This is a genomic window from Legionella worsleiensis, assembly GCF_001467535.1.
Classification (GTDB): Bacteria; Pseudomonadota; Gammaproteobacteria; order Legionellales; family Legionellaceae; genus Legionella; species Legionella worsleiensis.
On sequence record NZ_LNZC01000027.1, the window covers coordinates 1 to 57671 of the forward strand.

Genomic DNA, 57671 nt, shown 5'->3' on the forward strand with positions numbered 1-57671 from the left:
TAGTACTATTGAAGAAACCATCACCTACATTGAAGGATGGCTTCATTAGTTCACTCGAACAGGTGTGTTTCATTTATTTATCCAAAAGAGAGGTAAGACTAAAAAATCTTCGCCCATTAATTAATGCGTTTCTTTCCACACAACCAGAGCACTTACTGTTAATCCTGGCTAAAGAAGAATAGGCTCACTTTTGCGTAAACTACTAATTTTCAACTTACTCGACTCAACAAATATTAATTCTATTAACTAAATAATCCTTATGGTTTTCCAGTAGAAAGCTATAAAATGAAAAAGCATCTTTAGCATTTACTTTATTGTCCACACAATAATGCGTCATAGTTGCGGGTAATAACAAAAGTTCTGTGCCAGTATTACCCATTATATTCGTGTTAAAACAGTAACCGAGAAGAGAAATAAACTCGTTATAACCTGACATTTTAATTTGCATTTCATCCGTGAGTTTTTCGTCAATAGGAGATATTTTCAGGTTTGTTATGTTTTTGGCGATCAGTTCTTCACTGTATATTTTTGACATAAGCCATTTGTATAAAAATATAATCTGTTGAGATGATTGATTGAGCTGAGTTTTCTCACATACCACATAAATCACCCCAAAATAGTATGAAAATAAAAACTCCATGAATAATCCATGTTCGTATATTTCATTAGTAATAGATCTTACAACTGACCAGATATTGTCTCCATCTAATTGTTCTTTAAGAGTAGAGGCACAGTAAACACAAGCGCTAAAAATTTGTAATTGAATGAACCGCCTACAATAATTATTAATATCTTCGAAGACTTCTGATTTTTGAGGTAAACCATCTTTTGTCTCAAATAAAGGTTGCTTTTTTAATGAATCACTTACTATGGGGTATATATAAAATCTCACAAAAAGCAAAATAATTACTATTAATACTACATCATCCAGCACAACAGAACCTCTCTCTATTTAGGTAGTAATGGGCTTCCTGTTGTTGTTATTATTTCCCATCGTTCTTCATTTAGATAAATTTATCAACCAATCTCATACCTTTATGGTCATTTTGTTTGCATTATACGCAACAAAATACAAATGTATAGGATTCATACTATTTTTTTAGACTTTACATCAGGGCACAAGTTCCGGATCGCTAGGCCTTAGTATGTGATTAAATATTGACAGGTCAAATATTAACCAGTATAGTTCGCCCCTGTTGGCTAACACCAACAATAAACTCTAACAGTTGTACTTCAATAAAATCATAAAAATCTGTTGTAACTTTTAGAGCTATTAATAATTAACATTTTTGATAAATAAACAGAAATTGTTAATGGCAATTATTAATAAGCTTAGAAAACATGTTGTGAATCAATACTATTCGATTACCCCAATTTCCAGTATAGGTGCCTAATGCCGTGCTTTTTTCTGGTTATTAATAATGTAATTTGAAATAGACGGGAAACTTATGACGTTTTTAAAGTTTATTTTTGTGATGATTACATTATTTTTTAGTGCGTTAGCTGATGAGGTTTAATTGATTTAGTGATGTGCTCAAGCAGGCGCAGAACAGACTAAGGCCATAAATCACAACCTATGTTTAACGAGTAACACTAAGGATCATATTACATTTAAATCGAAAAAAGTTGGATTCGGGTGTTGTTCTTGGCATGTTGGTGTAAGTTATTGTGCGAGCAATCCCCACATTGTTTGTAATGATGCAACCCATTCCCCAAGCTGTTGATACTGAGCCTTAATTTAATATATGAATCTTTGGAGTTTTTATATGAAAGTAGTAAAAAATTTAGTAGTAGCTGGATTGATGTTAGGAGCCGTTGGGGCGAATGCAACAATTACAGATAAAGATGTGCGTGATTTTCAAAATAAATTTGGCGGCAGATTAACAACTATGCAATTAGACCAAATATCCAAATTTGCTAATGAGCGCAGAATAGATATGAAAACAGCAATAGATAGCATGAAAACAAAAAGCATAGGTAATGGCTTAAGCTTGAAAACCGCAGGTAGTTTTTGTTGCTGGAATGTATCAGGCCAATATGGCAATCATTACTGGTATCAAGGTGCTGATTATTGCATGCCTTCGTGCCAATAATTAACTGGCGCTTAGGCGCCTTTTTGGAATTTTAAAATGGGAGATGGCCTGGTGTATAGGTAGCTCCATTTTCTGGGATTATTTTCCTCATGGACTCTAATTGGTAAGCAACAGGCTCATTGAAAGATTCAAGAGAATTTACAAAATGATTTTTCGAAAAAACAGGGACATGATATTGAAAATGGTACTTTTCGGGCTGACCAAATTAAAGAGCAGAAAGATAAACCCTATGAACGACTTCAAACAGCTATAAACAATCGTCCATTGCCTGCTGCGTTTAGGGAAGGAAGGGCTATAATAAGATAGTTAAAAATTAGTATGGATTTAAATTAAAGGAAATCATTTAACTTCAAGGAGGAGCAAAAAATACAGGATATATAAAATGCTAGATAAACTAGATAGAAATGTACTTAAAATGGAATTAATAAACGTCCATTCTCCTGAAAAAATCCCTGTAATTAATAAAATTTTTGATATTGCTGAATTTTTTGTTTTAGAACTTGAAGTTGACAGCAATACCATCATGGATGATCTGATTACACTCTTTCCTCCATTAACAAAACTGACCGATGTGTTTTTGGCACCTTTGGGTGAAAAATATATATATTTACTAATGGATTTTATTAACACACCAGGCTCTATTGATATAATGAAGAACTTGATTAATCATTTTCAATCTAAAGAAAAAAATACTCTATTATTTAAAAGCATTAATACTCTGCTAGAGTTAAAAGTAGCTGGTATTTCAATTGAAGATGATTATCTATATGATTTTTTAACAATATCTAATAAACTTTCAGATAATGAATTTTTTACCAAAGGAATGGATCATCTTGAAACTGAACTGCAAAAATATGCACTGAATAATCCTTTGTTTAACTTGGAAACTCATCGGGAAAGGTTTTTCCTTCCCAAACCAAAAACAGAAAAACCGTATGATCGACAAAAAATTTTATCGAGCTTTTTGTACCAATGGGCACAAGCTAATGGTTTTAATAAAAAAGGAACAATAAAGATAGACGATTTTTTATCCGCAGATACATTTCTTGATTTATTAAAGAATAAAATCATTTTTAAAGACTCAGGAGCAGAGTCTAGTCACGGTCCATGGCCGCATGCCTTGCAATGGTTTGTCCTCATAGAAGAAAATAAAAAAACACCTTTGTTCAAACATAGCCCTATGGAAATTTATGAACATATTGGGACGAATAAATATCTAAGTTGCAATGAAACTCGTTTTTTTGACATTACACAAGAATATGGCCCTTCTCCTTTGAATGAAAAACCAACAGCTGCATGGGATATTTTTTTTGATAGACTGATCTGGAATAGAAGATCTGATGATTATCGAAAACCCGAAACAGTTACGAGATTATTGCTCAGGGATGCTGATAAAGATACTGAGAATAAAAGATGGCCTCTTCTTTCTGAATGCGTATTCAGGTCTTTTAAAAAGTCGCACTCAAAAGGAAAATCTCTTTCTCTTTGATTTTTGGCTTATTACATTAGAACATAACAAAATGATATGGCCTATACAACGAGCTGAGCAGTTCGTTCAAACAAACGATGCTCAGCCAACTCAGGCCTTACAGGGTTGAGCTCATCAAAAAAATCATCATGATGACTGGTTAAAATTATACCGCAATTGGCTGCTTTTTCTTGCAAAATCGTTAACATCATGCGCTGAGATTTTTTATCCAAACCATTCAAAGGCTCATCTAAAATAATAAAATCGGGTTGACCGATTAAAGCCGAACTTAAAAGGAATTTCTTTTTAGTGCCAAAAGACATCTCAGAAATTCGGGTGTTCAAATGAGCTTGCAACTCCAAGCGTTCAAAAATTTGATTTACCTCATCATCATTCTGTGTTCTTGCCTTGGCAAGCCAAGATATAAGCTCTTTTCCAGTTAAGAAAGGATAAACCGCCAAATCATCAGGAACATAAAATAAATTATTTGGTTTAATCGTATTTTTGGCAGTATAACTGCGATTATTGATTAGGATAAAACCTGAATCCGGGGCATCCAGGCCAACAATCAAGCGTAGCAGAGTTGATTTTCCTGAACCATTTTTCCCTATAATATGATAAGCACGTTTTTGAAAAGTATAGGATAGATTTTCAAAAACCACTCTATCTGCAAAAGCTTTATTGACATTCTGTAACTGTATTACGCTAGCCATAGTATGTTCCCAAAAAGAAGAACTGAACAACACAGCAGCCTACCGTACTCAGCAAAGAAGTAATCAAGCAGAACTGCATAGATAAGCAATAAAAAATTCGATTAATAGCACACACCATGCAATTCATGAGAAACATAATAAAAATCTGTGCCAAATGCTCTTTAAAGTTCATCATGAAACATATAAATACCGGAATTAATGCAAAGGCTAAGCCTGCGCAAATAAGCATGATCTCTTTTAAGAAATGAGCATTATTTTGATAGGGAAATATACGATGAAATAGTTTGTATTCTGATTTTGCCTTTTCAAAAAGAAGATACAAACCAGACAAAATATAAGATTGAATGGTCATCACAACAAGAACAAACCCTTGCTGGTTATCCTCAATTTCCTGAGAAATTAATATCCTACAAAAAGCCAGAGACAGGACAAAACAAAAAGCACTGCGCATGAGCATCAACGTTCTATGTTTTCTTATTATAGCCAGTTGAATAATAAAAATATTTTTTAAAGAATGAATACTGTTGAGGCCGTAGAAAAAATTGATACGTGGTAATTTAAATGAATAATTAAAATAAGATCCGACAGGTTTTATTGTCATAAGGGTAAGGCAACACATTAAAAAAATAACTATGCCCACACCACAATTGAGTAATGAATTGCCTTGCTTTGAAATAACGACGATCAAAAGAAGGACCGTAAAGTTCAAAAAACCCATAGCGATCTGTTTATAAAGGTAATTAAGGAGCAAAGTACATAAAGAAAATATTAAAGCAGCATAAAGACAATATTGCGAGACTATAAACACAGCATCTTGAGAACCATTGAAAATAAAAGTTCCCCCAAAAAATACAGCAAGCCACACCACATTCAAAGACAATAAAAGTATAATAAAATCAATAATTTTATGGGAGGTCATAGAAATAAATACCGTATGCAGATATTCTCTGAATTCCCCGCCTTTTATAAAGGATGCCTGCGCCCGGGTTAAGCTCAACAAAAAAACAACTAATCCACTTAAGTAAATTAATTTTACCTTTAATGCAACAGATGGGGCTATCAAGTTATAGAAGGGAATGCCAATCACTTGAATGTGGTTTAATTCAGGAATAAGAAGACAAATAGTAAATGCGGCTAAAAGCTTATGTCTGGCAATTAATTCCCTGGTTTCACTAATGTAATACTGAGAACGAAACTTTAGAAACTGGGAATTAAAACAGAAACTCATAATATCCTTGTAGTACAATTGCTACCTAAAGCGCCTCATATAAAGCAGCAATGCAACTCCTCTAAAAGATGAATCACAATTTTACGCAATTATTTTGACGTCTAATCGCCGGAGATAGCCACATCAATAGCGCCTATCATCATAAATAATTAAAGAGTGTTAATCCTTGAATACGAACAAAACTTTGTTGGGCAATCTGCAGATTAAGAACCTGTATGTTAAATTGAGTAGCAACTTCTATAGGATCGATTTCCCTTAACAATTTTAAGGCTGCTTCACTGGTATCAATAAGGGTTTTATTGGCATTATCTGCGCTTTCCAACTGATTAAGACGAGCACCTAAATCTGCCTGAACTTCTGAAATACGGGAAAATGCCTTATCTATTTGCGCCAATAATTGGTTATTTTCTGTTTTAGTCGCTGCTTTGTCAACGGGAGTTTTATAAGGTTTATTCAGATTGGTTATCATGCGTTGAACTGTTGAGAATATGGATTCATTTTCAGCCGGAGAAATTGTAAAAGCATCTCCTGCAACTGGCGCACCGGTTATCATCAACTCTATTCCGTTAAAAGAAATAACTGAGCCTTCCTGGTATAAAGGCGCATCATCTGGAAGTCCTGTTGGGGGAATGACATCGCCACTTGCAGCGCCGCTCACCATGGCTACCAAATCGCCTTGGGTATTAAGGGCAAAGCTCATGGTGTAGTCATCAGGGACATAAGCCAGCGGGTCTATTACCGCACCAGTTGTCACTACGCCTGTTCCTGTATTCGGGGTAGCTGTCTGACTGACTGTGAACGATCCATTACCGTTGGGTATGCGCATGAAAAGATTGTCGGCAGTATCATTTACAGCAACTTGTAAACTTTGGGTCACTGCTTGAAAACGTTGCGTACTGTCTCCGTTATAGACGTATTGCCCTGAAGTATTCAAAGAAATGGCCTGGACAAAAGATTTCCCACCACTGAACATAAAATTACCGTTTGCGTCTTTTGAATTAGCAAAATCCTGCAATTGCCCCAAAAGATTTTTGGCTTCAACGGCTAGCGCTTTTCTATCGTCCTCGGCCAGGGCATCATTACCAGCCTGAATTTGAATTTCACGCAAACGGTTGAGTGTATTGATTGAATCAGATAATACCCCTTCTTCCAGACTAAGTGCGCTTTCTGCGGCTTGGCGATTTCTTTGGAGTAGCTCTGTAGCTCCTATGCGATAATTCATCAATTCTATCTGTGCAGATGCTACCGGATCATCGGATGGCGATTGAACTTTTAAACCGCTGGATTGTTGGCCTTGTAATTTTAATACCCTGGTCTGCAAATCCAATAAGTTGTTTAGCCCGGTTTGATACATTTGATTGGTAGAAATTCTCATTTATCACCTCAGCATATCGAACAGCGTGTTCATCATTTGATTGGAAATTTCAAGCAATTTACCGGCTGCTTCGTAGGCTTGCTTGAATTTTAGGAGATTAACTCCCTCCTCATCCTGATTCACACCGCTTTTACTTTGCCAAAAATCTTCAGCCTGTTGATATAATACATCGGCAGATTCCGCACTAAGTTGAGCCTGTTTTGTTTGACCACCCACTTCAGCCAATAAATTAGCATAACGATCAAAGAGATTTTCAGTACCATTTGATAAAATTTTATCTTGTTGGATGGCCGACAAACTTAAACCATTACGGTTATCCCCAGATGCACCTGAGTTATATGTTGCGGTAAATTGATCGCCTGATTTCGGTATGCCTGATAACACAACAGTGTAGGATGGGTTGAGACTGTCAGGAATCTGAACCGTATTGTCGGTATTTGGAACAAAGGCAACAGGTCCTGTCGTGATACCATCGGTTACATTAACCAGGTTGTATTGAGTATCAGAGATAAAATCGATTCGATACTCTTTGTTCACATCGGTGGTATTAAAAACACTTCCCAAAGCAATTTTACCCATACCTGTATTGCTGAGTGAGGCGCTGGTGCTTACTGGGGAAGCGAGGGCAATTTCGCGTGGATCGGTGATCTGTAAGGACATATCTCGTGCAGCACCACGAACAGGAACCAGGGTAAAAGTGTCATTATTGGCAAGATTTGTTGTATCGTCAACAGAGATGGTCATTCCATCAATTACCAACTGGCCTGCGGGGGGAGTGGGTGGAGTATCCGTCCAATTGAGTATGGTGGATGTTCCATCTGACTTACGAGTGAGCCTTACTTCATTAGTTCCAGCATCAGTAACAGTTAATTCATAATCGCTTAATTGGGTTTGTGATATATTCGAAATAGCGACTGATATCACTCCTGTTCCCGTATTGCTTGTTGGCGCAACAACTCTGTTTCTTTGCTGTGCTGCGCTATTATAGTCGTTAAAAAAGTCCTTACCGATCTGATTGTTCAAATCCATACCAAGATTATGTTGGGCATTAAACGTTTCAGCTAAACCAATAGCCATCTGGCCTATGATTTGACTTGCCTGATTGATAACAGCATTCTCGTAATCCATCAAGCCGCCGAGCATGCCTGTAGTTAATCGTGATGTGATGTCAATTTGGCCTGATCCGTTACTTAAGTATACTTTAGTGCCTGATACACGAGTATTATCATTACCTACCACCATATCTCTTTGTTCAGTTCCTGACACTAACATGTCACCAGTCACTATTCCGACGCCTATGGTGCCATCACCCTGATCAAAAACAGTCAACGTAGTAAATTTTGATAACTCTTTCAAAAGTTCATCACGCTGATCAAGCAATTCGGGTGAATTTGGCGTGCTCATCAGCTGTTTATTCAAGGCGGCGATATCTCGAGTTAACTGGTTGACTTGGCGAACAGCACCTGAAATCTGGGCTGTTGAATTTTGTTGATACTCATCCAGTTTGCCTTGAATGGAATTGAATTGCTGAACCATTAATTGACTTTGTTTAATAGTCACACCCCGTGATGCAATACTGTCCGGGGCGCTGTTTGTTTGTCCCAGGGCATCAAAGAAAGACTGCATGGAAGTAGAGATACTCGTGCCATCCTGAGAAAGCAACTTATCTATCTGAACGGCTTGTTGATAAAAGGTATCAAATTGAGATTTAAGACTTAAAGTGGTTCTTACCTGAGAATTGGTGAACTGATCCACATTTCTATCAATGGATGAAACAAATACACCACTGCCTATATACGAACCCGCAAAACGCTGAGAGGGCCCGGGAGTAAACTGAATGCTTTGCCGTGTATAGCCTTTGGTTGTGGCATTAACTATGTTATTACCAGCCACCTGGAATGCGCGTTGAAAAGCATTTAATCCTGAAGAAGCGATGTTCAATATGGACATATTTATTCACTCCCTAATCGGGTTAGCAGATTTGCGACAGGTATTACACCTGTTCGGCAAATCCACATCGTTGTATTGCTGCATTCAATTCATCACCATGATAAATTGACATTATTTTAGATCCATAATTTGGATCGGTTGCGTAGCCGGCCTTATGCAATTCCTGGACGTAAGTCTCAGGATCTCCTGCATGTGCTAACGCATTCTGATAACGCTCGCTTCCTTTAATTAATGAAACATAATCATTAAAACTGTGTTCAACAGAAGGATATTTGCGAAACGAATCACTCATCCTAATAGGTGTATCGGCAATATATTCAGTTGTTTTAATTTTAACCGATTCAAATTCTTTGCTGGAACCTGTTTTGACGTTAAACAAGTTATTACTGCTGGTTCCATCTGCATCTTTTGCTACAAATTTTCCCCAACCGGTTTCAAGAGCAGCTTGAGCGACCAAAACCTTTGGATCAAGCCCCATTAAAGATGCTGCTTGTTTGGCTACGGGCCAAATTGATTTAACAAAATCATCAATAACTGTATTCTCAGATCCTTTTTGTGCTGTTACTTCACCCAATCCAGACAATAGTCTGGCAGAGTCAGTCATTCCAGGTTTTACGGCATCAGAGCTTTGTACACCAGCATTTCGTTCCAACTGCTTGGTTAACATGGCAGCCAGGCCAACGCCGCCATTTGATGCAATACTGGTAGCATATTGACCATCAAGCATTTCCTGAAAAGTTGCCTGATTTTTACCGTTAAAAGGACTGGATTCATCAAGGAAATGCTGCCCCATACGCATACTTTTTAACATGGATTGTAAAAAGATACCTTCAAATTGCTTGGCAACTTCCGGTAAGGCTTTTTTTTGGTCTTTACCCGCCTGAACTTTCAATTCATTTAAACTTTGAAAATCACTAACGGCTATCCTGTCTAATTTCATTTGTATCATCCTTTCATTACATCTTTAAATTACAATTAACGTCGCATTCAATGCCCCAGCTTGCTGCAAAGCTTCGAGAATGGCGATAACATCTGTAGGAGTTGCACCTACCGCATTAATGCCTCGAACTATTTCTTTCAAAGTCACGCCCTTGGGAAGAACGAAGGCATGATTATTGTTCTGTTGTATGTCAACTTGAGACTGTTCTGTTGAAACGGTTCTTCCTCCAGCAAAGGCATTAGGCTGACTGATTACTGGGGTTTCCGTGACGCTGACAACCAGATTTCCGTGCGATACGGCAGCCGATTTCACAATTACATTACTGGAAATCACTATAGTCCCTGTTCTTGAGTTAATGATGATTTTCGCTATGGGCTCTCCTGGAGTAAATTCTATGTTTTCCAGTACAGAAACATAATCAACTCTTTGGGATAGCTTTTTGGGTGCGGTAACGGTTACCGAAGTGGCATCAACCGCTCTTGCGGTTCCTGGTCCCATTAACTCGTTAATTGCATCACTCATTCTTTTTGCAGTTGTGAAATCTGGCGAGTGCAGATTGTAGGTCAATGATTTTGAGAAATAGAAAGGATTGGGAATATCGGCTTCAACTGTTGCTCCATTAGGAATCCGGCCGCCACTGGGCACGTTTATGGTCACACTGGTTCCATCCGAACCTGACGCACTGATACCGGATACAATGACATTACCCTGCGACATCGCATAGACTCGACCGTCGGCACCTTTTAAAGGAGTTAGCAGAAGCGTTCCGCCCAAAAGACTTTTGGAATCACCTATGGAGGAAATATTGACATCCAGTGTCTGCCCTTTTTTCATAAAACTTGAAAGACTGGCAGTCACCATCACTGCGGCGACATTTTTGGAATTCAAGCGAATGCCGGGGGGAATATTGATACCCATTTGTGTCAACATATTGGCAAAACTGTCCTCGGTAAAGCGAGTACCTGCCTTATCTCCCGTACCATTTAGACCAACCACCAATCCATATCCTACCAACTGGTTGGTTCGAACTCCAGCCAAAGTAGCAATGTCTTTAATTCGCTCAGCAAAAACAGAGCCAGTCATCAGACTGATTGAGATAAACCATGTAATAATCAGCACTCGCCGCATTACAGTTCCTTGTTTCCAGAGTTCTTAGGTTGTTTGCATCAATTTAAATGCAAACAAAATTTTATTCTTCGCAAGCACATTTCGTGCTCTAAAATGTAACGCTCAGAAAAAAACAGGTGTCAGCTACTTGATCAGCAGCACACCCATTTTAATCAAGTCGGGAATAATGGACTCCAAAGAATCCGCGCAAACCAACCCTGAGCATTTGTGTTATTCATTTGTCCTGTTGCACCATAAGAAATTCTGGCATTCGCTACTCTATCCGAGGTAATCGAGTTGTCTGCCTTGATATCTTGAGGGCGCACTATACCAGAAAGTTGAACGAATTCATTACCCTGATTAATTCTCACCCATTTCTCGCCCTGAACCATCATGTTTCCATTAGGAAGCAATCGAGTTACCGTGACTGAAATACTGCCTGCTAACCTGTTGTTCTGAATGGCTCGAGCATCCCCGGTGAATTTTCGTTGGTTGCTCAAATCAAAGTTAGTATTATAGCCAGCTCCAAGGTTTATAGGTCTTCCGAGGAAAATGCTGTTATCGACTAACTCTTCATCATTTTTCTTTTGGATAGTAGACGCATTTTTTTGCGCATCGGTACGCTCAACGAGTAATACTGTCAAAATATCGCCAGGGTGCCTTGCGCGAGGTGTCTCAAAAAGAGGTAACGCTGTTTCACTGCTGTAGATTGCGCCACTTGCTCTTTTAAGCTCTTTAGGATCAGGAGTAGCAGGATAAGTTGGCGCAAAGTCAGGATCAGCTCCAGGAGCAGGTGGTTTTAACGCTTCACACCCGCTCAAACAAACAACTATCATAGTAGTAACAGCTAATCTCAGTGCGTTCATGATGCTATTCCGCTTACAGAGTTTGCGTTAAATACTGCAGCATATTATCAACAGTCTCAATACTTTTCGCAGTAATCTCGTAGGCTCTTTGAGCCTGAATCATATTAACCAATTCTTCAACAACGTTCACATTCGAAGCCTCAAGTGATCCTTGCAGTAAGGTACCCAGCCCGGAAGCACCTGGGTTATCAATCTGAGGAGGCCCACTGGCGGCTGTCTCAATGTATAAATTGCTTCCAATAGGCTGCAATCCTGCTTTGTTTACGAAGTTGGTTAACTGGATGGTTCCAATAATTGATGGCGTGGCAGTTCCAGCAATCGTGGCGCTGACCGTACCGTCAGTACCAATAGTAATGGCCGTTGTTTGTGCTGGTACCGTAATCGCCGGTTGCAGCAGGTTACCATTGTTCGTTACAATTTGTCCCGTACTGTCCAGCTGAAAAGTACCATCTCGAGTATAGGCCTGAGTACCATCAGGCATTAATATGGTAAAAAAACCCTGCCCCATAATAGCTAAATCAAGAGGATTTTGTGTGTTTTGAATTCCCCCTTGAGTGAAGATTTTTTCGGTAGCAACTAAACGTACCCCTGTTCCCATGTTGATTCCAGTGGGAATTTGGGTATTTTGAGTGGATTGTGCGCCAGCTTGTTTGAAATTTTGATAGATTAAATCTTCGAATAAGGCTCTGGACGTTTTGTATCCAGTAGTATTGACGTTTGCCAGGTTATTCGCAATGGTAGCAATATTCTGATCTTGAGCTTCCAGACCAGTTTTACTGATCCATAGTGCTGGTTCCATGACAGTCTCCCGCAATTATTCTCATTTAATTAAATCTACTGTTGCAATAGTTGTGCCAGTTTCTGGGCGTTTTCATCAGAAGTAGATAATACCTTCATATGCGCATCAAATTCACGACCAGCACTTATCATTTCAACCATTTGTTCAACCGCACTAACATTAGAACCTTCAATTGCACCGCTGATTACTCTGATATTTGCATCCGCTCTGGCTACGCCTCCTTGCTTCAACTGATAGTACCCATCTTCTGTTTTGACTACGTTTGTTTTATCCAAACTCACAAGCTTTAGTCTGTCCAGAATAGCTAGCGCTTTAAGATCACCATCCAAAGGGACAATGGTAATAGTTCCATCGTTACCTATTTCTATTGATTTGGCAGGTGGTATGGAGATGGGGCCGCCATCTCCCAAGACAGGTTGTCCTGATGCAGTAACTAGCTGTCCATTAGTGGATAATCGTAAACTGCCACCACGAGTATAAACTTCTTTACCCTGTCCGTCTCTGATTGCTAACCACCCATCACCATCAATAGCCACATCGAGATCACGACCAGTGGTAATGATTTCACCTGGCATCATGTCGACGTTATTAGGCCCCTGAACGACAACAGTTTGACCATTACTGTTATTTACGCCATTTTCATTACTCATATACATGGTATAGGCTTGATACAAATCCGCCTTAAACCCTGGGGTATTTAGATTTGCCAAATTATTGGCGATTAAAGACTGCCTCTGCAAATCCGCATACCCAGCACTAGTTGAAGTATATAGCACGGTCTCCATGGCTTATTCCTTACCTGATGTTGATAATGGTTTGAGTCACAGCATCCCCTGTACGTATGGTTTGTGCGTTAGCCTGGAAATTACGTTGAGCACTAATTAATTTAACAAGCTCACTGGTTAAGTCCACGTTAGATTCTTCGAGCCTGCCCGAATTAATTAATCCCAAGCCTCCAGTTCCTGCACCGCTAATTAACGGTTGACCTGAGCCAAAAGTCTCAGCCCAACTTGTATTACCTAAATTTTGCAAACTTTCAGGATCAGCAAAGTTAGCCAACAGAATTTGCCCCATGGTCATAGTACGACCATTGGTATAACGACCCAGGATAACACCCGAATCATCAATATCCAAACCAGCTAGACTACCCGTAGTAAAACCGTCATTTTGCGTAGACTGTACCGCAAATGGGCTGCCAAACTGAGTACTATTGGACAAATCGATGTTTAAATTTAAAGGCAGTGAGCCGTTATTAAGGTTTACACTTAAAGGAATATAATTGTTGGGCAATGCAGCATTTGCAGTATCTGTTACGCCGGCAAAGGTTCCATCACTGTTGAAATTGGCTCTAAACAGATTATCGGTGTTTTGAGGACCTACGTTTGGCGGAACATTCTGATTGTCTATTTGAAAAGCAACATACCACTGATTTTGGGTTCCTGCAGGTGAAGCAGCATTTGGGTCACCAGCAGCAGCTGCAGAATCTGCCTTGATGAAATACATACTCAGCACATGGGAGTTTCCAAGACTATCGTAGACAGTGGATGAACTGACGTTATTGTATGTACCAGTGGCTGGAGTTGCGCCTCCCACCCAATCAACCGTAGGTGCAGTACTTTGCGAATACAGGTTAACACCGGCCGTTACTGTAGAACTGGCACGAGGACTAATATTGGCGGTATTGATTTGCAAGTCTCCAGATGCTCCCGTAATAGTGCCGGTTCTATCGGCAAGCAGACCAGTAAGCCTTTGGTTATTGGCGTTAACGATATAGTTTTCATTGTCCAGTTTAAACTGACCAGCTCGAGTGTATACTTTGGCACCTTGGTCACTCAGGACAAAAAATCCAGAACCATTGACTGCAAGGTCAAGAACGTTATTTGTAGGACTTAAAGTTCCAGTAGCAAAAGACTGGTGAACTCGCGATAATTTTACGCCATTACCCACTGCCGTATTACCTGCTCCATAAGCACCGAAAGTGTAAATGTCTGCAAATTCTGCGCGCGAACCCTTAAAACCTATTGTTGCAGAGTTGGCAATGTTGTTACCAATCACTTCCAGGTCTTTACTTGATGCCTGAATACCACTTAACGCCGTATTAAAAACCATCTTCGTCTCCTGCTCGTAATTTTATGCACTTCACCAGATACATCCAGTGCTGCAGAAACTTTATACCGTAATTTGTCTCACCTCGTTTAACGTAATGGATCCAACTCCTGCTACATTTAGTTTCAAACCATCGCCGTTTTGTCCCAGACTGACGCTATCGATATTGGCTGCAGTCATAGTTTTTAAAGCGACCTCCTTACCACCGTATGTTCCATTAACTTTAATCTTGTAATTTCCAGCCGCCACTCGTTCATTATTTTGACCGGTACCATCCCATTTAAATTCAAAAAAACCTGGCGCAGATTGTCCTAAGGGAAAGGTTTTCAAAAGCTCACCAGATTCTGTGTAGATGGAGGCCATTGGATTGGCAAGGCCAGTTGGGATATCAACGGCAGCTTTTACATCTCCTTCGGTTCCCAAAGCCATATTATCGCTGTTGATCAGTACTTTACGGCCAACAAGAGCTGAAGCCTGAAGTGCCTGATTTGACTGTAACGAACTGGCCAGTTGCTGTAGTGATTCTTGCATCCGTGTAATCCCGTCATTAGTACTAAACTGTGCTAACTGAGACAGAAACTCGCCATTAGGTTGCGGTTGCATGGGATCCTGATTTTGCACTTGCGCAACCATAAGCCTTAAAAAATCTTGCTGCCCAAGACTTCTGCGTTCGGAACCGTCCATTTGGTTAAGTCCTAAATTCGCCATGGTGTTAGCTCCAGTTACTGAGTTTGTCATGCTTTTCCCCTTATTCACCTAATTGCAATGTTCGCTGCATTAATTGCTTGGTCGTATTGAGTAACTCGATGTTCATCTGATATGCTCTGGATGCTGAAATCACATTAGCCATCTCTTTTATATAGCTCATATTTGGGGTATATACAAATCCGTTGGCATCAGAAATGGGATTATCTGGCTCATATCGGGCAAAAGGTTCGGCTGTACTTTCATAAACACCAAGCAATTTAACCCCTCCCCTCACCTTGTCTCCCATCCATTGTTGCGCCTGTTCCTGAACGGCCTCAAAAATGGGATATCTGGGTTGATAGGCATCGTCGGGATTGGTGACTTCAACATTCACGTTGCTTAAATTTTCTGCACTCGTGGTTAATCGTGCGGACTCTGCGGTCATAGCCGATCCAGCTATTTCAAAAATAGAGTTTAATGACATGATTATTCTCCTCTTAAGGCAACCATCATGGATTTAATTTTTCCATCCAGAAAATTAAGACTCGCCTGGTAATTCAAGGCATTTTTCGCAAATTCTGTCGTCTCCAGATCTTTGTCTACTGTGTTACCATCCAAGGATTGAAAATTGGTGACACGATATTTTAACTGGGTTGAAAGATCTGCATTCGCATTGATGTGATTTGGCGCTGTAACTTCAAGGCTGTGCGAACTTCCTGCCATAGAAGCAGCAAGTACCTCGTTAAAATCCATATCTACCGCTTTATAATTAGGGGTATCTACGTTCGCCAGGTTATTAGCCAGCAATGAAGCACGCTGATCACGTGTCATTAGCGCTTTGGTATGAATTCCGAAGTAAGAGTCAAGATTGAAAGGCATAATCACTCCTTGTAGTTTTTGAAGTTAATGAAGCAAACATTGTGCCAATACGGAAAGAGTGAGAAAATAAGTCACTTTAACCTGACGGAGCATCCAGAATGTCAGACTGCAATACCATTCCAGCAAACGCCATAGAACTCATAAAATCCTATTTACTCAATCTGCAAAACTCAATTTGCAGCGCACTTGAACAACTTGACGGTGTGGCGCAATTTAGGGAAGAGTCCTGGGAACGAACTGGGGGTGGAGGCGGAATAACTCGTGTACTGACCAAAGGTCGGGTTTTTGCGAAAGCAGGTGTTAATTTTTCTCATGTTTCAGGGGAGCAGTTACCCGCTTCCGCTACCGCCCACAGACCTGAACTAGCGGGCAGAAATTTTAGTGCATTAGGTGTTTCTCTGGTGATACACCCTGAAAATCCTTATGTACCAACGTCTCATGCTAATGTACGTTTTTTTATCGCAGAAAAAGCAGGCGCAGATCCCGTATGGTGGTTTGGTGGTGGTTTTGATATGACACCGTATTATGGTTTTGTCGAAGATTGCACGCATTGGCATCAAACGGCCTATGAAGCCTGTCAACCTTTTGGCTCGTCAATTTATCCTGAGTTTAAAAAATGGTGTGATGATTATTTCTTTATCAAACACCGAAATGAGGCACGAGGAATAGGTGGTTTATTTTTTGATGATTACAACAGAATCAGTTTCGAACACAGTTTTGCGTTAATGCAAAGCATAGGAGATCATTTTATTCCGGCATATGCGCCTATAGTCTTGCGACGCATGGAGCATCCTTATGGTGCTGAAGAAAAGGCTTTTCAAAACTACAGGCGTGGGCGTTATGTGGAATTTAATTTAATTTACGACAGAGGCACTTTGTTTGGCTTACAGTCAGGTGGCAGAACTGAGTCCATCCTAATGTCTCTACCTCCTGAAGTACACTGGGAGTATAACTGGCATCCTAAAGAAAACAGTAAAGAACATACTTTGTACACAGAATTTCTTCCTGCCAAAGACTGGATCAATGTCGCTGGCTAGATTACGCTTTGCTATGGGCTAAAGAGTTTAATATTAAAAACCTTAGCCCATTTCATAACAAGAGCCTTGATCTCTTCCTGAATACACCGAAACCTGGCTTGATGTTGTTATCTCAAAATCATTCTAATCCAAAGTTATTATTTTTCTGTTTTCTCAAATAAAACCATAACGCCAACGCCGCTAAAGCGTTTAAAAAACCAAGCAAAAAGAACACCTGGGGTATGGCTAAATTGAAATGCAACAACACCATAACCAGGAGCGTTCCAAGAACCATGAATAATGCGTTATAGATATTGTTAGCCGCTATAGTCCGAGCTCTCGTTTCCGGATGACTTGCCACTTGTAGATAAGTGTACAAAGGAACAACAAATAATCCGGCGCAAAATGAGAGCATAAACAAATCAAATACAATGCGCCAGTGATTAAAGCGGGTGAAAAAAACCACTAAAGTCGTCAAATTATCGGTTACCTGATTGACATCTGGAGAAGCCCAATAGAGATCAAAAGTAAAACAACTTAATGCCAACATCGCCAAAGGAACCACCGATAAAGTCAATGCTCCATGCAATATGCGGTTTATGGTTAGTGATCCTAATGCGATACCAATAGAAAAAACCGCTAAAAATACAGCAAAAACATGGGTATTAGCTCCTAAAACATAATGAGCGTAATCAGGAAGTTTGGTTAACAATACCGCACCAATCAGCCAAAACCAGGAAATAGTCAATATCGCCAGTGACACCGCTGTTTGTTTTTTTGCCTGTCTTAACATCGCTAAAGTGGACCTCCAGATATTTAAATCCACGTGTAAGGAATACAAAGATGATGGCGCACTGGGAACAAACATGCTGGAAATTAGTCCCGCAAAAGCCGCACTCAAGGTAATAAATATGGCCAAAAAAGGGGTACCAAGCTCTGAGCCTATCGCTAATGTGCCAAGCGTAGTACCTAACAAAATGGCAACAAAAGTACTCGCCTCTATTAAACCAGTGGCTCCCAGTAAATCATCTTTTGGCAAATGATCAGGTAAAATAGCGTACTTAATAGGTCCAAAAAAAGATGAGTGAATTCCTAAACCCGTGAGAGTAAACATCATTAAAAAGATACTCCCTCGGTACAAAGCAAAACTGCCAAGCAACATGAGTATCACCTCAAAAACCTTAACCAAACGGGTCAATAACGCTTTATCAAACTTGTCCGCTAACTGACCTGAGGCAGCTGAAAAAATAAAAAATGGAGCGATAAACAAGGCACCAGCCAATGCCTGATAGTATTCCGATTGAGATTGATTGTGACTTAAGTGATAGCTAATCATGGTTAACATAGCCAATTTATAAGCATTATCGTTAAAAGCACCAAAAAACTGGGTCAAAAAGAGAGGAAGAAATGTTCGTTGTTTTAAAAGGTCTATATATCTTGAGCCCACGATAACCTCATTAATACGGTTTTAAAAAAGGGCTAGAATATGAGTGTCCTGACAGAAAGTAAATGAAAAATGTCAATTAACGAATAATCATCATTGATCTTTATGCGGTTTTCTTAAGATATTCAGGAACGCTTTCAACCGGCATGGGTTTGGCGAATAAAAATCCCTGGTAAAAATCAATACTGTAATCTTTAATGATGTGTAATTCGTCCGCAGATTCAATGCCTTCGCATATGATTTTGACTTTAAGTTTTGTTGCCATATCGCATATTTTTTCCAGAATAATCTGTTTGAACTCATGTAAGTGAATTTGCCTTACCAGGTCTTGATCCAGCTTGACAAAATCAGGCTTTAGTTCACTAAGCAAATTTAATGAACTGTAACCAGAACCCAAATCGTCAAGAGCAACCTGATATCCTTGTTGTCTGTAAAAACCGATGATATTTAACAGATGTTTTTTATCTCTAACCTCTTCACTTTCAGTAACTTCAAACACAATTTGTGACGGTTGAATGGAGGTATTTTTCAAAGTTTGTGTTGTTGTTTTCAAGCAAAAAAAGGGATCGTAAATAGACGTTGGGTTAAAATTTATAAATATTTTTTGGCTAGAAATATTGATTTTACTCATATTTTCTATATGGCACACCCGGGCAGTTTTATCCAACAAAAACAACATATCGCTGGATTTGGCTGCACCGAACAAATCGGATGGAGGAAATATGGTATCGCCTGACTTGCCTCTCAACAAACACTCAAATCCATAGGGTTTAAGTGTATCTTTATGAACTATAGGCTGACAAAAGGTCAATAATTTATGGCCTTCAATAAGGCTAATGAGCCATTGAGACAAACACAAACCCACTGTTTTCTTTAAAGATTGAGTATGACCGAGTATCTTTTCTATGCTTTTATCTACAATATCCAGTGGCAGCAAAGCGGCTTTAGAGTCTTCTAACTCGGCTTGCGAGAAACACCGCTCCAAGTCTTGCCCAATATTTTGAGCCTGTTCTGCAGCAAAAATGAGTTCAATAACGCTGCCATCATGAAGCCTTACATCGTAATTTTTTTCGGTTAAATAACGTGCCAGCTTAGAGTAACTATGACCACGAGGAGGTGATACAAGTAATTGGTAAACCCCCGATAATCGGTAAGCAGCTGTTGAATCACATTTTTGGCAAGGCATATGTTTCCTGTGATGAAATACTTGACCTTTATCTGTGATTATAGACCAGTTTGACTGTCCTCAACCCTTTGATCGCAAGGTAATAAGTTACACCAAATGCTCCCAATGTTCATTTTAAAGTCAAAGTTCACGTGATATACTGAATTTTTTTCCGAGAACGCCATGGCAGCCACGAAACATGATGCTTTACTGCTCCCTCCATCCGAAGATATTTTTCTTAATGAATTAATTCTCTCTTTACCCGAAAGCGAACGAGCTGGTGTCCTTGAAGAGTTGGAACATGATGCCGTTGTTCAAAGAACTAAACGACTTGTAGACGAACTGGCAACAGGCGTAATCAATGAGTTTGAAATACCGGAATCAAGAACTTTGTTTTTAGCGGCGTTAAGAGGCGTTAAATTAAAACAGATATCGGCAGCTGAACTTGCAACGCTTCATATTTTTGATTCAGCAATTCGCACCTTGTACATCAGTCCCCGAGTATATCTGAGGTATTATTTTTTAAATGCAGATAAAGGTATTACCAACAGTGTTTATCACTTCCCAATACCAAATGACCAGGAACTACCCAACCGAATAACACATTTACATTACAATACGATAATCTGTCCCAATTACAACAACCTAAGCATTTCTGATTTGCCGTGGCGCATGCAAAAACCGTTAGTATATCGTTTTTTTAGTTTTACAGAAGCCGAGTGGACGATATTTTGTGAAATAATGGAAAATTCCCCGCCCCTTGAACGTACGTATCGTGTTGCTCATGCTCCGGAAAGTGGGTGCTGGTCAGACTTGATAGCTAACATTCAAAAAGTATTAAAATGCATGAGAACATTAGACCGATATGCCGTTTCCACAGCAGGTTTACACTTTGAAAATGTTATGGTCATTCCAAGTTTTACCATGTTTCAAGCCGCATTAAATGCGAAAGCCCAGACGCTTAAACGCATCCCAGTACAACTGATTCCAACTTATGGAATCATCAATTTAGACCATTATGCAGAATTGAAAACGCAAGGAAAAATCGCCTTAACCCTGTATCTTCCTGAAAAAGATAGTGAATTAAGATACAAGGAAGACCGTGGATCGTTCAGGAGCACTATTGATGGCCATCCCTATGAAACAGCATTTGCGGGAGCCATTCATGATGTCTATCATGCGATGCGTGAAATGGCAATGTCTGAACGTGTTGCCAAAGCCAGAATGCGTTTAGCACAAATAGCCCTATCGCATCCCAAAAATAAAATAAACGAAGACCATCGTTCAATTTATGAAATCTTGGTTGACGGGGAGTTAATATACTCCTATCCTCCTGAAGTCGACACGATGTTCGAGCCAGATTACCGAGCCCCAACAGCAGAATCTTTTGGCAGAATATTCACAACAGCCAGCATGGCTGGAGCGCTTCATCCCGAGTTGAAACGTTTATTTATTCAAGATATGGTGCAAAATAAGTCGTTTTGGCATGAACTGTTTGATTTAGGCAGAGCAGATTTACTCGACGAAGACAAGCTGATTTATGACGACATTCAAAGACACTTAAACGCTAAACGCTTAAAGTTCAGCCCATCTCGAGCGATCAGCAATTTAGGATTCTTGTCCGTTCATCGCAGAAGAATTGAAGAAAAAACATGCCCTGCTGCTTCCCAGCCTTCACTGCACATGGATTAGTAAGAACGATTCTGAGATACACCAAGTTAGTATAGAATAAACAGGCTTTAGATGAGGTGATGAATTCTTTCAAAAAGATAAGCCAGACACGATTATCTGGCTTTCATGTCTTGTTTTATTATTGATTGGCTTCGTTAGCTAAAACAACATCTTGTGCTTTCAGACCTTTTGGTCCCTTATCAAGCACAAATGTTACTGGGTCATTTTCGTGAAGTGTTTTAAATCCAACACCTTGAATGTCTTTGTAATGTACAAAAATATCATCGCCTTGTTGATTAATAATAAAACCAAATCCCTTTTTTTCATTAAACCATTTAACATGGCCTGTTTCTCTTTGCGACATTAGCTATCCCCTTTGTCTTAAACTTTTTACATCGTATTCGTTGTTTATAGTTTATAAATGTTTATTTCAGATAATCTTTCATCAACGCCTCAATTTGAATCATTCATAAAGTAACTATCTGCGTTATAATAAACAGCTTCTCATGCACGAATAAGCACGCACACTTTGATTAGCATAACAGTTTTTTGTTGATTGTTAAGGATTTTTTTCAAAAATTGTGTTTGTTTTCAATAATTTTTTATTTTAGGAATAAATAATGAATCATACCAAATCAGCTTTTATAAAATTAGCTCTGGAATCTCAGGTTTTAAAATTTGGTGAATTCACGCTTAAATCTGGCAGACTCAGCCCCTATTTTTTTAATGCCGGTTTATTTTATCAGGGCAGCGCTTTGCGTCAGCTGGGGCAATTTTACGCCCAAACATTGATAGATGAACAAGTAGCGTTTGACCATCTTTTTGGCCCTGCTTACAAAGGACTACCTCTTGCAACAACTACGGCAGTAGCATTAGCGGAATTGGGTAAAGACTGCACGGTAACCTTTAATCGCAAGGAAGTAAAAACGCATGGTGAAGGCGGACAGTTAATTGGTTCGCCATTAACAGGAAAAACTCTGATAATTGATGACGTGATTACCGCAGGTACTGCGTTTAGAGAATCTCAATCGCTGATTAAGGAACATGGAGGCATTTTAACCGGAGTTATCATTGCTTTAGACCGATGTGAGCGTGGTGTCACCGAAAAATCAACCCTTTCTGAAATTAAAGCTCAAGGGATTAATGTCTATTCGATTATCAATTTATTTGATTTGATTGAGTACCTGCACCATGCCAACGAACACGATCAGGTAAAAAAACTGGAGGACTATCAAAACCTCTACGGCTGCGCCAGCTAACTCAAGAGGAATGTGAAAAGTCCGGGTTGGATATAAAAACCTTCCCGGACTGTGCATCAGCGTATTACTTTACATCGTCTTCTCTTAGCTCAAGCCACATCGCATTTAATACAGCAAAAAAACAAGCCAGACCAGTACCTAAAATCCAGGAAAAATACCACATAACACTCTCCTCAATAAGCTGTATCCTGATTATTCAAAATTGTTTTTTCAGTCACTTTGCCTCGCAATACTCTATAAACCCAAGCAGTGTAGGTTAAAACAATAGGTAAAAAGACTACCGTTACACCCAACATGATTAACAAAGTCAGCTGACTCGATGAGCTATCCCAAACGACTAAACTGTGCTGAGGATGCGTTGATGAAGGGAGAATAAAAGGAAACATACTCACACCAACTGTTCCAATCAAAGTACCTACACTTAACCCGCTAAAGACAAAAGCCAAAACCGCTTTTCTTGCCAGAATAATAGCCATAAATGCTGAAATAAGACTGATTAAAGGTACCAGCATGGTTAGCGGATAATTGCGATAATTGTTAAACCATGCACCCGCCTGACTTGTGGCCTCTTTATACAGTGGGTTAGACGGCCCATCGTGAGGAACAACCCCGCTAAGTGCATAACCATCAATACCATAAAAAATCCAAAGACCAAGCCCGCTAAAAAGCACGATGACACTAAAGGCACACCATCTGGCGCAGATTCGTGCTTTGTGCTGCAAAACTCCTTCTGTTTTTACCTGAAGAAAAAATGCACCATGCATTGCGAGCATCAATACCGATAAAATGCCGCAACCCAATGCGAAGGGATTAAGCAATTCCAAAAAAGTTCCGGTATAAAAAACTCGTAAACTTTCATCAAAATAAAAAGGCACACCCTGGAGCACATTCCCTAAAGCAACCCCGAAAATCAATGAAGGCACAAAACCACCCGTAAATAAAGCCCAATCCCAGGTTGAGCGCCATAAAGGATTAGTTAGTTTGGAGCGGTATTTAAATCCTACCGGACGCAGAATCAAAGCCAAAAGCACAACCAACATTGCCAGATAAAAACCGGAAAAGGACAGAGCATATAATGCAGGCCAAGCAGCAAAAATTGCGCCGCCACCAAGAATAAACCAAACCTGGTTCCCCTCCCAGGTCGGGCCTATGCTGTTGATCATCACCCGTCGTTCAATATCTGTTTTGCCCAACCAGGGCAGCCACATGGCAACGCCCAGATCAAATCCATCCATAATGGCAAAACCCATCAACAAAATACCTATCAATAACCACCATATAACTCTTAATGTTTCATAATCTAAAGGCATTGGTATCTCCTAAAATTAGTGCTGCATGCCATCTGGACCAAGGCGAATGTATTTCACCATCAAATAAAGCTCAACGACAGCCAATACGGTATAAAACAATACAAATCCAGCAATTGAGGTCATGACTTGGCCTGGAGTTAATGCTGAGGCGCCCATAAACGTTGGTAAAATGCCCTGCACAACCCAGGGCTGACGGCCATATTCAGCAACGACCCAACCCAGCTCGGCTGCGACCCAGGGCAAAGGCAGTGAATAAAAAGCCATGCGATGATACCAACGAGTTTTTTCCAAGCGGTGTCTCACTGACAAATAAAAACCAATTGCAAAAAGCACGATAAAATAGATACCACAAGCGACCATTATCCTGAATGAAAAAAACATGGGAAGAACTTTGGGCTTTAAATCCTGAGCAGCCTGATTGATTTGTTCCTCTGTAGCATCCGTTACTTTTTCTGTGTATTTTTTAAGCAACAACGCATAACCCAGGTTTTCACTGTGCTCGTCGAATATTTTTTTTGCTTTTTCATTTTTAGGATCTTTTTGCAATTTTTGTAGCGCTTTGTATGCGATCATCCCGTCTTGAATTTTTAATTTACCCTCATCAATCAGTTCAATAATTCCCTGTAAAGGAGTATTAATTGATCGAGTAGCGATAATTCCCAATGCAAAAGGAATATCAATAGCGTATTTGGTGCTTAACGTTTTTTCATCAGGTATGCCAAATACTGTTAATGCTGCCGGGGCTTTTTCGGTATGCCACATGGCTTCCATAGCAGCAATTTTCATTTTCTGGTTGGCATTAGCCACATAACCGCTTTCATCGCCCAAAACAACTACAGACAAAGCAGAAGCCAAACCAAAAGACACTGCTACGGTCATAGAGCGTTTAGCAAATGCTTTGTTACGATCACGTAAGAGAAAATAAGCACTTACAGACAAAACAAACATAGCACCAGTAACATACCCTGCACTGATGGTATGAACGAACTTGGCCTGAGCCACAGGATTAAACAACATATCATAGAAACTACTAACTTCCATTCGCATGGTTTGATAGTCAAAATAAGATCCCACCGGATTTTGCATCCAGCCATTGGCTATCAAAATCCATAATGCAGACAGGTTTGTTCCCAAAGCCAAAAGCCAGGTACAAATCATATGCTGAAACTTGGTCAGCTTATCCCACCCAAAAAAGAATAACCCAACAAAGGTCGCTTCAAGAAAGAATGCCATCATTCCTTCAATCGCGAGAGGCGCTCCGAAAACATCACCCACATAATGCGAGTAATAAGCCCAGTTGGTTCCGAACTGAAACTCCATGGTAAGGCCTGTGGCAACGCCCAACACGAAATTAATACCAAACAAAACACCCCAGTATTTGACCATTTGCCGCCAGATTTCCCGCCCGGTCATAACATATACCGTTTCCATGATGGCGAGCATCACCGAAAATCCTAAAGTCAAAGGAACAAATAAAAAATGGTACAATGCGGTCAGCGCAAATTGTAACCGGGAAAGATCAACCACCTCACTAACAGGAATCATGAAATCACCTCTTATTAATTTGGGACGATGCTGCTTGTGTTGTTTTACCTAACATCCACTCCTCGCCACTGGGCATTACTGGATGCATTCCTCTGACACAGAAATACCATAATAAATACAGCAATATCATCTTAACCGTAATGGTTATAGTTATATCTCGGGCAAATGGTTTCATAGCAGTTATCCAGAATTGGAACTTCATTACTATAACTTAAGTAAAATTAATTTTCATCAAATTGTTGACAATGCTAAAGATAATCATTACCATCTACGCCTTTTTTTGCGCATTAATAGAGCAATAGGCAAGCGAGTCTATTGAACAAGAACGAGGCTTTGTGAACGAGATTCTTCGCTACGGGCTCGGAATGAATGCATATTATTTATGGGGTAGCCCTGACGTTGGACATTGGAATGTTTTTTGAGTTCGCTGTGTTTAAAGCATTAGGCCAATGCACCAGAGCAATTTATCTGCCTAAGAAATGAGCTGATGTCAAAACCTTGAGTATCGATGACAATCAACATTTAAATTACCCTGAGCCTCTTTTGCATAGGAAGTTGCAGCATCCATAAGAACACCTGTAAAAATAACCACTATTAAACATCTTTTGATCCAGTTCGCATTCATGGAAAAATCCTTGTTTAATAATTTTATTCTTTATTACTATTTAGATTAGTTGATAAATTATAAAGTTGCATGGTTATTTTATATAAAAAAAGATTTTTTAAACAACAGCTAACAATACTGCAGTCAAATAATTCCCCTCAGGAAAAGACGCTAAAGTAGGATGACAACTTGCAGGCCCATAAACACCTAATATACGCACTTGCTTACCTACCAACCCGGCCTGAGCACTTACTAACGAACAAAACTCCTGAGATGATAAGGCAGACGAACAGTTACACGTCATTAAGAGTGACCCTGTTTTCATGTGTTTGAATACTTCTCTATGGAGAAAACGATAGTAATTTTTTGCTTTTTGCACATGTTGCTGGGAAGGAACCAGCTTGGGAGGATCAAGAACAACAACATCATACTCCCCTGCCTTGGCAAGATAATCACGTGCATCAGCTTCTACGAATTCAACATTAGATACATCGTTTAAAACTGCATTATTTTTGGCTTGGTTAATGGCTTGTGCCGAACTGTCAACCGCTGTTACCCGAGAGGCACCCGCCTTGGCTGCATGCAAAGCAAAACCACCAGTATAAGTATAAAGATCAAGAACGGATTTGCCTTGGCACAATTTTGCAACTCGCTCATGATTTTCTCGTTGATCGATAAATAGACCGGTTTTTTGCGCATGAGCAAACTCAACCTGAAATTTAATGCCCTCTTCCATCACTTCTGCTGTTTGCCTTATTTCCTGGGCATCACACTTCTTCCAACCATCCTGTGCTAGTGGCTTTGCTTGTGAAATCCAAATCAGTTGATCCTCTGGAAGCAGAGTATGAAGCGCATCAATAATAAGCTCTTTGTTTAGCTCAACCCAATAGGCAGAACTCGACACCACAGCAATCTGGTTAAACCGGTCTATGGTTAATCCCGAAAGCCCATCTGCTTCACTGTTGAATAGTCTATACGCCGTGGTACGACCGCTGGGTAAATTTAAAATCTGCCTTATCTTTTGAGCTTGATGAAGCCTGTGCTTGATTATGGATTGATAATCATTTTGTAAAAATTGCTCATTTGCCAAAGCAAGCACCCTTACCCTGTATAGAGAATGCTCATTGTACACACCAACACCAATATATTCTTCATCTGCTCCATGAATGGCAACCAATTGTCCCGTGATCAATTTACCGCTATTTCGAGCAATAGCCTTAGGAAAAATCCAAGGATGCCCTCTTAATACAGTACCTTGCTTTGCTGCTACTAAAAAAATTTTAGCGCTCATGACTATTTCCCACAACCGAAAAGTCAGCTAATCTACACTATTGAGTGATCGTTTCGCAATGGAGAATAAGAACAATTATGCTGCAGATTTTAAAAAAAGGATTCATTATTTCATTTTTGACGCTCTTGATAACTACCGTTTATGCAGATCCTTGGTTTACAGGTCCTCTATTGGCTCCCGCAGGGCATACTATTCCTAATGGTCACACGAATCTTGAAATTTATGACACCAATGTCTTTATCAATGGCTCTTTTGATGAAAATGGTAATTTTATTCGTAGCCCTATGTTCAGCTCCCTAAGAGGAAGCACAATTCTTACTCACGGCTACACTGAATGGCTTGACGTACAATTAACTACTCCTTATCTTTTTAACAACACACGTGGCGTTCATTCTAATCGATTGGGTGATACCTCTATTGCGGGTGGATTTCAGCTTCTGGAACAAAAAAAAGCACTCAATAGAATTGATCTTCGTCTTTTGTTAAAAGAGACCATCCCAACTGGACGATATGATAATCTAAACCCTCTACTCAAGGGCACTGATGCTACAGGGCTTGGTGCTTACAGGACTCAAATTGCTCTGGATTTCCAGTATTTGCTGCCATTACTTCAAACTCATTACTTACGCACCCGGTTTATTGTATCTCGTAATTTCGCCAGCTGGGTTAATGTGGACGGTCTTAGCACTTTTGGCGGCACAGTCAATACTCACGGAAAAGTAAGAGTTGGAGCCGATACCTCCGTTGATTTTGCATTTGAATATACTTTAACGCAAAACTGGGTTGCCGTGCTTGAAGGCAATCTGAGTACTGGACAAAATACACGCTTTAGAGGGATTTACGATATTGACGATCAAGGAAATCCCCTGCTCGATGGAGACATTGGTGGCGGTACTTTTATCTCAAGATCTCTTGCACCAGCAATTGAATATAACTTCAGCAAAAATGTAGGTATCATTAGTGGTGTCTGGTTTGCGGTAAGCGGCAGAAATACGTCTCGCTTTACCACGTACATGATAGCACTCAATCTGTTTTGGTAATCAAAAAAGGCATGAATCAGCATGGAAAAAAACACTAAATTGTCATATGGCTTGACCCTCGGTGCCCTTGGGGTTGTTTACGGGGACATAGGAACAAGCCCACTGTACGCCTTAAAAGTTACCTTAGCTGATTTGCCCATAACCCAGCTTACTGTGTTAGGCGTTTTATCGCTTATATTTTGGTGTTTGATTATCATTATTTCATACAAATACCTTAGTATTGTGTTTCGAGCTGATAATGATGGTGAGGGAGGTATACTGGCACTCCTTGCTCTGATGAAACACAAAAGCACCCGTTATGAACCGCTATTTTATATAGTCGCTATTTTCGGTGCCGGCTTATTATTGGGGGATGGAATGCTCACCCCTGCTATTTCAGTCATTAGTGCCGTTGAAGGCCTGAGTACACTTTCTCATAGCTTTACCCCTTATATCCTGCCAACTGCTTGTATCATCCTTATCTTATTGTTTCTGATTCAATCACGGGGCACTGAAAGTATTGGATATCTCTTTGGTCCATTGATTTTAGTCTGGTTTCTAACCATAGCCATATTAGGCGTAATTCAAATTATTCAATTACCTTTAGTACTTGAGGCAGTAAACCCTTATTTTGCTGTTTCTTTTTTGCATCATGAAGGATGGCGAGGATATTTGTTATTAGGTGGAATCTTTCTGGTCATGACAGGCGGGGAGGCACTTTTTGCTGATATAGGTCATTTTGGTAAGGCACCAATAAGAACTGGCTGGTTTGTTGTAGTACTACCTTGTCTGCTGCTTAACTATTTCGGTCAGGGTGCCAATTTATTGGCTCATCCCGAATCCATCAGCAACCCATTTTACATGATAGCCCCAAGCTGGTTTTATTTGCCCTTGATCATTATTGCCACTTTCGCCACCATCATTGCGTCGCAGGCAGTAATTTCGGCAACCTTTTCATTGACAAAACAGGCTGTACTACTCAGTTTATGCCCGCGAATTCCCATCATCCAAACATCCAGAAAACATTCAGGTCAAATTTATGTGCCGCAAATTAACTTTATTTTGTTTGTTGGCACCATGCTTTTTGCCCTGACCTTCACTACCTCCGAAAATCTCGCACACGCTTACGGGATTGCCGTTAATATCGACATGCTTTTGGTTGATGCCATGGTAGCTTATGCTGCTGTATCCATTTGGAATTGGTCAGGACTAAAGGTATTTTTTATCTTCGGTTTGTTCATTTTAATAGATTTTGCGTTTCTTGGAGCTAACGCCCATAAGTTTCTGACCGGAGGCTGGGTTCCTGTTGTGTTTGCCTTATTTATCGCTTTTGTCATGTACACCTGGAGATACGGCTTGGAGTATTTGAGAAATAACTTCTATTTAAACAAAGAAGATATTTCAAAAATATTAAAACAACTGCAATACAAAAGTCTGAATCAACTACCTGGTGTTACTGCAATTTTCATCACTGATGTCTATGACAAAAGCGGCGGAAGCTTTCTGCACTTCTTAAAACTAAGCCGTTCTGTGCCTGAAAACGTGCTTATTGTAAATTATATTGTTGAAACTATTCCCTATGTACATTACAGCCAACGTTATGAAATAAGCTGTCTTGACGAGCGAGTATGTAAATTGACGCTGCATTATGGATTTATGGAAACCATCTCGCTCCCCAGAGCTTTAGAAAAAGCCAACGAAAAAAACCTGTTACCGTTCAAATTAAACGTTGAGCATGCCACCTACATGGTCGAAATACCTAATGTTATGGCTTCAAAGTCAAAAAGATCTTTAGCATTTTACACTCAGGAACGATTATTCGCATTTTTAATGCGCAATTACTCTGCCAATCTCAATATTGAGTTTTTTAAATTACCCTATAACAGAACCATAGCTATAGGTACTTATTGTATTTTATAAGACAATAAAGCAGTACGTGGTTGACCTCAGTGGGTGTCATCCACGTACTGCACTGATGGTACTTATAATTCTTTCAATTTGCGATGCTTCAATGATTCATCGTCTCCCAGGGAATTGTGATCGCAGCCTCAACCAATTCATGCTAAAATTTTTGATTTATTTAAAGGATAAAATATGTGGTTTAATAATGCTCTTATATATCAATACCAATTGGACGAGGACTGTGATTTAAATGCTTCTTTGGCCGAAGAAAGTCTTAAGCCATGTCCACCACATGCACGATTTATATACGGATGGCTTCCCGCATTTGCTGATGAAATGGTTCATGAAGTTTCAGGCAGCGCTCTAATATGTATGGGAAAAGAAGAGCGAATATTGCCTCGCGGGGTTATCAATAAAATGCTCGAAGAAAAAATTCAAATGATTGAAACCCAACACGGTCGTACTGTAAAACGCGCCGAAAAATCACAATTAGCAGAAGATCTGGAATTTGAATTACTCCCCAAGTCCTTTTGTATCCAAAAAAGACTGCTTGCAATTCTTGATACGGTTAATAAACACATTATCATCAATGCCTCGAGTAATAATCAGGCCTCTCAACTAACCTCACTCTTAAGAAAATCAGTTGCAGGAATTACGATAGAACCGCTGACTCACACAGAAAATCTGGCACTCCGATTTGCCGAATGGATTCATTCACCGGAAACTTTACCTGGTGATTTCCAATTAGCGTCTGATTGTTTGCTCTTTTCACTTGATGATGAAAAAAAACGAATACACTGCAAAGGCTACGAACTACCCGCCGAAGAAATTCTTACTCTACTGTCTCAAGGAATGGCAACTGCTGAAATTTCTTTGATATGGAAAGAACGAATTCAATTTACTCTAACCCATGATTTTACCTTTAAAAAATTAAAAAGCCTTGATTATCTGATTGATGACTTTAATGAAATTAAAGGTCTTGAAGAGGATTACCAACGTCAGGATGCTGCTTTAACCCTTTTGAGTGGTGAATTAAGAGAGCTAACAAATGATCTGTTGAAAGCATTAGCGCCGTCTTCCAGTTCAACTCAGTCGGAAGAAGAGGAAGAAACTCAAGAAGAGATAATCGCTTAAATGTAACTCGTCTTAAACAACCAGGGGAGCATTAAGCTCCCCTGGATTCATTCAGGAAGTAACACGTACCATATCAGAGGTGTGATAGGTTGCTTTATATACCGCCAATGCATCCTCAGCTGCTTTGTTAAGTCCTAACGCTCTGTTGGCATCATACATAATGACTAACGCTTGTTGTGCACTCGGGGCTTGAGGGTAATTTTTTACCAAATAGTTAGCTCGTTCTATGGCAGCAACATACATTTTACGTTTGAAATAATAATGAGAAACATTAAGCTCGTGCTGAGCAAACATGTTGCGCAAATAGATCATCCGTTGCAAAGCATTGGCTTTATACTTACTGTTGGGGAATTTTTGAATTAATGTTGCAAAATCAAGAAAGGCCTGAGTTTGAGTACCCGGATCACGCCATGATTCATCCATAGGCAAGACCTTGGCAAAAACACCACGAGTTTGTTGGAAATTAGCTAATCCCCTCATGTAATAGGCATAATCAACATTTTTGGCACGGGGATAAAGGTGAATAAAACGCTCTGCGGTAGCAGCGGCAGATGGATAATCCTCATTCTGGTAATAAGCATAAATTAAATCCATCTGTGATTTTTCTGTGTAATCGCTAAAAGGATACATAGACTCCATGGCTTCAAGCTGCTTTGCTGCGGTTGCGTATTCCTCTTTACGTAATGAGTTCTTTGATGCAGAGTAAAGCTGTTTAGCGGTCATCCCTTTATAAGGATTTTTTTCATCATCGTCCTGATTCCACTTAGCGCAAGAAGACAAGGCAATGACTAAACTGATAAGGAACACTATTTGAAATCGTTTCATAAACTACACCTTTTATCGTATCTGCCGAATTAACAGCAGTAACTGGGAAATTGGGGACATTATACCTAGGACATACTCATTTGCGAACACTCTCTCAACGATTCTTTAAACAAATTATCAATAAGATAAGACCGGATTGTTTTAATCGCTTTACTTTGTCACAGGACAACAAAAATTTCAAAAAATATTTGCAAAACAGCGAATGTTAGGATAGTATTCACACCAGTCGGAGAGGTGGCAGAGCGGTCGAATGCGGCGGTCTTGAAAACCGTTGAAGGGCAACCTTCCCAGGGTTCGAATCCCTGCCTCTCCGCCAAACTCATCACCTACCTTCCTATCAAATTAATAATTTTAAGCACAGTACCAAAACCAGGTCATTTTATTTTTTTCAAAAAAAAACACTATATTGAATAATACATTCAGATATAGTGTTGTTAATGGATGCGTGGTACTGTAAAAATGGAAAAAGCACTTTGATGCTTACTCAATAATCAAACAAACTCACCTGTTTTTTTATACACTTCATCAATCGCTTTCAATGACTCTAAAAGTTGTTGCATTTTTGCCAAAGGCCAGCTGTTTGGGCCATCACTCAGAGCATTATCAGGATCGGGATGTGTCTCCATAAAAAGACCGGATATTCCCGCAGCTACTGCGGCTCTTGCCAAAATTGGAATGAACTCTCTTTGGCCGCCTGAGACCCCATTATTTCCACCGGGTAATTGTACTGAATGGGTGGCATCATAAACAACAGGGCATCCTGTTTCACGCATAATCGCCAAAGACCTCATGTCTGATACCAAGTTATTGTAGCCAAAACTGACGCCACGCTCGCAGGCCATGATCTGTTCATTGCCTTCTGCTTTTGCCTTTGCAATAACGTGTTTCATTTCCCAAGGTGCTAAAAATTGTCCTTTTTTAATATTTACTGGTTTGTTTAATGCAGCTACTTTTTGAATAAAATTGGTTTGTCTGCATAAAAAAGCAGGCGTTTGTAATACGTCCACTACGCTGGATACCTCAAGCAAAGGGGTATCCTCATGAACATCGGTCAATACCGGTACGCCAATTTGCGATTTTACTTTTTCAAGGATTAATAACCCTTTTTCAAAACCAGGCCCTCTATAACTCGAAATAGAGGATCTGTTGGCTTTATCAAAAGATGATTTATAGATAAAGGGTATATTGATTTTACTGCACATTTCTTTTAAATAACCTGCCGTTTCTAATGCCAATGCTTCACTTTCAATGACGCAAGGACCAGCGATTAAAAACAATGGTTTATCAATACCTACCTCAAATCCACAAAGTTTCATGCGTGTTCCTTTTCTTGATGTAATTTTCTGGCTGCCAGAACAAATTGTTTAAACAAAGGGTGACTCTCTCTGGGATTTGACGTAAATTCAGGATGAAATTGACAAGCCAAAAACCAGGGATGATCCGCTAACTCGACCATTTCCACGAGAGAACCATCAGCAGAACGCCCCGAAATGATCAAACCATGCGCTACCAATTCATCAACATAGATATTATTCACTTCATACCGGTGTCGGTGACGTTCTACAATCTGGGATTGTTTATAAACATCTCGAGCCAAGGTACCCTCTTCCAGCTGGCACAACTGAGCGCCAAGACGCATAGTTCCCCCCAAATCGGTATCTTCTGTGCGTGTTTTTCTGCTGCCATCTGCATCCATCCACTCACTAATCAAACCTAAAACCGGATATGGAGTCTCTTTATTAAATTCAGTAGAGTTGGCACCTTTCCAACCAACGACGTTGCGGGCAAATTCAATTACCGCAGTCTGCATACCAAGACAAATACCCAGGAAAGGAATTTTATGCTCACGAGCGTATTGAATGGCTTTAATTTTTCCTTCAACACCCCGCTCACCAAAGCCACCTGGAACAAGAATCGCATCCATTCCCTCAAGCAAGATTGTACCTTTTTGCTCAAGGACTTCGGCATCCAGATAAATAATATTGACCTTGGTTTGCGTGTGTATTCCAGCATGAAGCAGTGCTTCATTAATCGATTTATATGCATCGCTTAGCTCTATATATTTACCTACCATAGCAATTTTTACAGATGCTGTTTGAGTAGCCTGCATGTCCACGACCCGTTGCCATTCACTGAGATCGGCTGAATGAACAGTCAAGCCCAGTTTTTTAACGACTATTTCATCTAATCCTTGTTCATGCAAAATCATTGGAATCTGATAAATACTTTTAGCATCCTCAAGCGCAATAACGCCCTCTTTTTCTACATTGGTGAACAAAGCTATCTTGGCACGATCGGATGGCGAAATCGCTTTTTCCGAGCGGCAGATTAAAATATCGGGCTGAATACCAATAGAACGCAATTCTTTTACGGAATGTTGTGTTGGTTTGGTCTTGGTTTCACCTGAAGTGGCAATGTAAGGAACTAAGGTCAAATGAATAAACAAGGCCCGTTGCGATCCAAGCTCTATCCGCATTTGTCTGATGGCTTCAAGAAATGGAAGGGATTCTATGTCGCCAACTGTTCCACCAATCTCAACCATAGCGACATCAAATCCTTCTGCACCCTGTTTAATGCATCGCTTAATTTCATTGGTAATATGTGGAATGACCTGAACTGTTCCACCCAGATAATCGCCCCTTCGTTCTTTTTTAATTACGTTTTCGTAGATTTTTCCAGAGGTAAAATTATTCCTTTTCGTCATTGTGGTTTTTACAAAACGCTCGTAATGCCCCAAATCAAGATCCGTTTCAGCACCATCATTGGTAACAAAAACTTCACCATGTTGAAATGGACTCATAGTACCAGGGTCTACATTGATGTAAGGATCCAGTTTGATTAACGTAACGCTTAGGCCACGAGCCTCAAGAATGGCTGCAAGTGATGCGGCAGCAATACCCTTCCCTAAAGAAGATACAACTCCGCCAGTAATAAAAATATAATTTGTCATGTTTGACCCCGTTCAAAATGCCGAATCCACCAAATTGGCTCTAAATTAAATTTGCATGTAAACGGGATTTAATTCTACCAAAGTGAAAATATAAATAACAGAAATTTTAACTAAATTAATAACTGCCCGTTACTCTGTAGCGTATTAAAACCTTACTGGAGTTGCTGACTCAACAAATACATTTCAACAGCACAATCAGCTGCATCTCTTCCTTTGTGGCCATGAGTTCCACCGAGACGATCCCAGGCCTGCTCTTCATTTTCAGTAGTTAAAACACCAAAAATAACCGGAATTTCGTAATCAAGCATAACACTTTGGCAGCCCTGACTGACTTGTTCACAAACGTAATCATAATGAGTGGTTTCACCACGAATTACAGCGCCTAAGGCAATAATAGCATGAACCTGTCTGGTTTTGGCTAATAATTGAGCGACAAGAGGAATTTCCACAGCGCCAGGAACTTCAACCAAGGTAATATCATTGGGTTTGAAACCTAGTTCAGCCAAACGATCCAGGGTTCCCTGCTTCATAGCAGTGGTAATTGCCTCATTAAACGTGCTGACCACTACCGCAATAGGGAATGGACTCTTTAATTCGGTATAATGTGCTTTAATTAACTTCATTTTCATCCTAATCTATAGCCAACAAATGCCCAAGCTTTTGTTTTTTTGTTATTAGATAACCACGATTTTCATCTGTAGGTTCCATCTCCAGAGGAATACGCTGAGCATTAATCCCATAATGTTCCATAGCTGAAATTTTCAAAGGATTATTCGTTAACATACGTATTGAATCAATACCTAAATGTTTCAATATCTGATAGGCAATCGCATAATTGCGATCGTCTGCTGGCAAACCCAGTTGCAAATTAGCCTCAACAGTATCCAACCCCTCTTCCTGTAAAGCATATGCTTTAAGCTTATTAGCCAATCCAATGCCTCTTCCTTCCTGTCGTAAATAGATAAGTGCGCCCCCTTCTGCAGCAATTTGGGTAAGTGACGCTTTAAGCTGATTGCCACAATCACATTTACACGAACCAAATACATCTCCGGTAATGCACTCTGAGTGGATTCTAACCAGAGGAACACGATTTCCATAAACTGGCGGTTTGACCAAAACAAAATGTTCTGCGCTGTCCAGCTCATTTTCAAAAACCGTCATATCAAAAAGACCATAATCTTTTAAAGGAATAGTGGTAGTTGCTGCCGCAGTAACCAGCTGTTCATTTTTAATACGATATTCAACCAGATCTTTAATAGTGACCAGAGGAATTTGATGCTTTTCAGAAAAAACCATCAACTCATCCCGCCGACTCATAGTACCGTCTTCGTTAATAATTTCACAAATGACTGCGGCAGGAGTTAAACCAGCCATTCTGACCAAATCAACACTACCCTCAGTTTGACCTGTTCGCTCCAGTACGCCCTTCTTTCGCGCACGCAAGGGAAACACATGCCCCGGAGAAATAATATCAGCAGGCCCGCTGTGCGGATCAATGGCAACTTTGATAGTATGAGCTCTGTCTTGCGCTGAAATACCCGTTGAAACACCTTGAGCTGCTTCAATTGAAACGGTAAACGCAGTGCCATAGGGTGATTTGTTGTTATGCGCCATCATGGGAAGTTGAATTTTTTCAATTAATTCCTCAGCCATAGGCAAACAAATCAAACCACAACCAAAGCGTGACATAAAATTGATTGCCTCTGGGGTGGCAAATTCAGCGGCCATGACTAAATCACCTTCATTTTCCCTGTCTTCATCATCCATAAGAATAATCATTTTACCCGCTTTGAGTATTTCCATTGCCTCGTCAATACCGATCAATGAATGCTTCATTTCTCTACCTCATAGTTCAACTTCCCGGCAATTTGAAGCTGATGAGCAACAATACGGGTAAGATAATCAAATTCTATATTTACCTGCTGCCCCACTCGTAACGTTCTTAACGAGGTATGTAGCAAAGTGTGGGGTACCAGCATTAGTTTAATGGACTGGTTTATTACCTCGTTAATGGTCAGACTTACTCCTTCCACAGTAATACTGCCTTTGGGTATTAAATAAAACAGGGAGTCAACAGCAAATCCATCTACTTCCATTTCAACATATTCGTTCATTGGTTTAATTGATTTTATCACAGCGGTACTTTCTACATGACCAGTCACATAATGACCGCCAAAACGAGTTGCTGCCATCATGGATCGCTCAAGATTTACCAAATCGCCCAACAATAAACGCCCTAAAGTAGTTATTTTTAATGTTTCAGGTGATACATCAAAATGCAAGTTTCCACATTCAGAGGATAATAAGGTAAGGCATACGCCGTTAACCGCAATGCTTTCACCAACCTCTAAATGCTCATAAGTTGATGAAATAATCAGCTTGTTCCCCCATTCACCTTCATGGTTTGCAAGCACCTCTCCTGTTTTTTCAATAAGACCAGTAAACACTAAACCTCCTGCCAATCGATACATGCTATCATATTATCACCCATTTCGTGCCAGGAAACTTGATGTTTGCGGTCAAATAGTTCACTGTTTTGATAAGCACAAATGGCTTTAGTACCCAAATATACAGGAACGATGTACAAATAAGTCCTGTGAACCAAACCTTCCTGATGTAAGGCACTAAAAATTGCTCCCCCGGCTTCTACCCAAACATCATGGTACCCCTGTTCTCCCAAGTGAGTGAGAACAGAATTTAAATCCAGTCGTCCTGATTTTAAAGGCGTGGCGTGATAGGTACTGTTAGGATAGGGAAAACATGAGTGGTGCAAATGAGGGGATTCTGCGCCTGTTTTTAGCCCTTTCTTATCTGCACTAACCCCCGGAGCACCGTAATAAATATGGCAGTGACTGGCCTTGGAAAAAATTAAAGCCTCTTTTGGCAAACTGAGGTCACGGTCAATAATAGCTACTGGTTTTGCCAGCTCCTGATCAATAAAGCGGGCATTCATTAGAGGATTATCAGCTCTCACGGTATTTGAGCTGGTTAATATAACATCACTGGTTGCACGCATTTTGTGAGTAAATTCATAACATAAAGAATTCGAGAGCATGATACGCTCATGATTCATTAGTCCTATTTTGCCATCCAAAGTCTGAGCCATCTTTACCGTAACCCTGGGTCTGCGAGTTAAAATCCAATAAGCATAGCTTTGGTAAAATTCATCAATTTCGGGTAAAGGCAAATGCGTTACCTTAATGCCATGAGCTTCTAAAAGAGCAGTGGAATTATTTTCGGCAACAATAGGATTAGGATCTTTAAAAGAAAAATACACCTGTTCTATGCCATGATTGATAATCGCATTGACACAGGGAGGCGTTTTTCCCCAATGATTACATGGTTCCAGAGTAATATATAAACTAACCCCTGGCGTTTTAGGGGGAAATTGTGCTAACAATAGTTGTTCGGCATGTGGCAAACCTGCACCCCTATGCCAGTCCTGTGCTATAATCGAGCCATTTCGCACAGCTACTGCGCCAACGCTAGGATTGGGCGCACAAATCCCCTGACCTAGTTTGGCTTGTTTAAGTGCCGCAAGCAAAAACTGTTCGTGCATTGATTAACCACCTTTTAAAGATGTACGAATGATAACAAATTATTCAATTTATGAGTAGCCTAATGATTCAATTGAGTTTAGATTATGTGTTAAAAGCCGTTATTTCCAGGCTATTTCCCTGGTCAAGTGTGTTTGCACTTTTTCTAACCATGCAATGCGCCTTGGCCAGCGGACTTTCTCCCTACTCCACAAAAGAGTTGGAGGAACTGGAACATCAATTTATTCAATTGATTAACCAATCAGACAGTGTAGAACGCAATCCATTAGCCAATCAATTCATTAATCATATAGGAAAAAAACTCGCATCTCATGGAAAAATCAAAACGCCTTATTTTTTTATTGTAAAATCCAGAGAAATCAATGCGTTCGCAGGACCAGGGGGTTACATAGGAATTAATTCACAACTCATCTTAACTACCCAGAATGAAAGCGAGTTGGCTGCGGTAATGGCTCATGAAATTGCTCACGTTCGTTTGCATCATCTTTACAGTATGATTGAGCACCAGAAGCAGATGAGAGTTCCCATGTTAGCGTCTATGCTAGCCTCTGCGGCCCTTGGTGTTTTAAATCCGACGGCAGGAATGGGAGCCATGATGGCATCACTTTCAGGATTTTCACAAGACAATATTAATTTTACCCGCTCTAAAGAAAAAGAAGCAGACAGAATAGGTATAGACATGTTAATTAAAGCCGGTTTTGACCCTCGTGGCATGGCCGCTTTTTTCCAAAAAATGCAGGAAAATTCCCGTTATTATTATTCTGCTGATGTTCCTGCAATTCTCCGCACTCACCCCATAGACGCAGATCGTATCGCTGAGGCAGAAAACCGAACCGCCCGTCTGGAAAATAAAAAACATGATGACTCAATGGATTATTCTTTATTTAAAGAACTGATTCGTGTTTCCGTAACACCGCAAAGCAAGCAAATACTGGACTATTATGAGCATGATTGCCACAAGAAAAACAACGCCATAGCCTGTCAGTACGGATATGTCCTTGCTCTTTTAAACGCTAATCACTTTGCAAAGGCCGCTGATCGTATCAAGCCTCTTATCGATAAGCATGCAGATAATTTGTATTTTCAAATAGCACTAGCTCAGGCTGAACTGGGATTATCCCAATATAAAACGGCCATCAACCGCCTTGCAGAAGCTCAAAAAAACTATCCCGATAATTATGCTGCGTTAATGGCTTACGCTCAAGGCTTACTTTCAGCCAATCAAGCAGAAAAAGCAACGAGCGTACTGCTTAAAGGCAGCAGAATTTATAAAAACGATTTACCCTTATGTCGGGAGTTAGCTCGAGCTCAAGCTGAATCGCATCAAAAAAATTACGCTTATTTTACCCAATCGCAATGTTTGTTACTTGAAGGGCAACACAGAGCAGCCGTAGCTCAATTAAAAGTGGCACGTAGTTTGTCTAAAAAGGATCCCTATCTGTCCGCTCGCATTGAAGCTAAAATTGATGAAATAAAATTCATGACCGAAAACTAAACATCCCACAAATCCATCCCTTGCATGCGAGTCGCCAAATTACTGAGACTTGACGCCATGACCTAATTTACATGGACATGGCATATTTTTATGTGGTACAGCTATGTTTACATATAGACTTTATATAGTTAATAGTCTATATTTAGACTATTGTTCAGACCCAAGGTGCTGTGATGATTCCTAATAACACATCCCCCGTATTAGCCAAAGAGCATATTGCAACAGCCTTTAAAGTAGTTTTAAATATTTTTGCCAAGTGGCATTGCTCTACAGATGAAGCACTGATTCTATTGGGCTTAAAGCGCTCTACCTGGTTCAAATATAAAAATGCACCAGATCGTGCTTCATTTAGTCATGATATTACCGAACGTATTTCCTACATCTTAAACATTCATGCGGCATTAAGAATATTATTTTCCGATCCGGATTCGGTGTATCAATGGGTAAGAAAACCCAATACAGCACCATTTTTTAATGGACGTTCCGCTATGGACATCATGTTACAAGGGCGAGTTGTCGATTTATGGGCTGTAGCCAGCAGGCTTAATGCAGAACGAGGTGGTAAATCCTGATGATTTCCCTGGATTTATTTGCAAAATCAACCTTTGACAGACAACGCTGCTACCGTATTATTCCCTCTCAATTTCCGCCCATTCATTTATTTGAAGACGTTGCTGATCCCGAAGAGTTCGAGGCTTTATTTGCAGTGCAAATGCTGACTAATCCTCGCATTCAGGAAGAAATAGGCTTACTGGAACGAGTACCTGCAGATCAAAGGCTTTATGGTGTTCCAGGTTGCGGTTATGTTATGGCCGCTTTTACGCACATTAATCCCGATGGAAGCAGATTTTCAAATGGTGACTACGGCATTTACTATGCCGCAGATTCACTATCAACCGCAATTGCAGAAACCGTATACCATAAAGAACAATTCCTCTCATATACCAAAGAACCACCTCAGGAATTGGCTATGCGAAGCTTGATAGCAGAATTCAGCGCCGATTTATTTAACTTAACGCTACTGAATAAAACGGATAATCCATTGTATTCTCCGGTAGATTATTCGCAAAGCCAGGTTTTTGGTTCACAAATCAAAGAACATCGGGAAGACGGTATTGTATATCACTCCATACGCTCAGATGGAACGAACTTTGCGCTTTTTAAACCAAGCTCCATTCATCATTGCCAACAAGGCGCACATTTTAGTTATGTGTGGAACGGCTCTCAAATCAGTACTGTCTATCAAAAAGTAGTAGAAAGTGATTACAAAAAACAATAGTTATTCACCACAGACCCTAATCAAGATCGAATTTTTTTAATTTGTATCTCAACGTACGAAAACTCACGCCTAACAAACGAGCGGCAGCGGTTCGATTCCACTTTGTTTTATTAAGCGCATCCAGTATCAATTCTTTTTCCTGTTCTTGCAGAAACCCGGTTAAATTTGATGATGCGGTTCCCGCAGGGGTCAGTGTGCTTGATGGCAATTTCGGTATGTGCAAGTCACCGGGTTGAATGACCTCGCCTTCACTCATCGCCATAGCGCGTTCCAGGATATTTTCTAACTCTCTGACATTTCCAGGAAAGTGATAACTTTGCAGTAAATTAAAACAGTCATTACTCAGCATAACAGGTGATCTTTTTTGATTTTTTGCCAATTTTTTCAATATCGCTTTCGCTAATTCAGGAATGTCTGAAAGTCGCTCAGCCAAGGAGGGCACCCTTAACTCAATAACATTGACACGATAATACAAATCTTGCCTGAATGTACCCGCATTTATTTCATCCAGCAGGTTTTTATGACTGGCACTGAGTATGCGGACATCTACCGGAATTTCATACAATTCACCAATAGGTTTTATCGCTTTTTCCTGAATTGCACGTAATAACTTAACTTGCATAACCAGTGGAAGCTCTGCAATTTCATCGAGAAACAAAGTACCGCCATGAGCGGCAACAAATAACCCTTTTTTATCGGATGTAGCCCCCGTAAAACTCCCTTTGGCATGGCCAAAAAACTCTGATTCCATTAATTCAGCAGGTATGGCACCGCAATTCACAGGAATAAAGGGGTTATCTCTTCTCGGGCCATTAGCGTGAATCAGTTGGGCAACCAATTCTTTTCCTACACCCGAGTCCCCCTGAATAAAAACGGGCGCCTGGCTTCTTGCCAGTTTATGAATACTTTCTTTCAATTGATTCATCACTGGGCTATTACCTACCAAAGTCTCATCTTCGGGGCTTATTTGCGTACTCTGCGTTGCCAGTGCTGTTTTGACAAGATCCTTTAACATCATCAAATCTATAGGTTTGGATACATAATCAAAAGCGCCAGCTTTGAGGGTATTCACAGCACCTTCAACATTTCCATAAGCCGTAATGACTGCGACGGGTATCTGCGGCTTAAATTTTTGAATAAATTTAACCAGTTCAATACCATCACCATCGGGTAAGCGCATATCGGTAAGCACCATAGAATAATGATTCTGTTTTATGGCTTCCATCCCCTCTTTAAAATTAGAGGCAGTATCGCAAAGCAAGCCCATGCGCAATAAGGTGAGCGTTAATAACTCCCGAATATCCGGCTCATCATCAATGACCAAAACGGTGTTTTTTGTCATATTAATAGTTCTTCCGATGAATTTAACGTTATGGCAAAACAACTTCCTTTAGTTGATTTCATCAACTCTAAGCGAGCTTGATTCATTTCACATAAATCTCTGGCGAGAAACAAACCCATGCCGGTACCTGTGCGTAAGGTAGAAAAAAACGGCTCAAAGATATTTTCTCTGTTCTCAGCAGCAACACCACATCCCGAATCACTTACCGTTATCATAATTTTGTTCGCTAAACATTTTACAGCAATAATAATATTCACCTGGCCATCTTCATCACGCCCATGCTGCATGGCATTATCACAAAGTATGACTAATATTTGTTCCAGTTGACTCGTATCAAATACACATGAAATACTTCTGTTTTTGGGCGCTTTAATCGTTAGATTGCATTGATTGCTTTGACAAAAAGTATGTTTAAACTGTTCTAAAAAATTCACTATTTCATTAACTTGAGGATGAGATTGTTGACGACGAGTCAATTGCAACACGTTTTTAATAACACCATTCATTCGCTGGCAATTGTTCATAATCATTTGTTTCAAACGAGAATCTTCTTCATTTAGCACATGATTGTCGCCGAGCAATTGTGCTGCATGAGCTATAGCCCCCAGGGGATTTCGTAACTCGTGCGCAATACTTGCTGAAAATCGCCCCAAAGCGGCCAGTTTGAGCTGTTGTGCCTGTTGACCAATATATGTCATGTCTTCAAGGAGGATAAGCACTTCGGGATTATTGGCAACATCAGTTGAAAAAAAATGAACTCTCAAATACGGTTTTTCGATTATAGTTTGTGCAATCCCCTCATTTATTTTATTTTTTACTAAAAATTGATCGAACTTTCCAGCAAGTTGTTCCGAAAGTTGATGCAAGGATCCTGGCGTATTTTTTTTGGTAAGATTAAAAAACTGCCGTGCAGCGGAGTTGATTAATTTAATATGCTTTGCCCCATCGACATAAACAACGCCTGAATGCAGTCTTTCGACAATGTATTCATTAATGCGCTGCATACTGGCCAACTCATAGCTGCGGTGGCGAGCCAAATACTCCGATTGTCTGACCCAATTCGAAAGATACCAGGCGGTAATCGCTGTAGCAAAAAATCCGGCACCGTAAATTCCACTATAAAAAAAAGTACTTAAGTCTCTTTGGTTATCCAGTATAAACTTTAATATATTGCCGCATAACAGCAAACAACTGGCAAGGGCAGCAAAAAAAATCGCCAATCGTCCTGGAACCAGTATGCTGAGTGCCGCAATGGTGACATTTAATAAAATTCCATAACCAGAATCCATATTTCCGATAATGCTCAACATGATGGAAATAGCAATAACATCCACTGTTCCTGCTAAAAACACCTGCTTATCAAAGCTCAGAAGCCTTTGATACCCAATAACTAAAAAAATTAAAGCAAAAAAGAAATAAAGAATAAGAGTGGTGTAAAATAAGGGAGAATGTAATTTGTAAATGAAACTGAAAAAATACATCCCCAGCAGTAAAATAACGCTTAAAAGTCTATAAACATGATAAACCAGTAAAATTCGCCATTGTCTGTCTTCTGGATTATGGAGAGAACGAACAGGCATTGCACTGATCCGATTAATGATTGATATTCATTTTATTATAGAAACATAAATTTAGATTTTGCGATAGAGCCTAGGCATCAATACTTCCATAAGGTGTAATAAACCCAAATTTTTTCCGCATCTTTAGAACCACTCTCTCGAGCCTTGGCTATCCAGTACTTTGCTTTGGCCATATCACGCTTTACTCCTTTTCCATCGGCATAAAGCAACCCAAGATTAATTTGTGCCAGAGCCAGATTTTGTTCTGCGGCTTTGGTATACCAGTAAATGGCTTTTTTGACATTAGCCTTCACGCCCTCCCCATTCATGTAAATCACGCCCAGATTATTTTGCGCCAAAGGCTCTCCCTGGTCTGCCGCTTTTTGATACCAGTAAATCGCCTGGGTGTTGTCTTTTTTAACACCAAGCCCGTTCGTATACATGACCGCAAGATTGTGTTGCCCCAAGGGCAGACCTTGTTCAGCAGCTTTTTTATACCAGAAAACCGCTTCCTCATAGTTTACTGCTACTCCTTGCCCTTTCATGTACATCAAACCCAGATTATTTTGTGCTTCGGCATCACCTTGGGCTGCCGCTTTACTAAACCAGGTTAATGCCTTTTGATAATCCTGATAATCTCCACTGATGGAATAAATAATACCAAGATTATTCTGCGCAACCACATCACCTTGTGCAGCGGCCTTTTCAAACCAGAGGACAGCCTGTGCCGTATTTTTTTTAACGCCCTTACCCTGCATGTACAATACAGCAAGATTGTACTGTCCATCAGAATTTCCTTGATCAGCAGCTTTTTTGTACCAGATAAACGCTTGTTGCATATCCTTGGCAACCCCATAGCCGTATTCGTAGACAGTCCCCAGGTTATTCTGACCCAAAGCAGATCCCTGAGCTGCGGCTTTTTTTAACCAGATAATCGCTTGCTGATTGTCTTTTGGAACCCCAAGCCCTTTCAAATACAATAAACCCAGATTATTCTGCGCATCTGCATTGCCCTGCTCTGCTGCCTTTTGATACCAATATGCCGCTTTTTTAAAATCTTGTACTAATTCGGCCCCCGTCTCATATTGAATAGCCAGCTCAAGCTGAGATTGAACATCTCCCTGGAGGGCTTTATCTTGAATAGTTAACTGACCCTGAGGATTTCTGTGCACATCATAATCCAGAGCCCAGCCAGATAATGAGGCCATAAATAATCCCAAAAGGGGTAAAAAAAAGCGTTTCATAGTAGCTCCCACACCGATTGTTCAATTATAGCACAACACGAGGGGGCAATTTTGAAAATGAAAGATCAAGGGAGAACAGGTTCTTGATATACATCAAGACATCTGCTATATCCTTCATAAGCTTATCTTTAAAAAAATGAGCATGAAACACTTGAATCTTAATTTACTGCGTGCTCTTTATGCTCTTCTTAGTTGCAGAAACGTAACCCTTGCCAGTAAACAAATAGGCATTAGTCAATCTGCTATGAGCATTTCATTAAAACAATTAAGAACCTTTTATAACGATCCCCTCCTGGTACCGGGACAACATAACATCATGCAACTAACCCCTTTAGCTCTTTCTTTAGTCGAGCCAACCCGTATTGCCATATCCCAAATTAACGCTGTATTTTCAATTCATCAGTCTTTTAAAGCAGCAACAGATACCCGAACTTTTCACATTGGTATGTCCGATCTGATTTCTTATGTATTAGCGCCAATCCTGATTGATAAAATTCAACAATTGGCGCCTTACCTAAAACTTCGCTTCATTCACCCAAATTATTCAGCTTCTGCGGATGTGTTTGAATCCGGTGAACTGGATGTAATGATAGGTATGTTTGAAAATGTTCCGGGAAGCCTTAAGCAACAAGTATTATTTTATGATGAAGTGGTGATAGTCGGATGTAAGAATCATCCGGCGTTTGCACATGGCATAATAAATATAGATGACCTACTAAACTACCCCCTGATCCAGCCCTCATTAAGTGATGTCCCATTCCATAACCACTTTGACCATTATTTAAGTAAAAAGGGGGAAGCACAACGAGTATCCGTCTGCACCGATCATGGACTGATTCCACTAATAGCGTTGCCAGGAACCAATTACCTGACTATGACACTTCGTTCGGCAGCAGAACGATTAAACACATTTACCGAGTTAAGCATAGCACCATCCCCCTTTCTAACAGAGATGTACAGCTGTTATCAATATTGGCACCCTAAAGACAACGAGGATCAGGCTCACCAATGGTTGCGCACATTAATAAAAGATGCAGCCAAAGAAACAAAACTCTCAAAAATTACTGACGAAAATTAAAATACGCCTCTAACCGATGCAAGATGTAGTAATCGGCTATCCCTTCCATTAAACTTTAAAGTCGCTCTTATGATTTTTATAACCCAATCAATGAATACACGACTGTCAAAGCAATCAACGTATTGCTGTAAAAAAAGAACCATTGGTTTATGGATATTATTTGCCCTGCTCAATACATGCAGTTTGAACGCAAAAACATCCAACACCATTCCCCTCTTGCAAATACCTCAATTACCTCAAGGAGCATTCTGGATAGATAACCATTGGCGCAACAATCCCCAAACAACCCAGGAAAAACCTTTTCGGTGGAGAAGCCCTCAGGCTTCTCGCGCTAATGACCTCACGAAGCAATCTGGAATCAATACTAAAGGCTTGGAACGTTTATTTATCTCGGGCAGCGCCATTCCTACATTAAACAATATGACCTGGCTTAAAAAAAATTACGGGGGTACACATCAGGTAAATATCATCGATCTAAGACAAGAAACTCATCTGTACCTCAATGGATTACCCATCAGCATTTTCTATAAAAAAGATCAAATTAACTGGGGTAAAACATTTACGAAAATAAAAAAAGAGGAACAAGACTGGCTTAACTACCTCTCCAGACAAAATACTCTTTTAATCAATATACTGGGGAGACCTGTATCCGGTTTTAAAGTTCCTGTTAGCCCTGAATCCATAGCCATTAAAAACATTCATACCGAACAAGAAACCGCACAGCTTGCCGAAATTAATTATTATAGAATTCCAGTACCAGACTACCATCCACCATCTCCAGAACACGTTGATTTATTTCTTTCTCTGTTAAAAAAACTACCCAAACAAGCATGGCTTCATTACCATTGTGCCGCAGGTAAAGGCAGAACGACTACATTCATGGTCATGCATGATATTTTAGTCAACGGTGCAGAAGTAAGCCTGAATGACATTATTATCAGGCAACAGCGTATGGGGGGAATTAATTTATTAACTTCTAAAGATACTCTGTCCGAACAACCCTGGAAACGTGAATACCATCTAGCTCGAGTTGATTTTATTAATTTATTTTACACTTATGTCACGCAAGGAATTTATCCTAATCAAGAGTTTAGTGAATGGATTCGCAACCAACCTGAAGGGTCTTATACATTACTGCTCAAGACTGATGCTTATCCAAAAAAAAGACCACTTCAGAACGCAAAGAGGCTCTCAAAACAAGAGAAGTGATTTGGGCTTGAACAACCTATTTACCCATCTTTTCTTTAATTTCCTCAAGCTCTTTAATTTTATAAGACAACTTATTTTGATTGTCCTTTTATTCCCAAGCGACTATTTCTAATTCTTTTTGCGTTTGCTCTAAGAAAAAATCGATAAATTTCAGGGATATTCTTGTTTATTTGTGCTAAATTTTACAAAAAGGGATTTATTATTGCAAACCAAGAGAAGGACCTAATGGAACATTCATTTGTGTTTAATGAAACCACTTTGAAACGAATACCTCAATTCCTGGTCTTGATTATTATTCTGTTGTTAGGGCTACCCTACCTGGGTTTGTATTTTGGATTAGATTTTGGCACCATTTCTCATCGATTAAATGAAACAACAGAATCTAACTCGTTTATAATCGAATCACAAATCAGAGGTTATTTCAGGCAAACATTATTACAATGGTCTGGATTCTCTCTTGCGGCAGTGACCGTATTGTTGGCATTTACTCAATACAGACTCAGCCGTGATAAAGTTGCTCTAATTATTGGATTGGCGATTTTATTCTCGGGTTCAACAGAAGCGCTGCATACGCTGATGATTGATGGTTTATCCCTTGAATTTCAACAAAAAAAGAATTTAGATGCTTTAATATGGATTTTTTCCAACAGTATCAGCGGACTAATACTGTCTTTAGGATTGATCATACTGATTGCGTCCAATCGCAAGCATAATGTCCGTTTTACTACATTTATTCTGCTGACCACGTTATTAGTTTTATCAGCCATAACGCTTATTTATTATGCAACTGGTGTGATTAAACTCCCACAAATGTGGTACTCTGATTTTATCCTATCAAGACCTTATGAACTCATTTCAGTATTAATCTATTTAGTACTCATGATCTTTATCTACCCTAAAGCCTACAAAGCGTATCCAACAATTTTGGTTAATTGCATTTTTTATATGGCCCTTACTCAAATTGTAACTTCGTTATACATGATGCTTTTATCCAGCTCACCTTATGACAGTGGGTATAACATTGCTTATGTGTTAAAACTGGTTAATTATTTTATTCCTTGCACCTGTTTGGTAATTAATTATGTTTTTTCTTATACTGCCGTTTTAAAGGCGCAAAAAAGATTAAAAATCAAACAAAACGAATTGGCTTATATTGCGTCCCATGACTCATTAACCAACTTGTATAACAGGCGTGAATTTGAAATGTTGCTGGAGAAGTCCATTGCAACTGCCGCAAGAATGCGCCGATCTATAGCCTTGTTATTGATCGATCTTGATAACTTTAAAGCCACCAATGATGCATTCGGACATGTTCATGGAGATGAACTTTTAAGGCAATTTGCCAAAAGATTGGTTTTGTTGACCCGTAAGGGGGATATTATATCCAGAGTAGGCGGTGACGAATTTACTCTAATATCCCCCAATTTAAATACTCCATCCTGCGCTCGTCAGCTGGCTGAGCGCATATTAAGCGAACTAAAAAACCCCTATCCCATTAACGGTAAATTAATTACGGTAACCGTCAGTATAGGCATGTCTATTTTTCCCGATGACAGCACCAATGCAAAAGATTTACTGATTAAAGCTGATCTGGCTATGTATAAAGCGAAAAAGAGTGGGAGGAACACTTATCAGTTTTATACACAGCAACTCAGTTATCAGCAACACAGAGAATCAGAAATTGAAGCCCATTTGCGTAAAGCGATCCAAAATGACGAATTTGAGCTAAATTATCAGCCTAAATTTAATCTGCTCACTATGGAAATTACGGGAGCCGAAATTCTTTTGCGTTGGCACAATGAGACTTTAGGGGAAGTTTCTCCAGAGGAATTTATTCCCGTTGCAGAAGCCACGGGCTTAATCATTGATTTGGGAATGTGGATTTTAAAGAAAACTGCCGAACAAATCAGAGCATGGCAGCTGCATTATCCCAACAATATTTCATTTTCTATCAATATTTCACCTATTCAGTTAGCTAATAAACAATTTATCAAACATCTTAAAAATACATTGCAAGACAACAGTGCGTTACTGGAATCCCTTGAGCTGGAAATTACGGAAAATGTTTTGATGGAAGACCATGAAGAGGTTTTTGGAGTTCTCAAAGGTATCTCGAATTTAGGCGTAAAAATCTCTCTTGATGATTTTGGTAAAGGATACTCCTCGCTAAGTCGGCTAAAAAAACTTCCCATAAACACATTAAAAATCGATAAAGATTTTATCAGTGACATACACCATGAAGAAGACAAAATAATATTGGTGGATATTATGATCAATTTAGCTCAGGAACTGGGAATGAGTATCGTCGCTGAGGGGATAGAAACCCCCCATCAATTAAACTACCTTGTCGCAAAAAAATGCCATTTGGGACAAGGTTTTCTTTTAAGTAAGCCACTAACAGCCCAGGAATTTGAGGAATTTGCCTTCGCACCTACTCGTGAAAAAAGCTCTCTTGCAGAATAATTCTGAAACAGATGCCTCCAAAACTAGAGGCATCACTGTTTGGCCAGGTGCTAGTCTCGAAAATTTTCAAATTGCAATGGCAGCTCTATATCTGATTTCTTTAATAATGCTATAGTATCCTGCAGATCATCGCGTTTTTTTCCCGTAACCCTGATTTTTTCACCTTGGATAGACGCTTGAACTTTAGCCTTGCTGTCTTTGATGTATTTAATGATTTCTTTAGCTGCCGGCTGATCTATTCCCTGTTTAAACGTCATATTCAAGGAATAAAATTTACCAATGTGAACCGGTTTCTCTTCCATATCAACCCCGGCAGTAGTCAGATTACGTTTGGTACAATGATTACGAAACAGATCTTCTAACTGACGCACCTGAAATTCGGATTCTGAGCGCAAGGTCACCGTCAGCTCTTTAAGTTCTATCGTCGCCTCAACTCCCCGAAAATCAAACCGGGTTCCCACTTCCCGAGTTGCGTTTTCAACTGCATTACGTAACTCAACTTCATTTATTTCAGAAACTATATCAAACGATGGCATAGATAACCCATAAAAATCAAAAATCCTAATGTAACAAAAAACCCGAGACTGGGAAAGGCTGATACTCACCCCCTTGGGAAAAAGTGCGAACTTAATGTTCAACTAAAGAACTGTTGCTAATTAAACAAAAGAATGTTATCAAATTAACTGGTACAAAAATAACCTGATTGGTTATGAATATTAGTACCGGGCAGTAAACACACCTATCATAAACCAGGCAATATCCTAAGGATTATTTGCTTTCTCAAGGAGTGAGAAGTATGGGGAAGGAAAAGAAAGAACACATGACGTCATACCGACCGATTTCTGATAAATCACGATTTTGGTTCCATTCTGAATATTGTTACACCGAAGAAGAATTAGCGTTTCGTGAATGGGTTATAACCCTTCGTGCCAAATCCGGCATTCATCCGGATTATTTAAGCAACCCTGGGTCATGGTTTGCGGATAACGAGCAAGCATTAGTGAATCATTATGAACATGCGTGGTTTTATTCCGATACTTATAAACCCAGGCAGGTATTAACTCGTGATGATTTTCATGTTCAACCCATTGACAGTCAGAGACTGCAATGGCCTGCCTTATATGATTTAATGCAAAATACAGGAGATTACCTTCTGATAAGAAACAGGGAATTAAGCGCAGAACACTTAAACCAGCCTATGAATTTTGTGCTTTTAGATGTTAACCATATTTTAAAAGGGTTAAGCCAAAATACTAACATCCAGCAAGTTCAGGAACAATTGGAAGCTTTGACTCATTATTTAATAACCATTGAAAAAAACATTTCCCCCCTTGAAGGTTCCGATCGTTTATTTTTAGCCAATTTTCGCAGAGTAATAGACAGTAAAATACATCCTCATTTAACTCATCTGGTTGAATCACAACTGCTCAAAGAACGTCTTGGCGAATTATTAAAAACCATAAAAAAACTCTCAACAGACAGAAACAGAATTTTACATTTTGCCTTAAACATCAATCCCGTGAATCCTCACCCCTATGATTTTACTCTGGAGCAAATTGCGGATATTCGGGCATATCCCACTCAGGCAGCAAAAAACTGCGCAACAACATCTACCGAATTGATGGTTGATGCACCACCAGTACTGCAATTGACCATGGAACAATTAAAAAGCTGTCCTCACTTCCATTTAATTGCCATGGATGAACGCATTTTAAATCACTATGCCAACGCCATTTCAGATTTGGATGAGTTAGACCGATTCCAAAAGGTAGTGGCTCAAATCATGGATTTGTTGGGACAGGCCGGCGAGGTCTATACCATTCATCAGTTTAAAGAACAAATGCTGACGCTACTCACTCAAATTGATGTATTTATAGATGAATCAACAGTGCCTATTGATGCAATCCTGCAAGAAAATACTCAGGCCTATCACAAAGCCATACAACAAGAACAGGATCTAACCGTATGGAAACGAATGTTTACCACTGAGAAGATAAAACTGCAAAACTTTAGAAAAAATCACGATACTTTATCTCAATTTCCATCCAGAAGTTCGGATTTGGTTAAAACAAACAAAGTGCTTAAAGGGCAGGTAAATCAGGTCATAAGCCACTTAAGCTCCTCCCAGATTAAGGACATCTCATTTGCAGCGCTCACAGGAAAAGCACAAGAACTCGATAAATTGATGGGTTCCATGCATCAATGGGTAAAAAATCAACACACCAAACAAGGGAAAATAGCACCCTCTGCCCCAGAGCCCCTAGCCATTGCCTCTACATCAGTAATACCGCAATTGGAGGCAGTAGCTGCATTACCCCCATCGCCCTCATTGCCATTTGCACTCTACGAATCATCATCTGCATGGGATAAAGCGCTTTGTGATGCAAACACACCCAATTGCACGACAAACTCTTGCCCTCCTGACCATTCTGCAAATGCGATGTTTTATATAGGGCTGTTTTCATTGCTTCCTCTGAGCATTTTTGTATTGGTTTTTTTCTATGAATGGAATAAAGAAAAAACATCGCCCCTATCTGCTCAGGGGAGTGAAAAAGAATTCAATAACATCAAAACAGTTGTTGATGATTTATTGGCACAAATGAACTGCTTGATACCCGATGCTGATGACGACCAGGCCGATGCTTATGAGCTGTGTTTAGAGGAATACAAGCAATTATGCGATGCCGCTGATCAAGGAAGCTATAATTGCCAAAGTCTGAACGAATTGCATGAGAATTTGCAACACATTGAGCAACAATTACACTCACTCTCAGAAGAGGATGAATACGAACCTGCTTTATTAGTCATTTAATACTTCTAATACTTCCAGGAAGACGGTAGGGATGAGTTAATAACTAAAAATACTAACCCATCCCAATTTAAGGTTTGTTTAAAATACATCCACCAAGACTATTGGCACCTCATTGCGCTATCGGGCTCTTCATCTGAACTGTCAGGATTTGGTGTAATGCGAGAACGCTCAGTCGATTGTTTAAAATAAGTGAATTGATAACCTGTCTTTTGTGTTGAATCGGCTGCTATTAACTCGACGCGTTCTTCTTTATCACATGAAATAATTTCTTCATCAGAGTCATCAGTAGACATATCCTCATCCAGAAGACTGGTTAACGTTCTATAAAGCGCATTTAATTTAAACCCAAACAACGTAGGATATTTACTGTATTGGATGATCTGATTCAATAAATTGGTTTGTTGTTGCAAAATTTCAAGATAAGCGAGTTTGTTCAGTGGCGTATCTTGCGCTAAACCTTTAGCTATTGCCTCACACTTTTTGTACTGACTCTCCAAATTTTTACAAACCGTGTCTTGAAATACCCTTAAAAAACCAATCAAATTTTGTCTTGAATCAATTGCCAGTTGCAAAAACTCCTGAGCATTTTTTTTGCAATCCAAAGTAATCAACTCTTTTTTAAGGGTGATTTCTGCTAAATTCGGACGACCAACAGGCATATCATTTGCATCAAAGTACACATGCAACCTGTATTCAATTCCTTCCTTTTGCATTAAAGCAGTATAATGATACTGGCTTTTTGCATCTAATGCGCTAAGTGGACGCTCATAAACGCTCAAATGATGTTCGGTCACTCTATATCCCGAAAGACTGGAGATTGGTGCTGGTGATAATGGAAACAAAAAATAACCTGCGCCAGACTTATGTACCTGCGCCAACAGGGTGATATCAGTTGGCTTTTTGACGTATGAAAATCTGCTCCTGTCACGAATCAGATTATAAAGAGCATTTTTTGACATTTTGATTACCAATAGACTGCAAGGCAAAAAATTATACTTTAAGAAATTAAATCGATCAATAAAACCGTTTCAAAAATAAAAATCGTCATTCGGCGAAACAACTCAAATTCCAAAGAAAATTGGAATTTGAGTTAGCGAATGAAACGCATCGGCTTTCGGTGAACCCATCAATAGGCTAAAGATGATGTTACTTTGGGTGATAAAAAGTCCATTAATCGTTCCAGTTTGTCGCCTATGATCATGGGTACTCTTGTATGGGATATGCTGTCACAAGAGCTGGAAGACGCACCGTCACCTACAGAAGAACCAACTGAAGGTTGCCAGGTATTGTCGATAACGATATCAGAAGACGTCATGTGATGCGCAACAAAAGAGAAAAAGCACTGGATTTGATTCAGTCTCATCGCCTTGATATGCTCGGGCGTTTTTCTTCTTACGAGACGGTCTCTGTCTGCTTTTCTCGTGTAATTATCGTTTAATTGTTGAGATTGTAAATAAATACTTAATCGTTCCGTATCCCTTAGAAGACCAAGTTTGTATTCTGCGGCAAAAATTCCTTCAACAATAATGACATCACAAGCCAGAAACTCAACTTCACCACCACTCACTCTATCACTGATTGTCATATCATAGGTAGGTCTTGCAATCGTTTTCCCAGATTCGAGCATTGTTAAATGTTCGGTGATCAATTTCTGTTCCAATGCTTCTGGAATATCAAAATTTTTTGGTTTTGACGGATCCAGTTCAGACTTGGGTAGGTAATAATGATCCAGACTCAAAGTCGCAACGGTCAGTCCTAGCCTTCCAACAATTTGTTCAATTTCATCGCAAACCGTTGATTTCCCAGAACCCGTTGCGCCGGTTACAAAAATAAATTTAGACACCACATCCCCTTTTGAACTAAAAATGGGCATTATATTGATGATAAAATAAATTACAACAGATCATTGTTTATCTTGGAAAAAAGAATTTATTGCCCGCATAGAGCAGTAAATTATTCGAGTCATTTACAAAACAGCTCATTTGACTCTCTCGAAGGATTGGTCGCTATCGCTTAGTGTTTGAGGCAATTTTGAGGACTAAAATATGAGTTTATCGATTAGGGTAAAAGTGAACCTGATTACCCTTTTGGGTATACAATGAATTCATAATTAGCCCTTAGCCAACGCTACTCTAATGGCGTATCATTGAATCTTATATATTTGACATAAGGAATGGATGCATGCAAAGAAACAACAAACACTTTTTTATACAGAGAATACTGGCTATCTTGTGGTTAGCACTCATAATGACAACCGCTTGTGCAGGGACTCCATTGTGGACCTTTGAGCCACTGACGGCCACCGCCATTGCCGTGCCTGTCAATGGTACCGCTATGGTGCAATATCGAGTAACCAATCAATCCAGCAAGTCACATACCCTAATCATGCAGCCCATTCTGGGCATTACGCAAATCACCACGGGACTCAATGTGTGCGGTAATCCTTTTGTGCTGTCAGGCAAGGGCTCCTCCTGCATTCTGTCTTTACAGATAAACGGCAGTCAGTTAAACAGTCCGGTTACGGATGGTCCCGTGGTTTGCCAACAAGGGAACCAGAATCGGTGTTATCGACCCGGTAGCACCAATATTTTGCACATTACCCGTAGCCTCGCAACTGGCGCTACGATTACGGTGAATCCGTCTGCCTTAAATTTTATTGCGGGAAATAATGGATTGGTCACTGTAACCAACAGTATGGGCTCGCCAGAACCGGCAAACAATGTGGTTGCAAGCATTCCAGGAGGCAGCAACATCAGCGTACAGAGCACGACCTGTGGTGCGGTTCTGGCGATTGGGGCAAGCTGCACGATCACCTTTGCTGCCCCAGCAGTGGAAGGCCCAACTAACATTGACATCAGCGGCAGCAACACCAATACCGCAACTGTTCCAGTGACCGTCACGCCCGTACCAATCGCCACCATCAGTGTCAATCCGACCACATTACTGTTTGCTCAAAATTCAACAGGCGACGTCACCGTGACCAATAATGCAGGCTCTCCAGTTGCAGCAGAGAATGTGGTTGCCACCATTCCAGGAGGCAGCAACATTAGCGTGCAAAGCACGACCTGTGGCGCAAGTCTTGCGATTGGGGCAAGTTGTACCATTACCTTTGCCTCAGGAACCCAAGAAGGGCCAACGACTATTCCCATCGCCGGAGACAATACCAACACGGTGAATGTCGATGTGACGGTGACCAGTCAGCCACAGATAAGCATCACAAACCCTGTACTGCAAAACCGGGTCGTTACGGTCTCTTCAATAACACCGTTGTCATTGGAAATCACTAACAATGCAGGCAGTGTCGTGAATGCAAATGCCATTACAGTCAGCAATAAGGCAGCCTGCCCTAATCTGTCCGTTGACGACAGCAATTGCACCAGTGTGGCACCTGGAGCCAGTTGCACACTGGAACTGACTTCCAACTCCCCTTACGCACCGTGCACGATTACCGTCAGCGGCAGCAACACTGCTAACAGCCCCACAACCTTAATTGCCTTCTCTCATCTGGGAGGATTAGTGTTTCAAGAAAACGCAGGCAGTGGCAAGGTGGTCATTGATGCGGCGCAAGGTTTTAATAGCCAATGGACAAGTGGTTTATTAATTATAGCTGGCGCAGCAAGCTTTGATAATGGGGTTGCCAATACCAATGCTATTGTCGTTAATACATCTTGTTCAAATGATACCAATAATTGTGCGGCCCAACGTTGCCGAAACATCAGTGCTGACTGGTATCTTCCTGCAAGAAATGAGCTTTCTGCAGTCCGTAGCGCATTGTGTCCTAATGGTGCAATTCCCTGTAACTTTGGCGGGTTTTCGTCCTCACTCTATTGGAGTTCGACGGACTTCCAAAACGGCGGCGCCGCACGGGTCCTGGAATTCCCGACGGGCATAGCCGGCATCTCCAATAAGAACAATGTGAGGCCTGTTCGGTGTCTCCGGGCTTTTACCCCTTAGCCCCTTTATCCCTTTTCTTTTGAGGCAGCGAAGCTGCCTCATGATTTCTTTAAAGACGTAAGGTATAACGCAACGTCATAGTCAAGCTTTTTAAACAGGAAATGTTCCAATCGTCTTATTATAGGCTTCCTGGGCATCTGATAAAGATAACTTTGAGTAAATTTGAAGTGAATGCATTAAATTAATATCTATCGATTATTTTATGAACAGAGCATTTCGCAACACCGACGGGTTAGTCTCTGTCGCGAAATGTTTGGGGTGCGTTTGATGGATAAAAATCGAATGAATTTTTTGATTTTCAATCATTAATAAAGTAACATAATTTGGAATAGT

Annotated in this window: 50 protein-coding genes, 1 tRNA gene and 1 pseudogene; 18 read left to right on the forward strand and 34 right to left on the reverse strand. The window is 40.0% G+C overall.

From position 1 onward, the window contains the following. Positions 1–182 (forward strand): annotated as a pseudogene (locus tag Lwor_RS14125) (hypothetical protein); the annotation flags it as partial. A 41-nt stretch (positions 183–223) separates the two neighbouring features. Here Lwor_RS14125 and Lwor_RS09605 read toward each other — a convergent pair. Continuing rightward, positions 224–934 (reverse strand): hypothetical protein, encoded by a 711-nt coding sequence (locus Lwor_RS09605; RefSeq protein WP_058493672.1) that lies wholly within the window; start codon positions 932–934, stop codon positions 224–226. Positions 935–1766: 832 nt separating this feature from the next. On the opposite strand from Lwor_RS09605, the gene Lwor_RS09610 reads away from it, so the two are divergent. Together Lwor_RS09610 and Lwor_RS09615 are read left to right on the forward strand one after the other, a co-directional pair. Continuing rightward, positions 1767–2093 carry a hypothetical protein gene (locus tag Lwor_RS09610; RefSeq protein WP_058493673.1) on the forward strand — a complete coding sequence of 109 codons (327 nt, stop codon included), beginning with the start codon at positions 1767–1769 and terminating at the stop codon, positions 2091–2093. A 382-nt stretch (positions 2094–2475) separates the two neighbouring features. Continuing rightward, positions 2476–3582 (forward strand): LirA/MavJ family T4SS effector, encoded by a 1107-nt coding sequence (locus tag Lwor_RS09615; RefSeq protein WP_058493674.1) that lies wholly within the window; start codon positions 2476–2478, stop codon positions 3580–3582. Between the two features lie 41 nt (positions 3583–3623). Here Lwor_RS09615 and Lwor_RS09620 read toward each other — a convergent pair whose 3' ends face one another. The 13 genes from Lwor_RS09620 to flgB all read right to left on the reverse strand — a co-directional run bounded on the left by Lwor_RS09620 (position 3624) and on the right by flgB (position 16211). Continuing rightward, on the reverse strand, positions 3624–4274 hold the full coding sequence (locus Lwor_RS09620; RefSeq protein WP_058493675.1) for an ABC transporter ATP-binding protein: 651 nt from the start codon (positions 4272–4274) through the stop codon (positions 3624–3626). Further along, positions 4267–5502, reverse strand: a complete 1236-nt coding sequence (locus tag Lwor_RS09625; RefSeq protein WP_058493676.1) for a hypothetical protein — start codon at positions 5500–5502, stop codon at positions 4267–4269. The genes Lwor_RS09620 and Lwor_RS09625 overlap by 8 nt, the downstream gene beginning before the upstream one ends. A gap of 139 nt (positions 5503–5641) precedes the next feature. After that, positions 5642–6877 (reverse strand): flagellar hook-associated protein FlgL, encoded by a 1236-nt coding sequence (gene flgL / locus Lwor_RS09630; protein ID WP_058493677.1) that lies wholly within the window; start codon positions 6875–6877, stop codon positions 5642–5644. Between the two features lie 3 nt (positions 6878–6880). Then, positions 6881–8827 carry a flagellar hook-associated protein FlgK gene (flgK, locus tag Lwor_RS09635; RefSeq protein WP_058493678.1) on the reverse strand — a complete coding sequence of 649 codons (1947 nt, stop codon included), beginning with the start codon at positions 8825–8827 and terminating at the stop codon, positions 6881–6883. A 43-nt stretch (positions 8828–8870) separates the two neighbouring features. Then, a complete protein-coding gene (flgJ, locus tag Lwor_RS09640) occupies positions 8871–9767 on the reverse strand; it encodes a flagellar assembly peptidoglycan hydrolase FlgJ (protein WP_058493679.1) in 897 nt (298 codons plus the stop codon). Between the two features lie 24 nt (positions 9768–9791). Then, entirely contained in the window at positions 9792–10895 is a 1104-nt protein-coding gene (locus tag Lwor_RS09645; RefSeq protein WP_058493680.1) for a flagellar basal body P-ring protein FlgI, read from the reverse strand. A 152-nt stretch (positions 10896–11047) separates the two neighbouring features. Beyond that, positions 11048–11740 carry a flagellar basal body L-ring protein FlgH gene (locus Lwor_RS09650; protein ID WP_058493681.1) on the reverse strand — a complete coding sequence of 231 codons (693 nt, stop codon included), beginning with the start codon at positions 11738–11740 and terminating at the stop codon, positions 11048–11050. Positions 11741–11753: 13 nt separating this feature from the next. Beyond that, the gene (gene flgG / locus Lwor_RS09655) at positions 11754–12539 is read right to left on the reverse strand and encodes a flagellar basal-body rod protein FlgG (RefSeq protein ID WP_058493682.1); all 786 of its coding nucleotides are present in this window, start codon (positions 12537–12539) and stop codon (positions 11754–11756) included. A 35-nt stretch (positions 12540–12574) separates the two neighbouring features. Then, complete coding sequence (flgF, locus tag Lwor_RS09660; RefSeq protein WP_058493683.1) at positions 12575–13324, reverse strand: flagellar basal-body rod protein FlgF; 750 nt, start codon at positions 13322–13324, stop codon at positions 12575–12577. 10 nt (positions 13325–13334) lie between these two features. Beyond that, positions 13335–14648: a flagellar hook protein FlgE gene (gene flgE / locus Lwor_RS09665; RefSeq protein WP_058493684.1), complete on the reverse strand. Its 1314-nt coding sequence runs from the start codon at positions 14646–14648 to the stop codon at positions 13335–13337. Positions 14649–14708: 60 nt separating this feature from the next. Next, a complete protein-coding gene (locus Lwor_RS09670; protein WP_058493685.1) occupies positions 14709–15383 on the reverse strand; it encodes a flagellar hook assembly protein FlgD in 675 nt (224 codons plus the stop codon). Positions 15384–15393: 10 nt separating this feature from the next. Then, positions 15394–15816: a flagellar basal body rod protein FlgC gene (gene flgC, locus Lwor_RS09675; RefSeq protein ID WP_058493686.1), complete on the reverse strand. Its 423-nt coding sequence runs from the start codon at positions 15814–15816 to the stop codon at positions 15394–15396. 2 nt (positions 15817–15818) lie between these two features. After that, complete coding sequence (gene flgB, locus Lwor_RS09680; protein ID WP_058493687.1) at positions 15819–16211, reverse strand: flagellar basal body rod protein FlgB; 393 nt, start codon at positions 16209–16211, stop codon at positions 15819–15821. A gap of 98 nt (positions 16212–16309) precedes the next feature. Here flgB and hemF point away from each other — a divergent pair, with 98 nt between their 5' ends. Further along, on the forward strand, positions 16310–17248 hold the full coding sequence (gene hemF / locus Lwor_RS09685; RefSeq protein ID WP_058493688.1) for an oxygen-dependent coproporphyrinogen oxidase: 939 nt from the start codon (positions 16310–16312) through the stop codon (positions 17246–17248). 118 nt (positions 17249–17366) lie between these two features. On the opposite strand, the gene Lwor_RS09690 is transcribed toward hemF, so the two are convergent. Beyond that, positions 17367–18674, reverse strand: coding sequence for an MFS transporter (locus Lwor_RS09690; protein WP_058493689.1), 1308 nt, complete (start codon positions 18672–18674; stop codon positions 17367–17369). Between the two features lie 100 nt (positions 18675–18774). Continuing rightward, positions 18775–19857, reverse strand: coding sequence for an EAL domain-containing protein (locus Lwor_RS09695; RefSeq protein ID WP_058493690.1), 1083 nt, complete (start codon positions 19855–19857; stop codon positions 18775–18777). Positions 19858–20019: 162 nt separating this feature from the next. Between Lwor_RS09695 and Lwor_RS09700 the strand changes: the two genes are divergently transcribed. Beyond that, positions 20020–21528, forward strand: a complete 1509-nt coding sequence (locus Lwor_RS09700; protein ID WP_058493691.1) for a hypothetical protein — start codon at positions 20020–20022, stop codon at positions 21526–21528. Positions 21529–21646: 118 nt separating this feature from the next. On the opposite strand, the gene Lwor_RS09705 is transcribed toward Lwor_RS09700, so the two are convergent. Then, positions 21647–21871, reverse strand: coding sequence for a cold-shock protein (locus tag Lwor_RS09705; protein ID WP_058493692.1), 225 nt, complete (start codon positions 21869–21871; stop codon positions 21647–21649). A gap of 256 nt (positions 21872–22127) precedes the next feature. Between Lwor_RS09705 and pyrE the strand changes: the two genes are divergently transcribed. Further along, positions 22128–22766 (forward strand): orotate phosphoribosyltransferase, encoded by a 639-nt coding sequence (pyrE, locus tag Lwor_RS09710; protein WP_058493693.1) that lies wholly within the window; start codon positions 22128–22130, stop codon positions 22764–22766. A 64-nt stretch (positions 22767–22830) separates the two neighbouring features. Here pyrE and cydX read toward each other — a convergent pair whose 3' ends face one another. The 4 genes from cydX to Lwor_RS09725 form a co-directional block, all read right to left on the reverse strand. Beyond that, positions 22831–22929 carry a cytochrome bd-I oxidase subunit CydX gene (cydX, locus tag Lwor_RS13340; RefSeq protein WP_065235851.1) on the reverse strand — a complete coding sequence of 33 codons (99 nt, stop codon included), beginning with the start codon at positions 22927–22929 and terminating at the stop codon, positions 22831–22833. 10 nt (positions 22930–22939) lie between these two features. Next, positions 22940–24076 (reverse strand): cytochrome d ubiquinol oxidase subunit II, encoded by a 1137-nt coding sequence (gene cydB, locus Lwor_RS09715; protein ID WP_058493694.1) that lies wholly within the window; start codon positions 24074–24076, stop codon positions 22940–22942. A 15-nt stretch (positions 24077–24091) separates the two neighbouring features. Then, complete coding sequence (locus Lwor_RS09720; RefSeq protein WP_058493695.1) at positions 24092–25621, reverse strand: cytochrome ubiquinol oxidase subunit I; 1530 nt, start codon at positions 25619–25621, stop codon at positions 24092–24094. Between the two features lie 722 nt (positions 25622–26343). Then, the gene (locus Lwor_RS09725) at positions 26344–27516 is read right to left on the reverse strand and encodes a class I SAM-dependent rRNA methyltransferase (RefSeq protein ID WP_058493696.1); all 1173 of its coding nucleotides are present in this window, start codon (positions 27514–27516) and stop codon (positions 26344–26346) included. A 77-nt stretch (positions 27517–27593) separates the two neighbouring features. Here Lwor_RS09725 and Lwor_RS09730 point away from each other — a divergent pair, with 77 nt between their 5' ends. The 3 genes from Lwor_RS09730 (at position 27594) to Lwor_RS09740 (ending at position 31571) form a co-directional block, all read left to right on the forward strand. Continuing rightward, positions 27594–28556, forward strand: a complete 963-nt coding sequence (locus tag Lwor_RS09730; RefSeq protein ID WP_058493697.1) for a hypothetical protein — start codon at positions 27594–27596, stop codon at positions 28554–28556. Positions 28557–28577: 21 nt separating this feature from the next. After that, the gene (locus tag Lwor_RS09735; protein ID WP_058493698.1) at positions 28578–30455 is read left to right on the forward strand and encodes a potassium transporter Kup; all 1878 of its coding nucleotides are present in this window, start codon (positions 28578–28580) and stop codon (positions 30453–30455) included. A gap of 174 nt (positions 30456–30629) precedes the next feature. Next, positions 30630–31571: a recombination-associated protein RdgC gene (locus Lwor_RS09740; protein WP_058493699.1), complete on the forward strand. Its 942-nt coding sequence runs from the start codon at positions 30630–30632 to the stop codon at positions 31569–31571. A gap of 51 nt (positions 31572–31622) precedes the next feature. Here the strand turns inward: Lwor_RS09740 and Lwor_RS09745 are convergent, their stop codons facing one another. After that, positions 31623–32396 carry an outer membrane protein assembly factor BamD gene (locus tag Lwor_RS09745; protein ID WP_058493700.1) on the reverse strand — a complete coding sequence of 258 codons (774 nt, stop codon included), beginning with the start codon at positions 32394–32396 and terminating at the stop codon, positions 31623–31625. A gap of 228 nt (positions 32397–32624) precedes the next feature. Here Lwor_RS09745 and Lwor_RS09750 point away from each other — a divergent pair. Further along, a tRNA-Ser gene (locus Lwor_RS09750) sits at positions 32625–32712 on the forward strand. Positions 32713–32887: 175 nt separating this feature from the next. On the opposite strand, the gene kdsA is transcribed toward Lwor_RS09750, so the two are convergent. The 6 genes from kdsA to ribD form a co-directional block, all read right to left on the reverse strand. Continuing rightward, a complete protein-coding gene (kdsA, locus tag Lwor_RS09755) occupies positions 32888–33712 on the reverse strand; it encodes a 3-deoxy-8-phosphooctulonate synthase (protein ID WP_058493701.1) in 825 nt (274 codons plus the stop codon). Then, entirely contained in the window at positions 33709–35346 is a 1638-nt protein-coding gene (locus Lwor_RS09760; RefSeq protein WP_058493702.1) for a CTP synthase, read from the reverse strand. Before Lwor_RS09760 ends, kdsA begins: the two co-directional genes overlap by 4 nt. A 152-nt stretch (positions 35347–35498) precedes the next feature. Beyond that, positions 35499–35969 carry a 6,7-dimethyl-8-ribityllumazine synthase gene (gene ribH, locus Lwor_RS09765; RefSeq protein ID WP_058493979.1) on the reverse strand — a complete coding sequence of 157 codons (471 nt, stop codon included), beginning with the start codon at positions 35967–35969 and terminating at the stop codon, positions 35499–35501. 7 nt (positions 35970–35976) lie between these two features. Then, a complete protein-coding gene (locus Lwor_RS09770) occupies positions 35977–37182 on the reverse strand; it encodes a bifunctional 3,4-dihydroxy-2-butanone-4-phosphate synthase/GTP cyclohydrolase II (RefSeq protein WP_058493703.1) in 1206 nt (401 codons plus the stop codon). Further along, entirely contained in the window at positions 37179–37793 is a 615-nt protein-coding gene (locus Lwor_RS09775; RefSeq protein ID WP_058493704.1) for a riboflavin synthase, read from the reverse strand. The genes Lwor_RS09770 and Lwor_RS09775 overlap by 4 nt, the downstream gene beginning before the upstream one ends. Further along, on the reverse strand, positions 37793–38905 hold the full coding sequence (ribD, locus tag Lwor_RS09780) for a bifunctional diaminohydroxyphosphoribosylaminopyrimidine deaminase/5-amino-6-(5-phosphoribosylamino)uracil reductase RibD (RefSeq protein WP_058493705.1): 1113 nt from the start codon (positions 38903–38905) through the stop codon (positions 37793–37795). Before ribD ends, Lwor_RS09775 begins: the two co-directional genes overlap by 1 nt. A gap of 149 nt (positions 38906–39054) precedes the next feature. On the opposite strand from ribD, the gene Lwor_RS09785 reads away from it, so the two are divergent. From Lwor_RS09785 to Lwor_RS09795, 3 genes are all read left to right on the forward strand, one after another. After that, positions 39055–40398 (forward strand): M48 family metalloprotease, encoded by a 1344-nt coding sequence (locus tag Lwor_RS09785; RefSeq protein WP_415582839.1) that lies wholly within the window; start codon positions 39055–39057, stop codon positions 40396–40398. A 173-nt stretch (positions 40399–40571) separates the two neighbouring features. Then, positions 40572–40970 carry an MbcA/ParS/Xre antitoxin family protein gene (locus tag Lwor_RS09790; protein WP_058493707.1) on the forward strand — a complete coding sequence of 133 codons (399 nt, stop codon included), beginning with the start codon at positions 40572–40574 and terminating at the stop codon, positions 40968–40970. After that, complete coding sequence (locus Lwor_RS09795; RefSeq protein ID WP_058493708.1) at positions 40970–41677, forward strand: RES family NAD+ phosphorylase; 708 nt, start codon at positions 40970–40972, stop codon at positions 41675–41677. Before Lwor_RS09790 ends, Lwor_RS09795 begins: the two co-directional genes overlap by 1 nt. A 16-nt stretch (positions 41678–41693) precedes the next feature. Here the strand turns inward: Lwor_RS09795 and Lwor_RS09800 are convergent, their stop codons facing one another. The 3 genes from Lwor_RS09800 to Lwor_RS09810 form a co-directional block, all read right to left on the reverse strand. Next, positions 41694–43019 carry a sigma-54-dependent transcriptional regulator gene (locus Lwor_RS09800; protein WP_058493709.1) on the reverse strand — a complete coding sequence of 442 codons (1326 nt, stop codon included), beginning with the start codon at positions 43017–43019 and terminating at the stop codon, positions 41694–41696. Next, entirely contained in the window at positions 43016–44599 is a 1584-nt protein-coding gene (locus Lwor_RS09805; protein WP_058493710.1) for a sensor histidine kinase, read from the reverse strand. Before Lwor_RS09805 ends, Lwor_RS09800 begins: the two co-directional genes overlap by 4 nt. Positions 44600–44676: 77 nt before the next feature. Continuing rightward, positions 44677–45822 (reverse strand): SEL1-like repeat protein, encoded by a 1146-nt coding sequence (locus Lwor_RS09810; RefSeq protein ID WP_058493711.1) that lies wholly within the window; start codon positions 45820–45822, stop codon positions 44677–44679. 142 nt (positions 45823–45964) lie between these two features. Here Lwor_RS09810 and Lwor_RS09815 point away from each other — a divergent pair, with 142 nt between their 5' ends. The 3 genes from Lwor_RS09815 to Lwor_RS09825 all read left to right on the forward strand — a co-directional run bounded on the left by Lwor_RS09815 (position 45965) and on the right by Lwor_RS09825 (position 50572). Next, a complete protein-coding gene (locus tag Lwor_RS09815) occupies positions 45965–46900 on the forward strand; it encodes a LysR family transcriptional regulator (protein WP_058493712.1) in 936 nt (311 codons plus the stop codon). A gap of 69 nt (positions 46901–46969) precedes the next feature. Continuing rightward, the gene (locus tag Lwor_RS09820) at positions 46970–48109 is read left to right on the forward strand and encodes a fused DSP-PTPase phosphatase/NAD kinase-like protein (RefSeq protein WP_058493713.1); all 1140 of its coding nucleotides are present in this window, start codon (positions 46970–46972) and stop codon (positions 48107–48109) included. 225 nt (positions 48110–48334) lie between these two features. After that, positions 48335–50572 (forward strand): putative bifunctional diguanylate cyclase/phosphodiesterase, encoded by a 2238-nt coding sequence (locus tag Lwor_RS09825; RefSeq protein WP_058493714.1) that lies wholly within the window; start codon positions 48335–48337, stop codon positions 50570–50572. A 50-nt stretch (positions 50573–50622) separates the two neighbouring features. Here the strand turns inward: Lwor_RS09825 and Lwor_RS09830 are convergent, their stop codons facing one another. Next, positions 50623–51108: a YajQ family cyclic di-GMP-binding protein gene (locus Lwor_RS09830; RefSeq protein WP_058493715.1), complete on the reverse strand. Its 486-nt coding sequence runs from the start codon at positions 51106–51108 to the stop codon at positions 50623–50625. Between the two features lie 260 nt (positions 51109–51368). Here Lwor_RS09830 and Lwor_RS09835 point away from each other — a divergent pair, with 260 nt between their 5' ends. Further along, positions 51369–53384, forward strand: a complete 2016-nt coding sequence (locus tag Lwor_RS09835) for a hypothetical protein (protein WP_058493716.1) — start codon at positions 51369–51371, stop codon at positions 53382–53384. 98 nt (positions 53385–53482) lie between these two features. Here Lwor_RS09835 and Lwor_RS09840 read toward each other — a convergent pair whose 3' ends face one another. Both Lwor_RS09840 and Lwor_RS09845 read right to left on the reverse strand, forming a co-directional pair. Next, positions 53483–54343, reverse strand: a complete 861-nt coding sequence (locus Lwor_RS09840; RefSeq protein ID WP_058493717.1) for a hypothetical protein — start codon at positions 54341–54343, stop codon at positions 53483–53485. A 167-nt stretch (positions 54344–54510) separates the two neighbouring features. Then, positions 54511–55227: a nucleoside/nucleotide kinase family protein gene (locus Lwor_RS09845; RefSeq protein ID WP_083501620.1), complete on the reverse strand. Its 717-nt coding sequence runs from the start codon at positions 55225–55227 to the stop codon at positions 54511–54513. 338 nt (positions 55228–55565) lie between these two features. Here Lwor_RS09845 and Lwor_RS14130 point away from each other — a divergent pair, with 338 nt between their 5' ends. After that, the gene (locus tag Lwor_RS14130) at positions 55566–57338 is read left to right on the forward strand and encodes an Lcl C-terminal domain-containing protein (RefSeq protein ID WP_058493719.1); all 1773 of its coding nucleotides are present in this window, start codon (positions 55566–55568) and stop codon (positions 57336–57338) included. Positions 57339–57671: the final 333 nt, after the last annotated feature.

Excerpts from the sequence above, each read along its gene's own strand:
- Lwor_RS09790 (WP_058493707.1), top strand. The coding sequence starts at position 40,572 with ATGATTCCTAATAACACATCCCCCGTATTAGCCAAAGAGCATATTGCA.
- cydB (WP_058493694.1), bottom strand. The coding sequence starts at position 24,076 with ATGCCTTTAGATTATGAAACATTAAGAGTTATATGGTGGTTATTGATA.
- Lwor_RS09625 (WP_058493676.1), bottom strand. The coding sequence starts at position 5,502 with ATGAGTTTCTGTTTTAATTCCCAGTTTCTAAAGTTTCGTTCTCAGTAT.
- flgK (WP_058493678.1), bottom strand. The coding sequence starts at position 8,827 with ATGTCCATATTGAACATCGCTTCTTCAGGATTAAATGCTTTTCAACGC.
- Lwor_RS09830 (WP_058493715.1), bottom strand. The coding sequence starts at position 51,108 with ATGCCATCGTTTGATATAGTTTCTGAAATAAATGAAGTTGAGTTACGT.
- flgB (WP_058493687.1), bottom strand. The coding sequence starts at position 16,211 with ATGCCTTTCAATCTTGACTCTTACTTCGGAATTCATACCAAAGCGCTA.
- flgG (WP_058493682.1), bottom strand. The coding sequence starts at position 12,539 with ATGGAACCAGCACTATGGATCAGTAAAACTGGTCTGGAAGCTCAAGAT.
- cydX (WP_065235851.1), bottom strand. The coding sequence starts at position 22,929 with ATGTGGTATTTTTCCTGGATTTTAGGTACTGGTCTGGCTTGTTTTTTT.
- Lwor_RS14130 (WP_058493719.1), top strand. The coding sequence starts at position 55,566 with ATGCAAAGAAACAACAAACACTTTTTTATACAGAGAATACTGGCTATC.
- kdsA (WP_058493701.1), bottom strand. The coding sequence starts at position 33,712 with ATGAAACTTTGTGGATTTGAGGTAGGTATTGATAAACCATTGTTTTTA.
- Lwor_RS09840 (WP_058493717.1), bottom strand. The coding sequence starts at position 54,343 with ATGTCAAAAAATGCTCTTTATAATCTGATTCGTGACAGGAGCAGATTT.
- Lwor_RS09740 (WP_058493699.1), top strand. The coding sequence starts at position 30,630 with ATGTGGTTTAATAATGCTCTTATATATCAATACCAATTGGACGAGGAC.
- Lwor_RS09810 (WP_058493711.1), bottom strand. The coding sequence starts at position 45,822 with ATGAAACGCTTTTTTTTACCCCTTTTGGGATTATTTATGGCCTCATTA.
- Lwor_RS09815 (WP_058493712.1), top strand. The coding sequence starts at position 45,965 with ATGAAACACTTGAATCTTAATTTACTGCGTGCTCTTTATGCTCTTCTT.
- ribH (WP_058493979.1), bottom strand. The coding sequence starts at position 35,969 with ATGAAGTTAATTAAAGCACATTATACCGAATTAAAGAGTCCATTCCCT.
- Lwor_RS09730 (WP_058493697.1), top strand. The coding sequence starts at position 27,594 with ATGCTGCAGATTTTAAAAAAAGGATTCATTATTTCATTTTTGACGCTC.
- Lwor_RS09735 (WP_058493698.1), top strand. The coding sequence starts at position 28,578 with ATGGAAAAAAACACTAAATTGTCATATGGCTTGACCCTCGGTGCCCTT.
- Lwor_RS09825 (WP_058493714.1), top strand. The coding sequence starts at position 48,335 with ATGGAACATTCATTTGTGTTTAATGAAACCACTTTGAAACGAATACCT.
- Lwor_RS09795 (WP_058493708.1), top strand. The coding sequence starts at position 40,970 with ATGATTTCCCTGGATTTATTTGCAAAATCAACCTTTGACAGACAACGC.
- flgL (WP_058493677.1), bottom strand. The coding sequence starts at position 6,877 with ATGAGAATTTCTACCAATCAAATGTATCAAACCGGGCTAAACAACTTA.
- Lwor_RS09745 (WP_058493700.1), bottom strand. The coding sequence starts at position 32,396 with ATGAAACGATTTCAAATAGTGTTCCTTATCAGTTTAGTCATTGCCTTG.
- hemF (WP_058493688.1), top strand. The coding sequence starts at position 16,310 with ATGTCAGACTGCAATACCATTCCAGCAAACGCCATAGAACTCATAAAA.
- Lwor_RS09725 (WP_058493696.1), bottom strand. The coding sequence starts at position 27,516 with ATGAGCGCTAAAATTTTTTTAGTAGCAGCAAAGCAAGGTACTGTATTA.
- flgJ (WP_058493679.1), bottom strand. The coding sequence starts at position 9,767 with ATGAAATTAGACAGGATAGCCGTTAGTGATTTTCAAAGTTTAAATGAA.
- Lwor_RS09720 (WP_058493695.1), bottom strand. The coding sequence starts at position 25,621 with ATGATTCCTGTTAGTGAGGTGGTTGATCTTTCCCGGTTACAATTTGCG.
- Lwor_RS09700 (WP_058493691.1), top strand. The coding sequence starts at position 20,020 with ATGGCAGCCACGAAACATGATGCTTTACTGCTCCCTCCATCCGAAGAT.
- Lwor_RS09620 (WP_058493675.1), bottom strand. The coding sequence starts at position 4,274 with ATGGCTAGCGTAATACAGTTACAGAATGTCAATAAAGCTTTTGCAGAT.
- Lwor_RS09805 (WP_058493710.1), bottom strand. The coding sequence starts at position 44,599 with ATGCCTGTTCGTTCTCTCCATAATCCAGAAGACAGACAATGGCGAATT.
- Lwor_RS09820 (WP_058493713.1), top strand. The coding sequence starts at position 46,970 with ATGATTTTTATAACCCAATCAATGAATACACGACTGTCAAAGCAATCA.
- Lwor_RS09610 (WP_058493673.1), top strand. The coding sequence starts at position 1,767 with ATGAAAGTAGTAAAAAATTTAGTAGTAGCTGGATTGATGTTAGGAGCC.
- ribD (WP_058493705.1), bottom strand. The coding sequence starts at position 38,905 with ATGCACGAACAGTTTTTGCTTGCGGCACTTAAACAAGCCAAACTAGGT.
- Lwor_RS09670 (WP_058493685.1), bottom strand. The coding sequence starts at position 15,383 with ATGACAAACTCAGTAACTGGAGCTAACACCATGGCGAATTTAGGACTT.
- Lwor_RS09835 (WP_058493716.1), top strand. The coding sequence starts at position 51,369 with ATGGGGAAGGAAAAGAAAGAACACATGACGTCATACCGACCGATTTCT.
- Lwor_RS09800 (WP_058493709.1), bottom strand. The coding sequence starts at position 43,019 with ATGACAAAAAACACCGTTTTGGTCATTGATGATGAGCCGGATATTCGG.
- Lwor_RS09785 (WP_415582839.1), top strand. The coding sequence starts at position 39,055 with ATGCAATGCGCCTTGGCCAGCGGACTTTCTCCCTACTCCACAAAAGAG.
- Lwor_RS09650 (WP_058493681.1), bottom strand. The coding sequence starts at position 11,740 with ATGAACGCACTGAGATTAGCTGTTACTACTATGATAGTTGTTTGTTTG.
- pyrE (WP_058493693.1), top strand. The coding sequence starts at position 22,128 with ATGAATCATACCAAATCAGCTTTTATAAAATTAGCTCTGGAATCTCAG.
- Lwor_RS09770 (WP_058493703.1), bottom strand. The coding sequence starts at position 37,182 with ATGAAGCATTCATTGATCGGTATTGACGAGGCAATGGAAATACTCAAA.
- Lwor_RS09705 (WP_058493692.1), bottom strand. The coding sequence starts at position 21,871 with ATGTCGCAAAGAGAAACAGGCCATGTTAAATGGTTTAATGAAAAAAAG.
- flgC (WP_058493686.1), bottom strand. The coding sequence starts at position 15,816 with ATGTCATTAAACTCTATTTTTGAAATAGCTGGATCGGCTATGACCGCA.
- Lwor_RS09615 (WP_058493674.1), top strand. The coding sequence starts at position 2,476 with ATGCTAGATAAACTAGATAGAAATGTACTTAAAATGGAATTAATAAAC.
- Lwor_RS09695 (WP_058493690.1), bottom strand. The coding sequence starts at position 19,857 with ATGCCTTGCCAAAAATGTGATTCAACAGCTGCTTACCGATTATCGGGG.
- Lwor_RS09645 (WP_058493680.1), bottom strand. The coding sequence starts at position 10,895 with ATGCGGCGAGTGCTGATTATTACATGGTTTATCTCAATCAGTCTGATG.
- Lwor_RS09760 (WP_058493702.1), bottom strand. The coding sequence starts at position 35,346 with ATGACAAATTATATTTTTATTACTGGCGGAGTTGTATCTTCTTTAGGG.
- flgE (WP_058493684.1), bottom strand. The coding sequence starts at position 14,648 with ATGGTTTTTAATACGGCGTTAAGTGGTATTCAGGCATCAAGTAAAGAC.
- flgF (WP_058493683.1), bottom strand. The coding sequence starts at position 13,324 with ATGGAGACCGTGCTATATACTTCAACTAGTGCTGGGTATGCGGATTTG.